Below are 57,671 nucleotides of genomic sequence, written 5' to 3'. Positions count from 1 at the left end.
TACACTGATCAGCACTAAAGGGAGTTCATACCTGCCGGGGTAGCGGAATGAAAGCAGTGGCATCCTTCGTGATGCGTGGGCCAGCGCGATCAGCCATGGTGGCAACGGTTCTGGCCGTGCTGTCGATCATCATTCCATTTATCGGTGTGTTCAGCAGTGCCAGTGTTGCTCTGGTTACCCTGAGACTGGGTGGTCTGGCAACAGCCAAGGTATTACTCCTTGCAACATTCGCCTGCGCTCTCCTGATGACACTGATTTTTGGTAACCCGCTGGCGGCGCTGGGTTTTCTGCTGGTGTTATGGATACCGGTGGTATTGCTCGGACTGCTGCTTCGCAATACCCGCTCTTTGGCTTTGACAACCCAGGCCGGATTGATATTCGGCCTACTGGCCATACTGGTGCAATACATCAGTATGGGGGATCCGGCCACTTTCTGGCGAGAGTATCTGGAGCCCATGAGTCAGCGCTTCATTGAGGCCGGTCTGTTTGATCAGGCTCAAAGCGTTGAGGTTTTAGACCAGCTTTCCAGCATGATGTGTGGGCTGGTCTCGTTCGGTTTTCTGCTGCAGATGTTACTCAGCCTCTATGTGGCTCGTTGGTGGCAGGCGATACTCTACAACCCGGGTGGGTTTGCCGAAGAGTATCAGCAGATGCGACTGCACCGGTTTGTGGGCGTTGCAGGTGCTGCGGCACTGTTGCTGGGACTGCTTCCGGAACAGAGCTATCCGGCAATATTGGGTTGTTTGGGAGCAGTGGTTCTGGGGTTGTTGTTTCTGCAGGGCATGGCGGTGATCCATGGTCTGGTGAAACTGATCAAATCCGCCCAGCTCTGGTTGGTAGTGACCTACCTGATGCTGATTGTTTTTTTACCGCAGATGGTGCTGGTGATGATCAGTATCGGTCTGCTGGATATTTGGATCGATTTTCGAGCCCGCTTTAAAACGCAAAACAGCGGGTAAGAAGTCGCGCGACAAGCCGCCGAAGGTGGTTTGGTCGCAACTAAAGATTTGACCTAATAAGGGTGATTACAATGGAAATTATTCTATTGCAAAAAGTGGATAACCTGGGTGATCTGGGTGAAAAGGTAAACGTTAAGAGCGGTTTCGGCCGTAACTTTCTGATTCCCAGCGGTAAAGCCATTCCGGCTACCGAAGCGAATCTGAAGGTTTTCGAGCAGCGTCGTGCTGAGCTTGAAAAAGAGGCTCAGGAGAAATTGCAGGCTGCCGAGGCGCGCAAAGCCAAGCTGGACGGTATGGAACTCTCCATCACCTGTAAGGCGGGTGATGAAGGTCGTCTGTTCGGTTCGGTCGGAACCTCGGATATCGCCAAAGCGGCAAGCGCTGCTGGCGAGTCGGTGGAGAAGAAAGAGGTCATGCTTCCGAATGGCCCCTTCCGTATTGCCGGTGAGTATGAAGTCGACCTGCATCTGCATGCGGATGTGGACGTCACCATCAAACTGACCATCGTTCCAGAGGCTTGATCGCCAGCCTCGGCTGTCGATCGTTACCCGCTAGCCACAGTTCTCGACGGCGCCTTTCAGGCGCCGTTTGAGGGTATGTGATGCCGGCTGTTTCAGCCAGCGGCACGACAGCTTCGCTTTCGCTATGGCTCAATGGTTTGCAGCTGACTGTTTTTGCAGTTGTTTCAACCTTTTGCCACACTACCTTCAATACTCCTCTCAGCACGGTGATTGATCAGCGGCTTTTCATTCCCCCATCCGGCCGTTTTGATGCATGCTCCAGCCGAAGCAAGGGACAGGTTCTCTTTCCTCGACTCCTCCAATACCGTATCCTTGTCTGTCCCTGCTGCCAATTTGGTTCAACCCAGAAACTAACTAATTCCGATGTCTGAATCTGCCTATCCAGAAGAGCTTGCTGTCTATCCGGAAGTCGAACAGCGGGCGATCAAGGTACCGCCCCACTCAAACCAGGCCGAGCAATCGCTCCTTGGGGGATTGCTGCTGGATAATGCCAGTTGGGACAAGGTGGCGGATCTGGTGGTTGATGGGGATTTCTATCGCAAAGAGCATCGTTTGATCTTCAGCGCCATCGCCGCGCAGGCAGAGGATAATCAGCCTTTTGATGTGGTAACCCTGGCAGAGCATCTGGAGCGTAAAGAGGAGCTTGAGGATGCCGGTGGCTTACCCTATCTGGTACGCCTTGCGGAAGAGACGCCCAGTGCGGCAAACATAAAATCCTATGCCGGTATCGTGCGTGAGTATTCGGTAATGCGCCAGCTGATTTCTGTTGGTACCGATATCTCCGATAGTGCTTTTCACCCTCTGGGCCGTAAGGCTGAAGAGCTGCTTGATGTCGCTGAGCGCAAGGTTTTTGAGATCGCTGAACAGACCAGTAAGGGTAAGGGTGGATTCACACCAATCAAATCCCTGCTGACCAAGGCGGTTGACCGGATTGAGACCCTGTTCCAGCAGGACGAACCGATCACCGGTATCAGTACCGGGTTTTCCGATTTTGATCAGATGACCTCTGGTCTGCAACATGCGGACCTGATTATTGTTGCCGGCCGTCCCTCGATGGGTAAGACCACCTTTGCCATGAATATTGCCGAGAATGTGGCCATACAGGCGGGCAAGGCGGTGGCTGTCTACAGTATGGAGATGCCGGGTGACGCCCTGGCGATGCGTATGATGTCATCCCTGGGGCGTATCGATCAGTTGCGGGTGCGAACCGGTAAACTGGAGGATGAGGAGTGGCCGAGACTCTCTTCCGCCGTAAGTATGCTGGCTGAAACCAGGCTCTATATCGACGATACGCCGGCCATGTCGCCGACCGAGGTGCGTGCCAGAGCCCGTCGACTGAAACGGGAACACGATGATCTCGGACTGATTGTGATCGATTATCTGCAGTTGATGCAGGCACCTGGAGAAGGGGAGAACCGGACCAATGAGATCTCCGCCATCTCCCGCTCCCTGAAGGCGTTGGCTAAGGAGTTGGATGTACCGGTGATCGCTCTGTCTCAGCTCAATCGCAGCCTTGAGCAGAGAACCAACAAACGGCCGATCATGTCTGACCTGCGTGAGTCCGGTGCGATTGAGCAGGATGCGGATCTGATCGTCTTCATCTATCGGGATGAGGTCTACAACGAAGACAGCCCGGACAAAGGCATTGCCGAGATTATCATCGGTAAACAGCGTAATGGCCCGATTGGAACCACACGTCTGACCTTTCTTGGTAAATACACCAAATTTGAAAACTATACGGAAGATGTCTACGGCGACGAGGGGTATTGATGGAGTTTGCCCCACAGGCATCAATCGATCATGCTGCCCTGAGGCACAATCTGAGACTTGCACGACAAGCCGCTGACACGAGTCGAATCTGGGCAGTCATCAAAGCGGACGGTTATGGCCATGGTCTGTTCCGGGTTGTCGAGGCTTTGGATGAGGCAGATGGGTTTGCCGTTGCGCGGCTTGATGAAGCACTGGCGCTCAGACAGCAGGGTGTGGTCAAGCCCCTGTTGGTACTCTCAGCCTGTATCAGTCGATCTGATTTCGAACAAGCCATATATGCAGACCTGCAGGTGGTTGTACATCATCGAGGTCAGTTGGATGTTTTGCAGTCCCTCTCCTCGACTGGCCAGCGGCTATCCGTCTGGTTAAAGCTTGATAGCGGCATGCACAGACTGGGATTTACACCGGGTGAGCTCAACCATAGCCTGGCGCAACTCAAGGCTCTGCCGGTTGTTGGTGATATCAATCTGTTGAGCCATCTGGCCAATGGGGATGATCCTGACGATCCGATGACTGCCACTCAGTGTGAGCAGCTGATGCAAATCGATCCATCCCCTTATCGTGCACGCTCACTGGCAAATTCAGCCGGACTTCTGGCCAATCCTGCAACCCGTTTTGACTGGGTGCGGCCCGGTATCATGTTGTACGGTGCTTCCCCCTTCATCAATACAACTGCAGCAGAGTTGGGACTGCAACCGGTGATGACCCTGAGCAGTCGGGTGATGGCGGTCAAGTCCTGTCAGGCGGGAGATGCAATCGGCTATGGGGGGAGCTATGTCTGTCCCGAAGCCATGCCGGTGGCCGTGGTTGCGATTGGCTATGGGGACGGTTATCCCCGTCATGCGCCGAACGGCACACCAGTGCTGGTCAATGGGGTTCGCCTTCCACTGGTTGGACGGGTTTCGATGGACATGCTGTGTGTCGATGCCAGGGCGCTGAGCGGAATAGAGGTTGGCGATGAGGCGGTTTTGTGGGGAGGGGAATTGCCGGTGGAGGAGATCGCCCGGCAGGCCGGTACCATCGCCTATGAACTGCTCTGCGGTGTCAAGCGACGGGTTCGATTTCACGATCTCAATCGCCAGCAGCTGGAGGTGTGATGGCACAGGGCGGTAAAAAAGCGGCAAAAACCCTATATACCTGCAGTGCCTGTGGCGCCAGTTTTGCCAAATGGTCCGGTCAGTGTTCCGAGTGCCACTCCTGGAATGTACTGGAGGAGAGCCTGGCCCCGGCCACATCCGCTAAGGGACGCTTTGCCGGTTATGCGGGAACCGGTGGTCAGCAGGTGATGCCGCTGACTGAGGTAGAGATAGCGCATGAGGCTCGTACCACCACCGACAGTGCGGAACTTGATCGGGTTCTGGGCGGGGGCTTGGTCGAAGGTTCGGTGGTGCTGATTGGTGGTGATCCCGGCATCGGCAAGTCAACCCTGCTGATCCAGACCCTGGCCAGATTGTCGGTGAACATGCGCTCTCTCTATGTATCGGGCGAAGAGTCTCCAAGGCAGATATCGCTACGTGCCATGCGACTCGACCTGGCGGTCGAGAAGTTGAAACTGTTACCCGAAACCTGTGTTGATAGAATAATCGCTGTTGCCGAGCAGGAGAAGCCGCAGGTGATGGTGCTGGATTCAATTCAGACCATGTATACCGAACTGCTGCAGTCTGCACCGGGTTCCGTCTCCCAGGTGAGGGAGGCAACGGCGCAACTGGTGCATTACGCCAAACGCAGTGGTACGGCACTGTTTCTGGTTGGCCATGTGACCAAGGAGGGCAGCCTGGCCGGACCCAGGGTGCTGGAGCATATGGTGGATACGGTGCTCTATTTCGAAGGAGAGGCGGGAAGTCAGTTTCGTCTGATCCGTACCATCAAGAATCGTTTCGGTGCGGTCAATGAGCTGGGCATGTTTGCCATGACCGACAAGGGGTTGAAGGCGGTCAGCAATCCTTCCGCCATATTTCTGTCGCGCCAGGCGGAGCAGGTGCCGGGCAGTGTGATTCTGGTGACCCGTGAGGGAACCCGCCCACTGCTGGTCGAGGTCCAGGCGCTGGTGGATGAGAGTCCCCTGGCCAATCCGCGACGTATCACTCTGGGGCTGGAACAGAACCGGCTCTCCATGTTGCTGGCGGTGCTCCACCGGCATGGCGGTATCGGCATGTTCGACCAGGATGTCTATGTCAATGTGGTCGGCGGGGTGCGGATCACCGAGACCGCATCGGACCTGGCTGTGTTGATGGCGGCCCTCTCCAGTTTTCGTAATCGACCACTCGATCAGGGACTGGTGGTATTCGGTGAATTGGGATTGACCGGGGAGATCAGGCCGGTCCCTAATGGACCGGAACGGTTGCGTGAGGCGGCGAAACATGGTTTCAAACGTGCCGTGGTGCCTAAAGCCAACGCCCCGAAACAGCCGATTGCCGGTCTGGAAGTTGTTCCGGTTGAGACCCTTGCTGAGGTTTTACAGATTACTTGAATCGGCAGCAAGGCGTGGCCCACTAGCCGAGGGCTTCCAGATCTCTCTGCAGGATGATGTCGTCACCGATATTCAGTTCAACCAGGCGGCGCAGCAGGGAGATGCTGATCATATCGATCTCTTCACAGAGCAGGCCCAGCTGATCCTTTTCGACATGGGCGCAGGAGGCCAACATCGAAATGGTACCCCCATCGTCCAACAGCACTTTCAGGGTGACACTCTCACCCACCTCGGGTGACCAGGCTGTCGGTATCCTTGCCAGGGCGCCTTTCAAGGAGATATCGATCAGTTCGGTTTCATAGCTACCGCTGCTGGTTTCAAGGGTGGCCCGAGCGTCGAAAATGATGCGGTGAAAGCGTCTGCGCTCTTTGTTTTCGTGATCACTCATAAATGACTCTGGTTAGGCGTGAAACTGCATCTGTGTGCCGCCCACTTCGATCAAATCCCCGTCATTCAGCAGCTGACCCTGATCTGCAAGGGGTTGCTTGTTCACTGTGGGGGGATTTACCCCTTCGAGAAAGGAGATGTAGTAGCCCTCTTCTCGACGGGCGATCATGGCGCAATCCCCACCGGTATGCCCGATCCGGGTCATGTGGCGGTGTAGCGAGATAATGCGGCCGAAATTGTCGCCATTGACAATCTGCAGCACGCTGGACGAAGCGTCTTCCTCTTCCTCGCTTCCATCTTCTTTCTCTGCTTGGGACTGCTCCTCCGCAGGGGCATGGGGGAGAGTAAGATCCGCACCCAGTTCCATCACATCCTCAGCGAAGGTGAGGGTGTGTTTGCCGATCTGTATGACATCACCATGATGGAGATTGATCTCTTCTGTCTTTTCATGGTTTACCAGCACCGGAAAAGCCTCATCCTGAGCTTCCAGGCGATAGACATCCCCGGATTCGGTGATGGTGGCTTGCAGTGGCGCGATGGCCAGGCTATCGATGGCGATGGCACAGTCCGGATCACGACCGATTTTGGTCGAATCGGCTTCAAGGTGAAAAACGTCGATAACTCGACCTTTGAAGGAGAGGGTTAGTTTTGGCATGGAGCTATTTTAGATACAACCTGTACAAATCTAAGTATATATCCAGTTTTATTGATAAATCACTAGTTAACTCACTTTCTAATTCCTATTCTGGGAATTAAACTACTGCGTAGAGAAGATTTCAATATCAGCCTGTATTTTTGCTAACCTTATTTAATAACAATATCTTAATAGAACTTGTTTAATTAAAATCTTGGATCGTCGTAATTTTGACATTTAGCAAAAATGCTGCTTAACTTCGCACCATTGCTAAGAAATTCTCACCGCAATTAGGGCCTGATGAATGGGGCATAGTTCTGACAAAGACGGTTCAGTGTTTCCTAATCTCTGTATTTATCTTTTCGATCAAGACGATCAGCGTCAAAATTATCTACAACACATTCTGAGCTTTGTGGAAGGGGATGTGGTTGTGGTTGATGACATCTCTCAGATCGAACTCAGTGAGCAGAGTCGGTTTAACTGTGTGGCCGTGATGGTCGGTGCCGGACAGGGGCGCGACAAGCAGCAGGCCGTGGTCAGGGATCTTGCCGAGAGTTATCCCAATTTGCCGGTATTTCAAATCTATGATGAACAAGAGGGTACACCTCAACTCTTCGAAGGTTTGGAAAATGTCATCGGCAGTTTCAAGCTGCCCACCCTCTACGATGATCTCATGGCGCTGGCCCACAAGGCACAGGTGTTTCAGGAGCTGAAAAATCCCGAAGCGGGCAGTTCACGACCTGTGGAGCTGTTCCGCAGTCTCTCCGGTAGCAGCCGCGCGACACGCCAGGTCAATAAGATGATTGAACAGGTTGCCGATTCCGAGGCGACCGTTCTGATTCTCGGTGAGTCGGGCACCGGTAAAGAGGTGGTTGCCCGTAAACTCCATTTTCACTCGGTTCGCCGTGGTAAACCGTTTGTGCCGGTGAATTGTGGTGCGATTCCGGGTGATCTGCTGGAGAGTGAGCTGTTTGGTCACGAGAAAGGGGCGTTTACCGGGGCGATCAGTGCCCGCCAGGGTCGTTTTGAGATGGCCGAGGGTGGCACCCTGTTCCTCGATGAGATCGGTGACATGAGCATGCCGATGCAGGTCAAACTGCTTAGAGTCTTACAGGAGCGCTCGTTTGAACGTGTCGGCAGCAACAAGACCATCCCCTGTAATGTGCGGATCATTGCCGCAACCCACCGTAATCTCGAATCAGCGATCAAAAACGGTGATTTTCGTGAAGACCTCTTCTATCGTCTCAACGTATTCCCGATTGAGATGCCTCCGCTGAGGGACCGGGTTGAAGATATCCCGGTACTGGTGAATGACCTGATCCACCGGATTGAGAATGAGAAGCGGGGTTCCGTGAGACTGACACCTGCAGCAATTGCAGCTTTGAGTCACTACCGCTGGCCTGGAAATGTCAGGGAGCTGGCCAATCTGATCGAACGATTGGCGATCCTCTATCCCTATGGGGTTGTGGATATAGGGGAGCTGCCGGAGAAGTTCAAACCGGCGGCTGAATTGATCGACACCACCAAGCTGCCACAGGTCAGTCTTGAGGGGGATGAGCCTGGCACGACCCAGAATGCGCCAAGACTGCCGAATGACGGCATCGACCTCAAGGCCCACCTCAACTCCCTGGAGCAGAGTCTCATTCAACAGGCCCTGGATGAGTCGGACGGTATCGTAGCCCATGCTGCCAAACGCTTGCATATGCGGCGTACCACACTGGTGGAGAAGTTACGGAAATATGGCCTTCAGCGTCAAACAGAGTCGACGGGAATTTGACGTTTCCTCAGTTTAGAATTATTAACATACTGAAAATAAAGAAAAAACAAATATAGGCACATATTTTGCCTCTTTAGTCAGTGATGAATGAAGACTGACCACAGAGGCTATCGACGTGTCACCAAAACCATCACTTGCCGATCGACAACACGCCCTTGAGGCGGCCTTCAACATGTTCAATCAACTCTCCGAAGAGTTGACCGGCTCCTACCAGCAGTTGCAATCCCAGGTTCTGGAACTGAGTCAGGAGCTGGCGGCGGCACGTAGCGAGCGGATGGTGCAGCTGGCTGAGAAAGAGCGTCTGGCCGATCGTCTGGAACGATTGCTGGAGACCCTACCTGCGGCGGTGATCGTACTCGATGGTGAAGAGCGGATTCGTGAGTTCAACCCGGCTGCAGAACGTCTGCTGGGCAGACTCGAGGCGATGGAGCTCTGGCCGGAGGTCGTTCGCCAAAAGGCACTGGGCGGCGTGATCAAAGGCAACGAGATGAAACTGCTCAGTGGTCATTTGCTGACACTTTCATCCAGTCGGCTGGAGCAGGCGCCTGGTTATATTCTGGTGCTGGTTGATATCACCGAAACGCGCAAGTTACAGGAACGGCTCAACCGTCGTGAGCGGTTGACCGCGATGGGTGAAATGTCCGCTCAACTGGCCCATCAGATGCGTACCCCGTTGAGCAGCGCCTTACTCTATGCCTCCCATCTTGCCAGCGATGATCTGAATCCGGCCAAACGTCAACAATTTACCTCCAAGTTGAGAGATCGGTTGCAGCATATGGAGCGTCAAATTCACGACATCCTGATGTTTGCCCGGGGTGAAGATGCAGGAGAGTCGCGCATTCTACTCAGTGATCTGCTTAAGCATTTTTCCTCGACTGTCGAGCATGATCTGCAACAGAGTGGTGTCTCATTGGTGATTGATGACCAGAGTCAGGGACGGGCAGTCATGCTCGGGCGTGAGGATGCCTTACTGGGTATGTTGAGTAATCTCCTGGAAAACGCTACCCAGCAAGGGGCGAAGGTTGTTCAGATCGTACTGCATGTTGAAGACGAGATAGAGATTCATCTGGCCGATGATGGTAATGGCATTTCCGATGAGCTGTTGCCACGGATTTTTGATCCATTTTTCACCACCAGAAGCGGCGGCACAGGTTTAGGTTTGGCGGTGGTACAGAATCTGGTGCTTAACCATGGTGGTGAGATTCTGGCAAGCCACTCAAGCCTTGGCGGGGCACTCTTCCAAATCCATTTCCCACTTGCCACACCGGCAATCGAACAGATCTCTCCGGTGGGATTCAACAAAGAAAAACGAACGCTTGGCGTTGCACAGATAAGGAGCCTGTCATGAGTCAGACGACGGTGCTGATAGTAGAAGACGATCCTGCACTGCGGGAAGCGCTGAGCGATACCCTTGAACTGGCCGGTTATTCGGTGGTCACCGCAGAAGAGGGCAGATCGGCCCTTGAGCTGTTAAGGCAGGAAGCTGTTGGCATGGTCGTCAGTGATGTACAGATGCAACCCATGGATGGCCACACCCTGTTGCGAGAGGTCAGAAAAGGCTATCCCGATCTGCCGGTCCTGTTGATGACCGCTTACGGGAGTATTGAAAAGGCTGTGATGGCGATGCATGACGGCGCAGTCGACTATCTGGTCAAACCTTTTGAAGCGGAAGTTCTGGTCAGCAAAGTGGCGGGTAATATTCTACCGCTGGTGGAATCAGCCGAGGCCGGCCCGGTTGCTGAAGATGTGCGTAGCCGTGAAATGCTCGAATTGGCCCATCGGGTGGCGCAAAGCGAGGCCACAGTATTGCTGAATGGTGAGAGCGGTACGGGTAAGGAAGTCTTCGCCCGCTATATCCATCAACATTCACCACGAAATAACGGGCCTTTCATTGCGATCAATTGCGCCGCGATTCCTGAAAACATGCTCGAAGCCGTGCTGTTCGGTTATGAAAAAGGGGCCTTCACCGGTGCCTATCAGGCCACAGCCGGTAAATTTGAACAGGCCCAGGGCGGCACCCTTTTACTGGATGAGATCTCCGAGATGAGTCTGGCTCTGCAGGCCAAATTGTTACGGGTGCTGCAGGAGAAGGAGCTGGAAAGGCTGGGTGGTCGTAAAATGATTGAACTGGATGTACGGGTTCTTGCAACCACCAATCGCAAGCTTCGGGAGGAGGTTTCGGCCGGCCGATTTCGTGAAGACCTCTACTATCGCCTCAATGTCTTCCCACTGACATTACCACCGCTGCGTGAGCGGACACGGGATATTCTGCCGCTGGCCAACCATCTGTTGCAGAAGAGTCTGCGTCCCGGCCAAAAACTGCCACAGTTCAGTGAAACTGCAGAGCAGCAACTCATGTCACATCCCTGGCCCGGCAACGTCCGTGAGCTGGACAATCTGATGCAGCGTGCACTGATTCTCAAAGGCAGTGGCGAGATCGGTGTTGATGACCTCTGCTTCGAGTCGACTGCCACTGATGCCAAGCCCGAGATGGAGCGACAAACCGGCAATGCTGGAAAACTTCCTGACGATCTCCGTTCAGTGGAGGAGCAGATGATCCTGGATGCCCTGGGTGAAGGTGGGATCAGCAGAAAACATGTCGCCAGTCGTCTCGGTATCAGTGAACGGACATTACGTTACAAGATTGCCCGTATGCGGGATGCGGGTGTGGCCATACCGGGCTAACTGGTGCGGATAGTGCATAGACCTATGTAGTTATAAAGATAATGGAGCTTTGCAAATGAACAACAGCATGAACATTGATCAAGTATTGGCGCAAATGCGGGTGATGTCTGCTCAAGCTGCTGACAATGCACAGGAGTCACCGAAAAGCTCAGGGGCCGATTTTTCCGATCTGCTGAAGCAATCGATCGACCGGGTTAACTCGATCCAACAGGAAGCCAGTGCACTACGTACCAGCTTTGAGAGCGGTGAAGGGGAGATGGATCTGGCTCAGGTGATGATCGCGGCACAAAAATCGAGCCTCTCTTTCGAAGCCATGGTGCAGGTCCGCAACAAGCTGGTTGAGGCCTACAAAGACGTAATGAGTATGCCAATCTAACTGATTGAATAAGAAGGCGAAAAATGGCAACCGTAACTCCCGAACAAGCAGCAAACGAAGTCGAAGTGGCGCGTATACAGGATAATCCCATCGTCAGGCAGATCGCCGTGATGGTGGGGATAGCAGCCAGTGTCGCCTTGGGGGTGGCCGTTGTGCTGTGGACCCAGAAGCCGAGCTATGCACCACTGTTCGGTAACCTACCCAACAAGGATGCCATGGAGATCTCACAGGCTCTGCAGCAGGCCGGTATCGATTATGAAATCGATCAGGCCAACGGCATCGTGATGGTGCCCAGTTCCAGCCTGCAAGAGGCGCGGATGAAACTTGCCGGCCAAGGTTTGCCGCGTTCCGGATCGACCGGTTTTGAACTGATGCAGGAGGATACCGGATTCTCTACCAGCAAACTGGTGGAGACGGCCCGTTATCAACGTGCCATCGAAGGGGAACTGGCCCGTTCGATCATGACAATGGCCAATGTGGACAGCGCCCGGGTACATCTGGCAACACCGAAACAGTCGGTGTTTATCCGTAAAAGAAAATTCCCCAGCGCTTCGGTTGTGGTGAAACTCTATCCCGGACGCAGCCTTGAAAAGGGGCAAGTGGAAGCGATCACTCATCTGGTTGCCTCGAGCGTCCCTGAACTGGATGTTTCAAATGTCACCGTGGTCGATCAGAAAGGGCGTCTGCTGAGCACCAAGAAAGACAGCCGTGAAATGCAGCTGACTTCCCGGCAATTTGAATACACCCGCGAGCTTGAAGGTCACTACAAGCAGCGGATTGAAGATATCCTTGAACCTGTGGTCGGACGGGAAAACCTACGTGCTGAAGTTACCGCCGATATGGATTTCACCTATGTTGAACAGACCCAGGAATACTATAATCCGGATGTGAACGCACTGCGATCAGAGCAGATCAATGAGCAGCAATCTGTGTTGAGCGATGTACAGGGTGTTCCCGGTGCACTGACCAATCAGCCTCCGGCCGCTGCGAATGCGCCTCAGGTGGCTGGTGGTGCAGAGGGTGAAGCTGGTGGTACTCCGGTCAATACCAGCAAACGGGCCACCCGCAATTTCGAGCTGGACAAGACCATCAGCCACACCCGTCTGCCCAGCAGTCGGCTACGCAAACTCTCAGTCGCTGTTGTGGTGAATGATCGTTACCAGGCTGGTGAGGATGGGGTGGCCGTGCCGGTCGAGCGGACAGCGGAAGAGATTACTCGCATCTCCAACCTGGTCAAAGAGGCAGTCGGATTCGACGTTCAGCGTGGTGACAGAGTGCAGGTGATCAGTGAGGCTTTCTATATCCCTCAGCCCATGGAACCACTGCCAGAAGTGCCGATGTGGGAACAGAGCTGGTTTTGGGATCTGATTCGTCAGGTTGGCGGCGCATTGCTGTTCCTGCTGTTGGTTTTCGGGGTGCTGAAGCCCACCATGACCCGACTGACCAAGCAGGTGGTGACGACACAGATGAGTGAATCGATGGCGACCGCAGGGGCCGTTGCAGGTGAGGGGGGTATGGCGCAGATGCCTGGTGGCGCTGGCGGTGGTGAAATGGGTATGCTGTCCGAAGATGATGATTCCCTGCAGCTGCCAGGGCCGAGAAGTTATGAGAAAACACTGGATGCCGCACGTAATATGATTCAAGACGATCCTAAGCGAGTGGCTCAGGTAGTTAAAAAGTGGATTGCTGAAGATGGCAACAAATAATCAAACGGCTAAACAAGCAATGACGGCATCTGATGGTAATGCCTCGGATGTCAACAAAACGAGTGGACTTGAACGGTCTGCAATTCTGTTGCTGGCACTGGGTGAGAAAGATGCGGCTGAAATCCTCCGTCATATGGGACCCAAAGAGGTTCAGGATGTGGGGCTTGCAATGGCCTCTCTGACAGGGGTGAGCACGGACCAGATGGAAGCGGTGATGCATCAATTTGTATCCACACTGGAAAAACAGACTGCCTTAGGACTGGGCTCTGATGAATATATTCGCAATATGCTCACCAATGCCTTGGGAGAGGATAAGGCCGGCGGTGTCATCGACCGCATCCTTCTGGGTCGCAACAGTAAAGGTCTCGAACAACTGAAGTGGATGGATCCCCGCGGAATTGCCGAGTTGATTCGCCTAGAGCATCCACAAATCATCGCCATCGTACTCTCTTTTCTGGAGCCGGATCAGGCTGCTCAGGTGGTCAGTCAGTTCGCTGATCGCGTACGTACTGATGTGATCATGCGCATAGCCACTCTGGATGGCATTCAACCGGTTGCTTTGCAGGAGCTTGATGAGATCCTTGAAAAGCAGTTTTCCGGCGCCTCCAACGTCAAATCATCCAACCTGGGTGGAGTTAAAACTGCAGCCGAAATTCTCAACATGCTGGATGGCGCGGTTGAGAGCAAACTGATGGAAGAGATCATTGAAGTGGATTCGGATCTTGGTCAGGAGCTGCAGGATAATATGTTTGTGTTTGAAAACCTCATCGATGTGGATGACCGGGGTATTCAGGCACTGCTGCGTGAAGTCAGTACCGAGCAGCTGCTGCTGGCGCTGCGTGGTGCCGATGAAGCACTGAAAGAGAAGATCTTCAAGAATATGTCGAAACGTGCAGCTGAAATGCTCAAGGATGACCTGGAAGCAGCCGCTCCTGCCAAGTTGAGTGATGTGGAGGCCTCGCAGAAAGAGATACTACAGGTAGCACGCCGCCTGGCGGATGCCGGTGAAATCATGCTCGGAGGCGGTGGCGATGAGTTCGTCTAAGTCCGGTGACGGTGGCACTGCAGATATCAGGCAGTGGTTGCCGCCGGAAATGGGAGATGGCAAGAAACGGACAAATCGAGGCACCATCAATCCCCCCAGTGCGCCACCTACTGCAAAAGAGCTTGAGGCGATACAGCGCCAGGCCTATGAAGAGGGATTCGAAAAGGGTAAGCAGGAGGGATTTGAATATGGCCATAAAGAGGGTCTGAACCAGGCCCAGCTGGAGCTGAAACAGTATACCTCTCAATTTGATCGCCTGCTGCAAACCTTCGAACGGCCATTGAGAAATCTGGACAATCAGATTGAGAAAGAACTGCTGGCGCTGGTTATTGCGATTGTTAAGCAGCTTGTCCGCCGGGAGGTCAAAAGTGACCCCAACCTGATTGTCGGCGTGGTCAGGGAAGCGCTTTCCGTATTACCGGTCTCTTCACGCAATGTACGACTGCTGCTGCATCCGGAGGATGCTGAACTGATACGTGAGGTTTACGCGCTGGGTGATTCCGAAGTGGGTTGGCATCTGATTGAGGATCCGGTGATCAATCGGGGTGGCTGTAAAGTGGTGACCGATACCTCCCAGGTCGATGCATCATTGGAATCCAGGCTCGCCAGTCTGATTGCGCCACTGTTGGCCGGTGCCCGTGCCATCGACGAGCAGATGGAAGAGGAGTAGTCATCATGCAACTGGGCGCGGAGAGACATCAGATTTGGGCGGAACGGTTACGCCGCTATCAGGATCGACTCGGAGATGACCGGGGTCTGGTGGTTGAGGGTCGATTGACGCGAATGGTTGGTCTGACCCTTGAGGCAATTGGTTGCCGTGCCGTGATCGGAGGCCAATGTGATGTGGTCAGCAGCAACGGTACGCATATTGAGTCCGAGGTGGTTGGATTTGGTGAAGACAGTCTCTACCTCATGCCCACAGGAGATATTCATGGCCTGGAGCAGGGGGCGAGAGTCATTCCGACCGGGCGTGTCTGCGAAGCTGTGGTTGGTGAGCACCTGCTAGGACGGGTCATCGATGGCGCCGGAAAACCGCTGGATAACCTGGGACCAATCCACAACGATGAACGTCGTCCACTGACCGGAACCAGTTTCAACCCCTTGGCCAGGACCCCGATCAGGGAGCCATTGGATGTCGGTGTGCGTGCGATCAACTCACTGCTGAGTGTCGGCCGGGGCCAGCGACTGGGTCTTTTTGCCGGCTCCGGTGTTGGTAAGAGTGTGCTGCTGGGTATGATGACACGCTATACCAATGCGGATGTCACCGTGGTGGGATTGATCGGTGAACGTGGTCGAGAGGTGAAGGAGTTTGTCGAGAATATCCTGGGAAAAGAGGGATTGAAGCGTGCCGTCGTGGTTGCTGTGCCGGCCGACAATCCACCGCTGCGAAGAATGCATGGCGCCATGCTCGCCACCAGTATTGCCGAGAGCTTCAGAGAACAGGGCAAACATGTATTGCTGCTGATGGACTCACTTACCCGCTATGCCCAGGCGCAGCGTGAGATTGCCCTGGCCATCCATGAACCGCCGGCCACCAAGGGTTATCCCCCTTCGGTTTTTGCCAAACTGCCGCAACTGGTGGAGCGGGCCGGTAATGGCGATAAGGGTGGCGGTTCAATTACCGCATTCTATACGGTCCTCACTGAAGGTGACGATCAAAATGATCCGATCGCCGATGCCGCCCGGGCAATTTTGGATGGACATATTGTACTCTCCCGACAATTGGCGGATGCCGGCCACTATCCTGCCATCGATATTGAAGCCTCAATCAGTCGTGCAATGAATGATATCACCAGCTATAGCCATCAGGATGCCGCACGCTCGTTTAAGCATCTATACTCTCTATATCAGCAGAACAGAGACTTGATCAGTGTTGGCGCTTATGAGCCAGGTAGTGATGAACAGATCGATATTGCGATTTCAGCGATGCCGGCGCTGAATGAGTTTTTACGCCAGGACATGCATACACCGGTGACTCTGGCGCAGAGTCTTGAAGATCTTGAAACCCTGTTTCCAGCTGAACTTGAGCCAGAAGCAGAGATGCCGGCAGGTTTGAATCTGCCGAATCCTGTGGAATAACAAACTGAGAATCGACTATGTCGCCTTCGAAACGACTCAAGCCAGTACAGAGATTCGCACACTCCAAGGAGCAGAATGCAGCGCGCACGATGGGAAAGGCGCGTAAGAATCTTGAGCAGGAGGAGGCGAAGCTAAAACAGCTGAAGCAATACCATCAAGAGTATCTGGAGCGCTTTGAGCTGATGGCGCGGGAAGGGATGACATCCACACAACTGCAGGAGTACCGAACCTTTCTTGCGAAGTTGGATGAGGCGATCAATCAGCAGCAACAGGTCGTTGCCGCCAGTATGGTCAATCACAATAGCCAGAAAACCAATTGGAAACAGAAACACAGTCGTACTCAGGCACTGAATAAAGTGCTCGATCGTTATCGTGAAGAAGAACAGAAAAGTGAAGATCGCAGAGAGCAGAAAGAGAGCGACGAGCATAATCAAAGAAATCGCTGACACGGCTCTTATAAAGGTCTTTTCTTCGAGCCAACTCTAGTGGCCCACTAGATTCGGTAGATGCTTGACGTCTTGCATAAACCTCAGTTTTTTTATCTTACATAGGCAGTTGAACACTGCAGTCTGAATAAATTACAAAGCTTAAACCTGCTATCACAAATCCAATCGGTACAGACATTTTGGTATGTTGCAGAGAATGTAACGCTTGGTCGTGCTCGTTGTTCAGTGGCAACGGCCAGATTTTTTCCTTACTCAATGTTGTTCCATTCCAAAGTTTGTAGAATCGAATGGATTCACATTTTCCCGCTCAACTACCATGGTAGTCGTACAGTTAGCTTTATTGAAATCAAGGACTGATAACTCTAACTTATGTATGATAAACAGCATGAGTGAAACGATGCCAGACGCTGAATTGCATCTACCCCCGGAAGTCGTTCAGGTGGGTCGCCAGCCTATTCTCGACAAAAACCTGAATGTCTATGGGTATGAGTTGCTCTATCGATCAATCTCTGACTCGCAGCAGGGTTTTGATGGTGATATGGCGACTGCCCGTACTGTGCTGAACAGTTTTCTGGAGTTTGGCCTGCATCGCCTGGTTGGCAAGCATCGTGTATTCATCAACATGACTCAGCGGTTTTTTACAGAGTTTACTTCACTGCCTGTTGACCCACATCAGATTGTGATCGAGGTTCTGGAGGACTTTGAGCTGACACCGGCGGTTGTTGACGGTATTCGAAAACTCCATCAATCTGGCTATACGATTGCATTGGACGACTATCGTTTCGAGGAACGCTGGATACCCTTGCTGCCTTATTGTTCATTGATCAAGGTCGAGATTCTGGGGCTCGATCTCGAGAAATATGTTGAGCCAATCAATGATCTGCTGAGTCGCGGTATCACACTGCTTGCTGAAAAAGTGGAAACCCGTGAGCAGTTCGAAACCGCAAAACGTCTCGGTTTTAACCTGTTTCAGGGCTATTTCTTTGCCAAGCCCCAAACACTCAGCACTACCCGAAATCCCGGTAACAGGAGTGTATTGCTCAGAACCATCGCTCAGATCAACGATCCCAATGCGGATATTGAGGATGTCGCCAAACTGATCGAGCTCGATCCCAATTTGAGTTTTAAACTGCTTCGGGTCATAAACTCTGCCGCTCAAGGGTTGACGCGCAAGATAACATCGATCCGGGAGGCGGTTGTTTTTATCGGTCTGAATCGTCTGCGGGCCTGGTCTACGCTGTTTGTCATGGCCAGTCTTGATGAGGCTTCTCCCGAATTGATTACCACCAGTCTGGTCAGGGCAGAGATGTGCAGAGCATTGGCCGATGAGTTTAACTCGGGCCATCCTGATAGCGGCTATACCATAGGCTTGCTATCCACCCTCGACGCGATGTTGAATCAACCGATGGAGCAACTGCTCAAAGAGATTCCACTGGCTGACCATATGATCGAAGCTCTGGGGCGACACACCGGCCCATTCGGTAATGAACTTCAATGCGCTATCGATCTCGAAAGATGCCACTGGATGAGTGAATCGACAAAGCTCCTTCCGGTAGAGCAGTTGAATACGATGTATGTCCACGCGCTTGAACGGGTTGAGGAGATCAGAGGGGTGTTTTCCACAGAGGATATTCAGGAACAATGAGATTGTAACCATCCGCAAGGGATGGGGTTGATTCTCATTTGTCAGGATTAACTACCGTTCCCTACCTGACGCCTAATCCTGTTCAATCAGTTGTTCAACCAGGCGCTATGGAATCACAACGCCGTGTATCGGCCCTGAAGGTGTATTGCATATGCAGTAAGCACCGACCTCACTGCGTTTGTTCATTGGACAGATGCCTGAGTAGATGGCGCATTTTCGACTGAGTTTCGGTTTATTGTCACTACCGGCGGTATAGGTTTTGTTCTGACCGGTTGGTTTTTGCTCAGTGGCTATCTCATCAGCCTGCAGTGTCGTGGCAAGTAAAACAGAACCTACCAAGAGGGTATAGATCAAAGCGATTCGTTTGGCAGACATGATTCACTCCGTGATTGCTGTGTATTGGTTGGTCAGTTATTGGTCCTCAAATCCAGGCGGACGTTTTCCGGAAAGCAGATAGGCGAAGGCAATCACCTCTGCAACGGCCCGATAGAGAGCCTGGGGTATCTCATCTCCAAGCGGTATCTGCGAGAGTAGGGCGGCAAGCTCCACATCTTCATGCAATGGTATGTTGTGCTCTTCCGCCAGAGCCAGGATTCTCTCAGCCAGTTCACCGCGGCCTTTCGCAGTCAGCCTTGGGGTATTCTCCCCATCGTATTTGAGTGCGACAGCAAGATCCGAGGTATCTAGGTCTTTTTTATTCATGCCTGCTCGTTGAGTAATGAGTGATCGCCGGGTATCTCCTCTTCGGTATGCGCAGCACCTTGGAAGGATTCCAACTTCTTTACCTCCAGGCCGGCGGTTTCAAAGCCGATGCGCAACCTGTCCAGATGGTTGCTTACCAGCTTCGATGTATCAGGGTTTTCCGACCAGATGGTGGTCGAGAGGCTCTCACCCACCAGGTGGAGTCTGATACGCATCGGACCAAGTGGTTGTATGTTCATATGCAGGATTAACTGCCATCCGGATTGGGTGGCAGCTCCCCGATGTCCATCCTGCGCAATTTTTAGGTGAAACAGGTCAAAACCGTTTTCATGTCGTATCGGCAGCTCGAACTGCCAGATCTGTCTGGCTGACTCGTCTGTCGGTGGCAGTGAACTGAGCTGGTTGGTTTGAATCCTGGCAATGGCGCCATCGAGATGTTTGAACAGATCGAGCAACAACTTCAGCGTGGGATTGGCCTCCAGGGTCTGGGCAGGCAATGGCGCCTGCGAAGTGGTTTGCAGGATTTGGTTGGCTAAGGTCAATGCTGGGGCAGGTGACGATGGGTTGGTTTGGCTGGTTGCAGCAGTCCCAGCCAAGGGAAGTTTTAGACCTGCAGCCTCAAATGATTGAGCCAGATAGGGTTTGATGATGCTGATCAGTCTGAGCAGATTGAGCTTCAGATCCTGATTGACCGGTAATTGCCGAATCAGTAGGGATTCAGTCTGGTTGCCGCTCAGTTGCAATGCTGTATTCAGTTCAGTTTTAAAGGTTGGTTTGTCGATCGAAAGGGCGCTTGTCAAAACCTGAGTGATCGCCTGTCTGACCGGTTCCGGTAGCGGTTTTGCCTGAGGTTCCGAGACCATTTGTGTGAGGGCTTTGAACAGTTGAGGCAGAGGCTGTTGTCGCGGTAGGTTGCTCTTCAGTGCCCAGGCAGTCAACTCTTTCTGGGTGGGTTGAGTGAGGACTCGCAATTCAGGTAACTTGCCGGCCTTTTCCACCTGAAGTAGCAGGGATTGTCCGGGTGTGACGCTCAAGGTTGTCTGGGCAGTCAACTGGGTTACGCCAATCTGTAATCTCATCGCCCCATTGAGGTTTTCGGACAGTGCTGTGCCTTTTAACAGCTGTCCGGGCTGAATTGCCTCAAGCAGTGATCTGGCACTGGTTGTGGTCGGCAGTGGCGGTAAAATTTTGGCGATCGAAAAGGGCATGGAAACTTCCAGTGGATGGATAATCAGAAGTATACTCAACTTAACAGTCCGGTGACCAAATAGTTCACTTTCAGGAATTCTGGCTTCGTTCCGCATTCAGGAGATGCTTGAAGGTCCTAAGACAGAGCCCGGTCAAATTTCCAGTCAGCGGTTTACTATGAACGAACAAAACAGCGAATCCCCGAAGGCCTGGTTCACCCGCCATGATGGCTTGATCTCAGGACCGGTCAGCGAGGCTCGTATCAGACAGCAGTTGCTCGAGGGGTTATTAAACCTGACGGATCAGATCAGCCTGGATCAGAAGGAGTGGCTGGAGATCGGTAAGGTTGCTGGCGTTGTTCCCCTGCAGATGCGTGCTGAATCGGGAGATAAAGCGGCCATTGCCAAGGTTGAGGCCAGAGCCAAGCAGCGCTCCAAAGAACGGGCGCGAGTGGGAAGGATTCCAGTCGTACCACTGGTGGTTTCTGTGGTGATTCTGGTTGGGGTGTTACTGCTCTCATTATTGATCGGTATGCCAGAGAAGATTGATACCCCCCAATGTGATCAACCCCCGGCACCTGGTGTCAATTGGCGGAACTGTCTGTTATTGGGTATCGATGTCGGTTCATCGAGTTTGGCTGGAGCCAATTTGAACAGCGCTGTATTGCGCCAGGGAAAGTTCAGTACTACCAACCTCTCGGCTGCGGATCTCAGTTATGCCGATTTGAGAAAGGCGGATCTGCGTTATGCACAAATGACAAATGCACTGCTGGTTGGCGCCAATCTACAGGGGGCCGACCTTCGTGATGCTGACCTAAGAGAGGGTGATCTACGCTTTGCAGACTTTACCGGTGCACGGATGCAAGGGGTGCTGTTGACGGGTTCCCGGCTCGATGATGCTATCTGGTCTGATGGCAGACAATGTGCTGAACAGTCATTGGGAGCCTGTCGATAGGTGGGGATAACAGCGGTAACCAGGTTAGGGCCTTAACCTGGTCCTGCCAATGGGCTTGATCTGCGAAAAACAAATAGACCCGACCTATTCTGCAAAGGACTCGCTCTCGTATCGCATCACTTCCAGGCTGTCAGACCAGTAGTTACTGGGGAGACCGGCCTTCAGTTTGAGTTGATCGACAAAATCCCGTGGATTGGGCAGCGACTCCCAGACCGATGGCAGAAAGGTGCCTCGCCGTCTTCCTTCGATCAGGATCAAGCCATCTTTGCCAGGCCTGATCTTGGCCAACAGATCGGCTTCGGAGTCGAATTCAATGGCAACCGAAGGGGTTAAAAGGGAGAGATGAATCGCCACCTGGTCTCTTTCCGAGGGGCTTAATGGCGGAAATCGAGGGTCACGAAAGGCCGCTGCATAGGCGTTTCCAGCCACATCGCATACCACCGGCTGCATGGCATCCAGGTGACCGATGCAACCACGCAGCTGATCAGCCAGTTTCAGGGTGACAAAACTGGCGCGGATGGCTCGCAGCGCTTCCGGGTAGTCCTGCGGATTCACTTCCAACGATTCATGAGTGCTGAGGCCGTAGTCGATTGAGCGGTTTGCAACATCCAGTAATCGGGCGCGATCCTGATCGGAAAGAGTGGTGAATTCGGAGGTCATGCAGGCCCCAATTTGCCGTTTATTTGAGATCAACTGAAGAGATGAAAATGCAGTCAGTCAGAACCTCTCCACTCTTAAAGAATAGCCTACCGGCAGCAGGTGTCCGGGTCCAATCAGAGCAAAGATTTTTTTACAGTTGACTGAACTCTCTGATTTCCCAATGAAAGCATGATGGTTGTATCACCCATCACCGGAGATTGCGCGAAAATCGGTTTGACTCGACAACTGACAGTTCTGGATAATCCGCTCCCTGGCACTCTCCGATGGAAATAATTTATGTGGTTTAAGAATCTCCGGATCTATCTGTTGCAACAACCTTTGAATCTCTCACAGGAAGCCATGGAGGAGGAGCTAAAAAGCAAGGCCTTCCAATCCTGTAGCAGTCAGGAGCTGATGAGTCTGGGGTGGGATACACCTCTTGGCAGGCAGTCGGAGTTGCTGGTTCATGAGATCGCTGGGTGTCAGATGATCTGTGCCCGCCAAGAAGAGAAGCTGTTACCGTCGACGGTCATCAATGAGATTGTGGAGGAAAAAATCTCAGAGATCGAACAGACCGAGGGGCGTAAGGTCGGACGCAAAGAGCGTACCGAGCTGCGTGAGGATACCTTCCAGCAGCTGTTACCCCAGGCCTTCAGTCGCCATACCCGGCAATATGCCATGATCGACAAACAGCAGGGATGGATCTTGGTGGATGCTTCCAGTGCCAACCGGGCAGAGGCTCTGATCACCCTGTTAAGGGATACCCTGGGCTCTCTGCCGGTGAAACCCCTGGAGAGTGCCACCGCACCAAGTTTTATCATGACGGAGTGGTTGAAACACCCGGGTCAGCACAAAAATTTCAGCCTGCTGGACAGCTGTGAGCTACAGGATCGTTCGGAAGAGGCGAGTGTGGTGCGCTGCAAGGGGCAGGACTTGACTGCGGATGAGATCCTGGCCCATCTGGAAGCGGGTAAGGATGTGGTCAAGCTGGCGGTTGAGTGGGACGAGCGGATCTCATGCCTGATCGAGTCAGACCTCTCAATCAAACGGTTACGGTTCTTGGATCTGATACAAGAGCAGGCTGCAGACAATCAGATTGAGACTGAGGCTGATGCATTTGACAGCCACTTCACCTTGATGTGTCTGGAGTTTCGGCGCTTTCTACCCAGTCTGATCGAACTCTTCGGCGGTGCCTCGGAATAGGTGGGCCAGATAAAATGGCTTGGTTTACAGTTGGGTATGTGTACCTGTCGTATTTTTTTGGACATTGTTCTCCAATAACCCGGTCTATATTATGGTTTATTGACTCAGGTCAATGTCCACTGGGATGAGAGCCTATAGTCTCTCCTAACGCTCACGGTTGGTCGTTTCCGTGTTAAGCGCTAGTCTGGCGGGGATCGGTGGCCCAACTGCCTCCAGGGCCATCCCCCGCCTGTTTTTTCCCCAGTGTATCCCCTCTTCAGGCTGTTTGCGATTGCCGCACGTCAACCCTTGCAACTCTCATTAACCCGCACCTTAATCGGTCAGGGTGATCAAGAATGTCCTGCACATAATCGAATCAGGTGACGGCTTGAGGGTGTGGTGTTTATTCAGTAATCGTAGTAGTCGAGAAACCAGCGGGCGAAGTTGGTGACACCGTCTTCCAGGCGTGTAGAGGGTTTATAGCCGGTATCCTCTATCAACTCTGCCACATCAGCGTAGGTTGCAATTACATCCCCATCCTGAAGTGGCAGCAGATTCAGCTCTGCCTTCTTACCCAGGCTCTCTTCGAGAAGCTCGATATAGCGCATCAGCTCCACCGGTTGGTTGTTACCGATGTTATAGAGGCGGTAGGGGGCGGTACTGCTGGCGGAATCGGGATGGTCGGAATCCCACTCCGGATTGGGCTCAGGGACCCGGTCCAACACCCTGATCACACCTTCGACAATGTCGTCGATATAGGTGAAATCCCGTTTGTGCTTACCATAATTGAAGACATCAATCGGCTCGCCCTGCATGATTTTGTGGGCAAACTTCAGCATCGCCATGTCCGGGCGGCTCCAGGGACCATAAACCGTGAAAAATCTCAATCCGGTCGTGGGCAGGCGATAGAGATGGCTGTAGGTGTGAGCCATCAGCTCATTGGCTTTTTTTGTTGCCGCATAGAGACTGACCGGGTGATCCACATTGTCATGCACGGAGAAGGGCATTGAGGTATTCGCCCCATAGACGGAGCTGCTCGATGCATAGACCAGGTGCTCAATGCCATGGTGACGGCAACCTTCCAGAATATGGCCGAAACCGACCAGATTGGAATCGACATAGGCGAGAGGGTTTTCGATTGAATAGCGAACCCCGGCCTGGGCGGCCAGATTGACAACCCTTTGGGGTTGATACTCGGCAAAAATCTTTGCAATCCCCGACCTGTCCTCAAGCTCCGTTCGAAGGTCGGTGAAATTGGGGTGGGCCTGGGTACGGGCCAGCCGCGCCTTTTTCAGATTCACATCGTAGTAGTCGTTCAGGCAATCGATGCTGATGACCTCATCGCCCCTTTCCAATAAACGCAGAGCCAGGGCGGATCCGATAAATCCGGCACCGCCGGTGATGAGTACACGCATGCTTTCAATTTCCTCCTTTGAATACAGATTCCTGAGTGTAAAGAGATAGAAATGATCTGTAGCTGATTGACAGCTATCAGATCAGTTGATTTTGATTCAGCTGGTTAAGTCATCAATGTACCAGGACATCGCTTCAGTCAGGCCTTGATCGATGTTGTGGCTGGGTTGATAGCCAAGCAGGTTTTTTGCCTTCTCGATATCGGCCAGGGAGTGACGAACGTCACCAGCCCTGAAGTCCCGGTATACCGGGGTAAGGTCACTCAGATAGGTGAATCTGTCAGCAAGAATGTCTCTGATTTTGGTGAACAGCTGATTGAGGCTGGTTCGGTCTCCTACCGCCACATTGTAAACCTGATTGGCCGCATCCGGATTGGTGGTTGTGGCTGCCAACAGATTGGCCTGAACCGCATTGTCGATATAACAGAAATCACGGCTTGTCTCACCATCCCCATTGATGAAGACGTCATCCCGGTCGATCATCGAAGCCACCCATTTTGGGATCACAGCCGCATAGGCTCCATTCGGATCCTGACGTTGGCCGAAGATATTGAAATATCTCAGTCCGATGGTGTTGAAATCATAGCAACGGGCAAATACCTGGGCATAATGTTCATTCACCAGCTTTGTGACGGCATAGGGTGAGAGCGGATTTCCGGTTTTATCCTCGACCTTCGGCAGACCCGGGTGATCCCCGTAGGTCGAACTCGAGGCCGCATAGACGAAACGCTTGACCTGCGCATCCCTACCGGCAACCAGCATATTCAAAAAGCCGCTGATGTTGCACTCATTGGTGGTTATCGGATCAGTGAGCGAGCGGGGTACTGAGCCCAAGGCAGCCTGATGGAGTACATAGTCGACACCGTTACAGGCGTCGTGGCAGGTCTGCAAATCTCGAATGTCACCCTCGATGAAACGAAAAGCGGACCACTGGTCAACGGAAACAGCGGCCTTAACCTTGTCAAAATTGTAAGCGTGGCCAGTTGCGAAATTATCCAGGCCGACAACTTTCTGATTCAGCTTCAGCAAGGTTTCCAGCAGGTTAGAGCCTATAAATCCGGCTACACCGGTAATCAGCCAGGTGGCGGGCTGACTTTTCAGACGCTCTTTCAGTGATTCATAGGTAGTCATAGTCTGGCATCAACTTCATCAACGGGGAGTACATTCTTAACATCGAACAGTACACCATTCTCTTTACACAACGCTCTGATCTTGTCCGCGCCCATCTGCTGGAATTCCTGATGTGCCACTGCCAGGATGACTGCATCATAAGTGCCGTCAGACAGACTATCGATGGGAAGTAATCCGTACTCTTCCTCTGCTTCCTCCGGATTGACCCAGGGGTCATAGACATCGACAGATGCTCCGTAGTCCTCAAATTCACTGACGATATCGACGACCCTGGTATTTCGCAGGTCAGGGCAGTTCTCCTTGAAGGTCAGGCCCAGCACCAGAACTCGGCTGTTATTGGTGGACATTCCCCGTTTCATCATCATCTTGACTACGCTGTGTACCACGTAGGCGCCCATACCGTCATTGAGACGACGACCGGCCAGGATGATCTCTGGCTGGTAGCCTATGGACTGGGCTTTGTGGGTAAGGTAGTAGGGGTCAACACCGATGCAGTGACCACCCACCAGTCCAGGTCTGAAGGGAAGGAAATTCCATTTGCTTCCAGCCGCTTCAAGCACTTCCAGAGTATCAATATTCAATTTGTTGAAAATCAGAGCCAACTCGTTAATCAGGGCGATATTGACATCTCTCTGGGTGTTTTCGATGACTTTTGCCGCCTCAGCCACTTTGATGCTACTTGCTTTATGGGTTCCGGCCGTGATGACTGTTTTGTAAAGTTCATCAACAAAATCAGCGACTTCCGGGGTAGAGCCTGAGGTTACCTTCTTGATGGTGGGTAGTCTGTGCTCTTTATCTCCGGGATTGATACGCTCAGGGCTGTAGCCGACAAAAAAGTCCTGGTTGAATTTCAAGCCGGACTCCTCTTCCATGATCGGTACGCAGACCTCTTCGGTCGCTCCGGGATAGACAGTCGATTCGAAGATGGCAATGTCACCAGATTTCATCACCTTGCCCAGCGCATGACTGGCGCCGATCAGTGGTGACAGATCCGGCTGTTTGTGCTCGTTGATTGGTGTCGGAACCGTAACAATAAAGACATTGCATGCTTTCAGGTCTTCAAGCTGGCTGGTGTAGCTGAGGTGGGGCACCTGCTGAAGCTCAGCTGGATCGACCTCCAAAGAGCTGTCCTTGCCCTGTTTCAGCTCCTCGACACGTGCTTCATTGATGTCCAAACCGATGGTGGGAAATTTTTTTCCGAACTCAACTGCCAGAGGCAGCCCAACGTAACCAAGACCCAGTACACCGATGTGCACTTTATCGAAATCGATCATGCTTCCAAATCCTTTCTGCCATGAGAGTATTAGTGTGTAATCAGAGCGCTACTTGAGAAAAATTGAGCAGAGTCTCAATATCTGCAAATAGGCTGGTGAATGATAACTTGGCAGGCCCTTGAAATCGAGGAATTTCTAATGATCAAGTAGCGATAATGAGGAACCCGGAAGGTGTACAATATACAGCCGATTTTGTCTTCAAGGATCAAAGCTTGTCAGGCTGCCAGAGCTTCTTGGTAGTGACGTTTGATTGATGAATTTTATTCCTGGATCGTATTAAGGGCAGAGGAAAAACTTGTTACCGACATCCGCTTCTGAAAATCATCCCAAGGTTGCGCTTGTAGCGTTACATGCCGGATACAGCCACAGCTCCCTCGCTCTCCAATCCATTGCGGCCTATGCGGATGCTCGAGGCTGTGGGCACCGGATGCAGTTGTTCGATGCCCTGGTCAATACCAATCACCAGGTGCTGATCGAGAGGCTGGTTGAATATGCACCGAGGATCATCGGCTTCTCCACCTATTTGTGGAACATCTCGGCCAGCATCCGTCTGAGCCGACTGCTTAAACAGTTATTGCCCGAGATGCAGGTGGTATTCGGCGGGCCAGAGGCTGGCGCCAGAGGGGTAGAACTGTTGACCCGGGTGTCTGAAATCGACTATGTGATCGAAGGGGAGGGGGAGGCCGCATTTACTGACCTGATGAACAGGGTTTTTCAAACGCAAGGGGATTTTGAGAGCGTTTCTGGTCTGGTATACCGGAAAGATGATCAGATTCAGCAGAATTCAGTTCAGCTGATGCCGGTATCGGAGATTCCACCGATTGTGTCAGAAGGGCGCTTCGACAGTGCTAAGCCTTTGGTTTACTGGGAAACTTCCAGAGGTTGCCCCTACCAGTGCAGCTTCTGTAGCAGTGCAACGGAGCGCTTGAGAGCCTTTCCTGTGGAAAGGGTAGAAGCCGACCTGCAAGTCCTTGAACAGCTATCCAATAAAACCGTCAAGCTACTGGATCGCAGCTTCCATCTTGGGGAAAAACGTACCTCGACACTGCTGCAGCGCTTTGCTGCAACCCCTGATGGATTGCGTTTCCATCTGGAACTCAACCCGGATCGGATCTCTGAACAGGCGATGAGCGTGTTTCGTGAAGCGCTCCCAGGAAAGTTTCAGTTTGAGATCGGATTACAGACCCTGAATGACCAGGTGCTGATCAACATCGATCGGCGGATGGATGTGGCAAAGTCACTGGAGAATATTCGCTGCTTGGTTGAGATGCGAAGACATCCAGTCCATCTTGACCTGATCGTGGGACTACCCGGAGAGACGGTTGAACTCTGTACCAGTTCCCTGGATCAGACTTTCAGGCTCTACCCGGATCATCTGCAACTCGGAATCCTGAAATTGCTCCCGGGAACCCCTTTACAGCAACAGGCTCATCAACTCGGGTATCGATGGGATACCGAGCCACCCTATGAGGTCTTGTCTAACCCTTCCATGGCATTCAAACAGATCGCTCAATTCAAACGCTATGCGGAATTACTGGAGCGCCTCTACAACAGTGGTTTGTTAAAAACCACTCTGACGGGTCTGGTGAGTCAATGCTTTTCCGGTAGTGTCAGCGACTGTTTTGATCGGTTGCTCGACGATTCAGGACAACAGATAGCCCGGGATAACCTGCAGCCAGACGCGTTGTTTGATCAGCTATGCAACTTCATGATTCCCTACCTCGAGGATACACCAGGTCTGCAGGAGTGGCTGCTATGGGATTACTGCCAATTCAGCCTGGTCAATGGAAAAACACCCCAGTGGATCGCAGATCGATTGACCCTGAGTGAGAAGGTTGTAGTGCAGGGCAGCCGAAGGCGATTACCTGTTATTACTCTGACCGATACGGGGGTGACCATGATCAATCAGTTAACTGGCAGTCGTTATGTGGCAGGTCGGTATGCACTCTGGCCGAGACAGCACAAAAAAGGCAAACCGGTGGAGATCTTCTCTCTCGCTTGAGTGAAATGGGTATCACTCTGCCGACCGCCATATGGGCTGGATCAAACCACTATTCCGCTTAAGGCTGTAACTCTGTTGCATCGATCAGACAGATGTTCTAGGGCTTGTTAACATTAAAGTTCTGTTTCTGCTTGGCGCATGAGTCGAACTCCTGGTTTTCGATAGAGCGTCTTCTCTCCCTGGAGGCGTTTGCAAGCTACTACTAAGTCAGGTGATAAACTTTTTCGTTTTGATTGATCCATAAACTTCGCCTCACTGTGTTTCAAGATATTACCGGTCTAACAGAAAAGGAGACGTTTTTTTGGAAATTGAACATCATATATTTGACTCGAGACAGACGGGGGATGCCTCCCAAATAATCAGTTATTTCGATATTAAAGACGTCAGTCAATGGGGTTCGTGTTAAACGCGCACTGAAATATCTTTGACGGATTGTCAATGAATCATATGCAGCGGAGAGGCTGCTAAGATCCTATTATTGTTGGGATGAAAAGACCATATTTACGGCATTTAATCAGGCAAGAGCTAATTGAACAATCACTATTTATTGTTACTTATTATTTAAAATATAATCGGCCTCCGTTAGAGCCAATGCAATCATAAAAATCAACTAAAATTGGTTTGAGTTTCTGTAGACCTGTATAGCCAATAATGTATGATTGGGCTTAGAGTTCTACTGTACATTTCATCAATATTTGAATGAAAGTACTGATCGGGTTATATCGGTTCTGTACAGGAAACTTATAATTATATGCTCCAAGGAGGTAGCTAATGCTGGTACTGACACGCCATTTGAATCAGTCACTGCAAGTAGGAGAAGCAGTAACACTTAGAATTCTGAATATCAATAATGGCAATGTAAGATTTGGGATCGATGCGCCATCCGATGTGTTGATTTTGCGAGAAGAGCTCGCTAACAGAATGAATACGACTACACTCAAACCCTCTGTTACAGATCGAAACAAGAATCAACCACAGGTTACATACAAACCAAGGCGTAAAAAGCTTGTTCTCGATCTCTGAATCCGCGCAAAAAAAATAAAACTCGGCACGGGTACAAAGGTGGATATAGACCAATCAGGAAAACCTACAACAGCTAAGTAATGGAAATAACAAAGGTCAGCTTTACCAAGCATAGAAGTTAAGTGACTCTTATATGGTTGTTGCCGGTGTAATTCTTTTGACTGACTTGTTCTAGGGCCTATTGGATTCCTGTTAACAGATCCTGGTAGGGTGAGTTGGTGTTATTGTTATTGTGTGGGTAATCGGGTGACTGGCTATCAATGAACAATGACTGGATCGTATAGAGTGTGCTATTCCTCACCCACTATTTCAGTATGACTGGCCCACTGCTGTCCTGTCCAGTATTCGAATGGGCGAAAGCGGGACTTATAGTTCATTTTATTACAGGCTTCAATCCAGAACCCCGGGTAGACCCACTCCAAGCCAAGCTCTTTCGTATGGTAGATCTGCCATATTAAAGCAAACACACCCAAACCCTCCCGGGTCAGTTGCGGATCATAAAAGGTATAGACTGATGATGTGCCATTTGGCAGCAGATCACTGACCGCCACTGCAGCCAAACGACCGGCATCACGGAACTCAATAAACTGCGTGTGAGCCCAGTCACAGGTGAGAAACTGGGTATATTGCCCGGGACTGTTACAGGCCATGGCGCCATCAGGATGTCTCTGCAGAAGATATCTCTTGTAGAGCTGGTAGTGCTCATCCGTGTAGTCGGAGCTTAAGATATTGACCTCATAACGATCACGATTCTTTGTCCAGTTTCTACGCTGACTTCGTGATGGCCGATAAGCCTCGACCGGTATTCGCAGTGAGACACAACTGGTGCAGCTTGGGCAGGCGGGCTGATAGAGATAACAGCCACTCCGTCTGAAACCTCTGTCGATCAACTGCTGGTAGAGTTCATCATTGACCTTTGCCATAGGATCGAGAAACAGGTTTCTGGCATCTCTGCCAGGCAGGTAGGAACACTCATGCAACTGACTCATATAGAGTGCGTAGGCATTCTCCTGTGCAAAACCCGGGTTATCTAACATGGTTGGATTGGCTCGATGTCTGCCCAGCTGCCTACCTGGGTCTCAAGGCGTGTCCAACTGTAGAGGTCCTGACAAAACTGCTGTCTCGGAATCTCCTCGGCTCCAAGGCTGGCCAGATGTCTGGTGTAGACTTGACAGTCGATCATTCTGAAATCCCATGCTTTCAACTGGCTGCTCAAATAGACCAGGGCAACCTTGGAGCTGTCATTGGCACGGCTGAACATGGATTCGCCGAAAAATACACGTCCTATCGCCATACCGTACAGTCCACCCACCAATTGGTTCTCCTTCCAGACCTCGACTGAGTGAGCCAGCCCCAGCTTATACTGTTCAGTGTAAGCATCGATCATCTCGGGTACCAGCCAGGTTCCAGGTGAGTCGTCACGGGGAGCTGCACAGGCTCGGATGACCTCATCGAATTGGTGATCAAAGGTGACACGATAGAGATTTTTCCTCAGGGTCTTACGTAGACTGCGACTGATTTTGATCTTTTCGGGGTAGAGCACGGTTCGAGGGTCGGGTGACCACCACAGAATGGGTTCACCCTCGGAAAACCAGGGAAAGATGCCCAGCTGATAGGCCTGGATAAGACGTTGAGGGGTGAGGTCTCCACCCACTGCCAACAACCCATCTGGCTCTTTTTCGGCCAGTGACACATCCGGGAACGGGGTGTTCGGGTTATCGTCGAGTAGAAAAATCATAGTCTGTTTATAGCCTGGATTTAATATAATCATAACAGCCACTTGTACAAACAATAAAAAATTCGCATTATTCACTGGTTGAGTATGTGGTTATCAGGAAATCGCTGAAATATTTTCCCGGCTCCAGACGTGTGATTGGGATGCTGATCTGGCATTTGCTGGGGAGTTGGAAGTGAAACTGATATCCGGTATCGGTTTACGCTAAGCTACAAGCACCTGTATACGATAGTTGCCACGTTACCTCGATCGCTTGAAAGGGTATTAATTTTGAATCAGATTGCGGAGTATTGTTTTGTCTGACGCCGTCAAACACCTGCAGATTGGTGATGTATTACAGTTACAGTTTGCACCTCCTGCTGAAAACCAGGATCGCTATTCCGCTACCCTGGTGGGATTTCTGCCAGGCCAAAGCCTGGTGATCACCACACCGCGTAAAACCGGTAATCCCATTATTGTCCGTGACGGTCAGAGTTTTACTGTACGGATGTTACAGGGCAGTAACATATTCGGATTTGTCGCCAGAGTGCTTAATGTCTCGTCAAAGCCCTATCCACACATCCATCTGGCCTATCCTGACGATGTTGAGAGTGCGGTGGTAAGAAACGCACCTCGTGTTCCCACTGAACTGCAGGCCATGGTTATCAAGCCGCAAGGCGCAAGCGGCACGGATCTGCAGAGAAATGTGATCATCACCGACCTGAGCAGTACCGGCGCCCGGGTTATCGATAGTGACAAACTTGGTGATGTGGGTTCGATTATTCAGATTACCCAGACATTGTCGGTGTGTGGTGGCAATGATGTCCTCAAGGTGTTGGCCACCATCAGGAATATCCGTGAGACACCTGCCCCGGATGGGTCTATGCGTTATCTACACGGTCTGGAGTTTCGTGGTCTCAATCGCTTTCAACAGTTACTGCTCTGCTCCTATGTGCATGGCAGTATCGCCCGAGAGCGTGGCTGAACAGCGGACGCTGAAGTGGCTTGACTAAACAAGCCCTAGTTGTCGGTTTTTCGTCGTCGGGTCAATAAAAAGACGAAAGGTATCGCAATCGGTCCGAATATCAGGCCCAGGATGGCCCATAGAGTGCCATTTCCTCCTCTTTTATCCGCGACTCTGTGGCAGAGGATTGCACTGCCCAGGGTGACAACGATGAGTAATACTGTTAACCCGGCCATGAGCAGCCAGGTGACGGCAGAGTGGTGCTGTGGGAAAGCGGCCGAATGACAAGCGAGTAAGGGTAGGGGCGTATGGCTTGACCGGATGAGCGGGGAAGGGAGGCAGCCAGGTTCATGACTCTTTTGATTCTATCCCGGTTTCCTATGCGGAAACCGGGATACTCCAGATTGGTTATTCGGATTTGGCAGCCAAGGCATCCAGGAATCGCTCCGCATCCAGCGCCGCCTGGCAGCCTGTGCCGGCAGAGGTTATGGCCTGGCGGTAGACATGGTCCATAACGTCTCCAGCGGCGTAAACTCCCTCGATTGAGGTCTCTGTGGCATTACCTTCCAGACCACCCGCAACCTTGATGTAGCCGTTGTTCATATCCAGCTGACCTTCGAACAGGGCGGTATTCGGGCTGTGTCCAATGGCGATGAAAACACCTTGCAGGTCGATCTCTTTGGTTGAATCATCTTTGACATTCTTGATTCTCATGCCGGTGACACCGGTTTGATCTCCCAGCACTTCATCCAGCACATGGTCCCACTCGATCGTGACATTTGCCTCTTCAGCCTTCTTCTTCAGCTGATCAGAGAGGATTTTTTCCGAGCGAAATTGATCACGGCGGTGCACCACCACAACTTCAGCGGCAATATTCGACAGGTAGAGTGCTTCCTCAACGGCGGTATTGCCACCACCGATTACAGCTACTTTCTGATTTTTGTAGAAAAAGCCATCGCATGTTGCACAGGCTGATACACCTTTACCGCGAAATGACTGTTCCGATTCAAGTCCCAGGTACTTAGCCGAGGCACCGGTGCAGATGATCAGTGCATCACAGGTGTAGACGGCCTGATCGCCAGTCAGACGGAATGGGCGCTGGCTTAAATCAGCTTTATTAATATGGTCGAAGATAATTTCAGTGCTGAATCTCTCTGCATGTTTACGCATCCGCTCCATGAGATCCGGACCTTGAACACCGTCATTGTCACCAGGCCAGTTATCCACTTCAGTGGTGGTCATCAGCTGACCGCCCTGTTCCATGCCGGTAACCAGGACAGGTTGCAGATTGGCCCGTGCTGCATAGACGGCTGCGGTATAACCGGCGGGGCCGGAGCCGAGAATCAATAGGCGGCAATGCTTGGTTTCACTCATGTATACTTACTCCACTCGGAATCTGCCCGAAATCGGTGTCAGATTATGAAAAGTTGTACGACTCGTGGAATATGGAGTCCGAAAATCGGTGACCCGCATCCAAGTCTGAAATAGAGAATGCGGGAATACTACGGAATCATCACTCCTGGGTAAAGAATCACCAAGAGAAACAAGGTATGAAAATCGGTATTCCTACAGAAATCAAACCCCTGGAGGGGCGTGTTGGTCTGGTGCCGGAAGCCTGTGCAGCACTTGTGCAGAAAGGCCATCAAGTGCTTCTGCAGAGTGGAGCCGGCGTGGCAAGCGGCTACCCGGATCAGAGCTATGCTGAGCTGGGGGTAACCCTTGTCGGGAGTGCCACTGAGATCTATCAGGCATCTGATCTGGTGGTCAAGGTGAAGGAGCCCTATGGGGATGAGCCGGAGATGCTGCGGGCCGGGCAGTTGCTGTTCTGTTTTCTGCATCTCGCTGCCGATGAGTCACTGACCCGGCGACTGCTTGATTCAGGGGTTACAGGGATAGCGTTCGAGACGGTGGAAGAGCAGGGCAGACTGCCGATTCTGGCGCCGATGAGCGATATTGCCGGACGTCTTGCGGTACAGAACGGCACCACTCTGCTGCACCATCAGCAGGGTGGCAAGGGATTGCTGCTTGGCGGTTTACCGGCTGCGGAGCCTGGGCACGTTGTGATTCTTGGTGGCGGTCAGGCTGGTGGCAATGCGGCGGAGTTGGCTGCCGCCATGGGCGCGCGGGTGACCGTGTTCGAACGATTGAGGGATCGGATGGGGGAGTTGCGCCGGTTCGGCAGAAATGTGACCGCACTCTACCCCTACAAAGACGCCGTGAGTGAGGCTGTGGCAAATGCAGACCTGTTGATCGGGGCCGTGCTGATTCCAGCAACCAAGGCACCAAGAATCGTTGATCGGTCGCAGATCTCCTTGATGAGTCCTGGTAGCGTGGTGGTGGATATATCCGTGGATCAGGGCGGATGCATTGAGACAACGCGGCCGACCACATACGAAGATCCAACCTATAAAGTGGATGGGGTGACTCATTTCTGTGTGACCAATATGCCAGGCGCGGTGCCGAGAAGCGCCAGTCAGGCCCTGTCGGCATCGATGATGCCCTACCTGCTTCGTCTGGTTGAAGAGGATTGGCAGAATGATCAGCAGCTGTGGGGTGCGGTAAACCTGGCAAAGGGGGAACTGGTGCATCCTGTCTTGCGTGATCAATACTTGTGAATCAAGAATAACAAAAATATGTAACTCTATAATATAGAAGTGAATATTGATAGAATAGTCCAGTTTAAAATATCTGGAAATGAGCGATTGAGCGAAGCCCCCTATGAGAATACTCATACTTTGGGCGCTCGCTCCTGATTGAACCCGCAAGGGTCAGCGATTGGATTGAGACGAAACTATGGCCGTACAGGCAAAAAGCCAACAAACAACAGCACAGAGCGCCTTTCATTCCCATGTCAGTCATGCCATGCGGGAAGGCATCATGTGGAGCCTGTTCTGCCTCAGTGGTTATCTGCTGCTCTCATTGTTCAGTTACTCCCCGCTTGATCCGGGTTGGTCCTATACCGGCTCGGAAGCCAAGGTACTCAATTCAGGGGGGCCTGCCGGCGCCTGGTTTGCGGATGTCTTTCTCTATCTGTTTGGCATTTTTGCCTATCTGTTTCCGATCATGCTGAGTTGGAGTGCGGTACTGGTTTTTCGCCGCCGCAATCCGGACGACTCTGTGAATATCAATCTGGTACTGGTTCGCTGGCTCGGTTTTTTCATCACCCTGGCCTCGGGGTGTGCTCTGGCGGCACTGCATACCAATCATCTGATGGCCAACCTGCCTACCGGAACGGGAGGGGCTCTGGGAACGCTGCTGGGTAACTATTTCGAAGCCGTTTTCAGTAGTTCAGGCAGTAGTCTGTTGATGTTGGCTCTGTTTCTTAGCGGCTTTACCCTGTTTACCGGCGTCTCCTGGTTCACCGTAATGGATTTTCTTGGTGGTCTGGTACTGAAAACCACGCACGCTCTTCAAAAAGGTTTTGTTTCACTGCAGGAGCGTCATGCAGCGAAGCGTGCCCGACAGGAGCGGGTGGAGTTGATCAAGAAGGAGCAGAAGAAGGAGAAGAGCCGCAAGCAACCCAGAATAGAACCTGTGATCAATGCGCCGAAGCCCAGTGCGCGGGTTGAGAAGGAGCGCCAGGTCCCTCTGTTTGATGCTGATCCCAACAGCGAGCTTCCACCTCTGGCACTGCTCGATCCGGCCAAGCAGACGGTGCAGGCCTATTCCGCTGAGGCCCTGCAGGCCATGTCGCGTCAGGTTGAGCTTAAATTTGCCGACTTCGATATCGATGTCGAGGTGGTTGCGGTTCATCCCGGACCGGTGGTCACCCTCTACGAATTGAAGCTGGCGGCAGGTACCAAGGTCAGTAAGATCAGTGGCCTGTCGAAAGACCTTGCCCGGGCACTCTCAACCGTTGCGGTGCGGGTGGTGGAAGTCATTCCGGGAAAATCGGTGATCGGCCTGGAGATCCCGAATGAGTATCGGGAGATGGTCTTCCTCAGTGAGGTCCTGCAGTCGGAGACCTACGAATCCTCAAAGTCGCCCCTGACACTCGCCCTGGGTAAGGACATCGCGGGTAATCCGATGTGTGCCGATCTGGCCAAGATGCCCCACGCACTGATCGCAGGTACCACCGGTTCCGGTAAATCCGTTGCGATCAATGCCATGATTCTCAGTCTGCTCTACAAATCGAAACCGGATGAAGTGCGGATGATCATGGTCGATCCGAAAATGTTGGAACTTTCGGTCTACGAGGGCATACCTCATCTGCTGACCCCGGTGGTGACCGACATGCAGGAGGCAGCCAATGCCCTGCGCTGGTGTGTCGGTGAGATGGAGCGTCGTTATCGCCTGATGGCCAGTCTGGGGGTTCGTAACATCACCGGCTACAACCGTAAAGTGAAAGAGGCGATCAAAAAGGGCGAGCCGATCAAGGATCCCCTGTTTCAACCGGAACCGACCGAAGTCATCGAAGCCATGGCTCATCCGACCCTGGAACCTCTGCCATTTATTGTGGTCATTATCGACGAGCTTGCCGACATGATGATGATGGCAAGGAAGAAGGTCGAGGAGTTGATTGCGCGATTGGCACAGAAGGCCAGGGCATCCGGTATCCATCTGATCCTGGCGACCCAGCGGCCCTCGGTGGATGTCATTACCGGTCTGATCAAAGCGAATATTCCTACCCGAATCGCTTTCCAGGTCTCATCCAGAGTCGACTCAAGAACAATCCTCGATCAGATGGGGGCTGAACATCTGCTGGGTCATGGTGACATGCTCTATATGGGGACCGGCAGTAATATACCCCAACGTATGCACGGTGCCTTCGTTGACGATAATGAAGTGCATCGGGTCGTGAAACACCTGAAGGCTTCGGGACAACCCGACTATCTGGAAGAGATCCTGCAGGAAGCGACGGAGTCGGTACCCGGGTTCCCGGCTGAAGGCGGTGACACGGAGGACAGTGATCCTCTTTATGATGAAGCGGTACGAATTGTCACAGAGACCCGGCGGGCCTCAATATCCGGTGTGCAGCGCCGGTTGAAGATCGGTTATAACCGAGCTGCCAGAATGATTGAAGAGATGGAGCGTACCGGGATTGTCGGACCGGCCGAAAACAATGGCAGCCGTGCTGTTTTGGCACCACCTCCGCCTAAAGATTAATACAACTCGTAAACGGATCACTCTATGAAAAAGTGCCTGAGTGGCTTGATGCTGCTGCTGTTCGTAAGCCTCTCCCAAACCCTCTGGGCGGAGAGTGGGATCAGACAGCTGGAGACTTTTTTGCAGGATCTGAAAACCCTCAAAGCCGATTTTCGCCAGACCCTGCAACAGCCCGATTACGAACAGGTCTACGCCAGTAACGGGGTTTTCTATCTGAGACGCCCCGGACAGCTGCGCTGGGAGTATCAGACGCCCAGTGAACAGTTGATCGTCGCTGACGGGGATCGGATCTGGTTACATGACATCGAACTGGAACAGGTCTCTCACCGCAGCCAAGAGGCGGTATTGGATGGTACGCCGGCCCAACTGTTGAGCGGTACCGGACCGATCTCACAACACTTTCAGGTCAATGAGCTCGGTATTGAAAGTGAACTGACCTGGGTTGAACTGGTACCGAAAAGTAAAGAGGCACAGTTTGCCAGCGTACGCCTGGCACTCCAGGAGAACCGTCTCGAACGAATGGAAATGTTTGATAATTTTGGCCAGGTCACCCGGTTTTTCTTCGAAAATATGCAACGCAACCCTCAGTTGGATGACGCGCTGTTCGAATTTGAACCACCCCCTCTGATCGACCTCATTGGCGATCTATGAGCGGTCAGGATCAGGATCTCTTTACGCAGAGTCAGATTGAGGAGTTTCGTCCTCTGGCGGATCGTATGCGACCCCGTAAAATGGCGTCGTTTATTGGCCAAAGCCACATCATCGGTTCCAATAAACCGCTGCGGCTCGCAATCGAAGAGGACCGTCTCCACTCAATGATACTCTGGGGTCCCCCTGGGACCGGCAAGACCACCCTGGCCGGGATGATTGCCGAACATTCCGGTGCACAGTTTCTCAGCCTTTCCGCGGTACTATCCGGGGTCAAGGAGATCCGTGCGGCGGTGGAAAAAGCAAAACTGTTTCAACAGCAGCAACAGCGACCGACAGTGCTCTTCATTGACGAAGTACACCGTTTCAACAAGTCACAACAGGATGCCTTTCTACCCCATGTAGAGGACGGCACGGTGGTGTTCATTGGTGCAACCACGGAAAATCCATCATTTGAGTTGAATAACGCGCTGCTCTCAAGGGCCCGTACCTATGTTCTCAAAGCGCTGACGAAAAGCGAGATAGAGCAGATTATCCTGCAGGCGCTGGAAGATGCGTCTAACGGTCTTGGTGTCAGGCAGTTGAGTATCGAAAAACAAGCCCTGGCCTTGCTTGCTGAGGCGGCTGATGGGGATGCCCGAAGGGCGCTTAACCTGCTTGAAATTGCCGCCGATCTAAGTGATTCAAAAAAGATTGGAAGTGCCACGGTAGAGGAGGTGGCGAGTGGCACCCTGCGGCGTTTCGATAAGGGTGGTGAGGCCTTTTACGACCAGATCTCGGCACTGCATAAATCAGTTCGTGGATCCTCACCGGATGCTTCTCTCTACTGGTTGGCCAGGATGATCGATGGGGGTTGCGATCCCCTCTATGTTGCCCGCCGGGTGGTCAGAATGGCCTCAGAGGATATCGGCAACGCAGATCCCCGGGCCTTGCAACTGGCGATCAATGCCTGGGATGTCCAGCAGCGATTGGGCAGTCCGGAAGGGGAGCTGGCAATTGCCCAGGCTGTGGTATACATGGCCTGTGCCCCTAAAAGCAATGCGGTCTACATGGCGTGGAAAAGCGCACTGGCGGACGCCAAATCCTCAGGCTCTCTGGAGGTGCCGTTGGCACTTCGCAATGCACCGACCAAGCTGATGAAGTCTCTGGGTTACGGTAAGGCCTATCGGTATGCCCATGATGAACCCCATGCCTATGCGGCTGGTGAGAGCTACATGCCGGAAGCGCTGGACGGTCGCCAATACTATGTCCCGGTGGATCGGGGTATGGAGATAAAGATCGCCGAAAAACTGGCGTTTCTGCGCAAACTGGATGAGCAGGCAGGTGAGGAGTGATGTCTGTTTCTTAAACATCTGCGAGATATAACAGGCACTATACATTAGCCGAAAATAGTGGGAATCAGCGCAAATAGACGCTAACACCCCAATCGCTGTTCAGATCCATTGGCATCTTTAATCACGGCTTATATAGATCTAGCGCATCAAGTCGAGCAGTCCACCACTGCCTTTATTGGCCTTGATATATTCAGCAACCTCATCGTGATTACCCTGTTTGGCGAGGTCCTCGGCACTCTCGCGTCGGAGGTTGAGATGGTGCGCGTTGGCTTTCATCTCCAACAGGCGTTTCACAATGGAGAGGTGTCCCTGTTCGGCTGCGAGCATCAGAGCACTGTTACCCGCATTGTTGCGATGTTCCAGATTTTCCGAGTAGCGTAACAGGATATTCAGGGTGTTCAGTGAACCGCTTCTGGCTGCCAGCATCAATGCAGTATTGCCATTATTACTCAGCCGATCCACATAGCCTTCCCTTGGTATCAGCTCTTTCACCATATCGGCATGACCATTTGCAGCGGCGCGCATCATTGGAGTGAGTCCATCATCAGCCTGCAACTCGATTTTTGCGCCACTCTTCAACAGCCGATGAAAAATCGCAGGATCACCGACATCAATCGCATGGTAGAGTGGGGTCCGGCCCTTATCATCTGCCTGATCAGGTGAGGCACCGCGCGAAAGCAATATATTAACGATCTCAGGCTGGGATTTGAGTACAGCCAGAATCAGTGGTGTGATGCCGGTGTCGGTGGTCTTGGACAATCGGGCATTGTTTTTAATCAACAGTTCAACCAATTCCTGGTTCTGTTGTTCGATCGCCAAATGCAGCGGCGTTATCTGATGTTTGCCGGAGACATCAATTATTGCACCTCGTGCGATCAACAGTTTTACCAGCTTCAGATTGTTCTCACGACAGGCCAGCAGCAGTGGGGTAGGGCTGCCGCTGGCGGCCAGATTGGGATCAGCGCCATGATCAAGCAGTAACGTGGTCACTTCGTTGTGGCCTTGCCATACGCTTCGGCTTAACGGAGTTAACCCTTCCGGGTCCAGTGTATCGAGTTCACTCTCCTGCTTGAGCAGAGCCTCGATCAAAGGCTTCTGGCCGCGCCAGGCGGCAAGATGCAACGTGCTCCAGCCTGCAAACGGATTACTCTGATTATCCGGGTTTTCGTTCGACAGGGATATTGATGCAGTGATCTTTGCAAGATCCGGGAACTCTTTAGTCTTGTTTCGAGTTTGGGTTGCAATGCCTCCGGCTGCCTTAAGTTGTTTGGCAATCGCTTTGTCATTGCGCAGCAGTGCCATATCCAGCGAGGTCTGTTTTTTGCGGTTTTTGGCATTTACGCTGGCACCATTGTCAAGCAGGACCTTGACGGCCTCCAGGTGCTTTCTGCCGGTGGCGACCAGTAAAGGCGTATTTTCGTTGGCGTCCAGGGTTTCCGACTTGGCTCCAGCCTTGATCAGGCTGCGCACAATCGATGCATAGCCCAATCCTGCAGCCGAGTGGAGCGGGGTGTCACCGAGGCTGTCGCTGGTATTCGGGTTGGCGCCTGCCGCGAGCAGGATTTCAACGGCATCTGTTCGGCCATTGATGGCTGCCTCATGCAGCGCACTGCGACTGAACTCATCCCGGGTATCGGGTGAGAGACCTGATGCCAGGATACGCTTCAGGGTTTCACTCTTGCCCGCCGCCGCTGCGCGATTGAGTAACTCAGCCGCCTGTTGGTCGCTCAAGCCGGTCACCGGGGAGGTGGTGGAAAGATTCTCCAAACGCTTTTTCGCCAACCGATGACCCTGAATGGCGGCTTTGTCGTACCATTCACTGGCGACTGCTGAATCTGCATCGATACCCCAGCCGTTTTCATACATGGTCCCGGTGGTGTATTGCGCTTCGGGATGCTCCTGGTTGGCTGCTTTCAGGTACCAGTGGAGCGCCTTGGCATAATCCTTTTTGACACCGCGGCCGGCACGATAGAGCCCTCCCAATGCAAATTGCGCCTCGGCATCTCCCTGTTCTGCAAGTTGTGTGTAGATTTCGACGGCACGATTGAAATCCCGGATACGTATGGCCGCTTCAGCCTCGGCATGTTCTGCAGAGAGTATTGGAAAGGGTGCAACCAGCATAAGACATAGCAACAGTACCATCCCTGTCTGTCTGATTATTGTGTTTGAACTAGGCAGTGCCATGTTTGGTTTCCACATTGATACCAGTCTCTTTAAGAAAACCTGTTGGAAGTATACCGCCGGCACAGATGATGGCAGCGTCATTGGGAATTTCAATCTTCTCCCCACCTTTGTCGATGGTCACAGTCTCTTCTGTGAATTCAGTGACATTGGTACTGAGCAACAGATTGATCTGGCCTGATTCTGCAGCCTGATCCACCTTTTCCCGATTTTTTTTCTTCGCCCGGCTAAAGGCGCCACTGCGGTAGGAGAGGGTGACTGTAGTGCCAGGTTCCGCAGCGATACTGGTTGCAGCCTCAAGCGCACTGTCACCGCCGCCAACCACCAGGACATGCTGGTTTTTATACTGTTCCGGATCGATCAAGCGGTAGGTGATCTTACTCAAATCCTCTCCAGGCACACCGAGTTTTCGGGGAGTGCCCCGTCGGCCGATAGCCAGCAGGACCATGCGGGTATGATAGGTGTCCTTGTTGGTTTTGACATCATAGCCACCTGCCGGGTTGGCTGTAATCTTCTCCACCCGCTCATGGTAGCTGATCTGCACACCGGTCTTGCGTTCTACATCCTCCCAGAACTCAAGCAGCTTCTCTTTGGTTGTTTCAGTAAATTTTACCTCACCAACCAGCGGCAGTTTTACCGGCGCGGTCATCACCAGTTTGCCTCTGGGAAATTGAAAAACCGTTCCCCCCAGAGATTCCTGCTCCACAGTCTTGTATTTGATCTTTTTCTCCATCGCCTGCAATGAGGCACAGAATCCGGCCGGTCCGGCGCCCACGATCAGCAGATCCAGGGGTGCGCTGCCCTCACTTTTGAGTGCCTCCAGGATCTGATCCATGGCTTTGGTTCCCTGCACGATGGCATTTCTGATCAGACCCATGCCACCCAGTTCACCGGCGATGTAAATGCCCGGCATGCTGGTTTGAAAATTATCCAGCAGGGGAATATCGACGCCGCGACGTTCAGTGCCGAAGACCAGGGTAATGGCATCGAAAGGACAGGCGGTTTTACAAGCGCCGTGGCCGATGCAGTTGGTCGGAGCGATCAGCTCGGCCTTATTGTCGATCAGCCCCAGTACGGGATGGTTGGCCTGCTCCGGGCAGGCTTTCACACAGGTTCCGCAACCCATGCATTTTGCCGGATCGATCAATGGGTGGAGCGAAGCCGGTTCGGTCAGGCCTGCTTCGAACTCTTCTGTCTTAAGAGCAAGATTCTTTTTACTTTTCCTGCGGCTATGCAATATGTAAATAGCCCATACAAGCAGTATGGGTATTAGGTAGATCAGCAGGAAATCGATGGTGTACTGCATTGTTGATCGTGTCTCAAAAGCTCAAAAGAGTGCTAACTGTCACAGTTTGTGGGAAATGATGCCTAAATTGTACACAGTAATTTCAATCACTGAGGTTTCTGCCGAAAACATAAATGTATTTAGAGTGATTTTTTGTGAAGCCCTTCATGGATGGGAAATTTGTCCCAACATAACATAGAGACGTAATGTGGAGAAAATGCTGATCGCGGCTCTCATTCTAAATAAAAAGCAGTAACAAAAAAGTAAGTGATTGTAATTAATACCAAATATGTAGGTGATGTCGATGCAAACAGCAGCCATATCAACCAGTGTAAATGAGTCAGTACTGGAGAGCATTCTCTCTGCCTGGCAACGCAGAGCGGGGTTTATAACAACCCTTGGATTTACCCTGTTTTCACTCCTGCTGCTCTATATGGCCTGGTTGAACCACTCCCAGGCGGTGTGGACAGCTGAGGTCGGCTGGGGCTACTGGTTCGGTATCGTCGGTGGCAGCATGATGTTGCTGTTGCTGCTCTATCCGATGCGCAAACGCCTCCACTTTATGTCCAAATGGCTGACTGTCAAGTTCTGGTTCCGCCTGCACATGGTGTTTGGTGTGCTGGGTCCGGTGCTGATCATGATGCACTCCAGCTACCATATCGGCTCCCTGAACGGTCGGGTGGCGCTCTATAGTATGTTGTTTGTTGCAATCAGCGGTCTGTTCGGGCGTTACTTCTATACCCGAATCCACTACGGATTGTATGGTAAAAAGGCTACATTCGCTTCATTGCACGCCGACTCTTTGGTGTTGACAAAAAAATTGGGACGCCTGTTTGAACTGAATCCCAAAGCCAAGGAGCTGATGAAGCAGTATGAAAAGGATGTCATGAACACTCCTACCGGCCCGATCGCCAGTGCCAAACACTGGGTCAAGATGCGCTATACATCTGCAGTGCTCTACCCGAAAGTAATGCGCTCACTGAACAAGAAACTGCTGGCAGTGGGCTACAAAAAAGGCTGGTCAAAGTCGAAGGTTCTGCGCAATCAGCTGCGCATCAGAAAAATGCTGTTGTCCCACAGGTCTATCCTTCGGCAGATTCTAGAGCTACATTTCTATGAAAGACTCTTTGGGATCTGGCATCTGCTGCATATGCCGCTCTTCATCATGATGGTGATTACCGGTTTTGTGCATGTCTATGCTGTGCATGCCTACTAGACCGTTAAGCAAGCAACACTCTACCTACATTCGTCATGAACCGATTTGGCTGGCATGTCATTTGCGTACTATTGCTGATGATATTTACTCTATCTCCAAGCTATGCAGGGAAGCTGGATCTACTGTTGATGCCGGGGCCGGTAATCGAAGGTCACGCCGAGTTTGAAGAGAAGTGTGAGAGTTGCCATGAGACCTTGAAAAAAGCCGACCAGGTAGAGCGATGTCTCGCTTGTCATGATCACAGTGATGTGGCCAAAGATATCGAGCAGGGTACCGGGTTCCACGGCAGACTGGATAAACAGCGAGCCGCCAACTGCAAACAGTGCCATACCGATCATAAGGGAAGAGATCGGGATATCGTCAATCTGGATACGGAAGATTTCGATCACTCACAGACTGATTTCCAGCTCAGGGGCCGCCACGAACAGTTGGCCTGCCAACTCTGTCATACCAAAGAGCAGAAGAAATACAGTCATGCCCCCTCACTCTGTTTCGATTGCCATGAGTCGGACGATGCCCACCGGGGGGAACTGGGCGAAGAGTGCGATAAATGTCATAACGAAAAAAGCTGGCGCAAACAGGATTTCGATCATGATCTGGATACTGACTATCCACTGACTGGCAAACACAGGGATCTCGATTGTAAGCTCTGTCACGCCGATGAACACTACAAAAATACCCCCAAGGAGTGTATCGGCTGCCATTTGATCAATGATGCGCACAATGGTCGTTACGGCAAAGTCTGTGCAAAGTGCCATGCTACCGAGGATTGGAAAGAACTGGCTTTCGACCATCGAGCCGATACTGAATTTCCGCTGGAAGGCCAGCATAAAGATGTGCCTTGTGATACCTGCCACACCCGTGGGCCGTTTGAAAAGAAAATTTCTAAAAAATGTTTCGCCTGTCATGAGAAAGATGATGACCATAAAGGGCGAAATGGTGAGAAGTGCCAGGATTGTCATCGTCCCTCAAGTTGGACAGAGACCCAGTTCGATCATGGTAAGGACGCTAAATTTGAATTGAAAGGCAAGCATAAAAAGCTGAGTTGTCACGCCTGTCATCGAAATGCCGCGATGGATGATTTGAAAGAGGCCGAGTGTATCACCTGTCATCGGGCCATCGATTTGCACAAAGGCGACCTGGGTGAGGATTGCGGCTACTGCCACAATGAAAAGGGCTGGACAGAGAAGCTCTTTTTTGAACATGACATAACACGCTTCCCTCTGATCGGTATCCATAGTGTGACCGCCTGTGAATCCTGTCATCTTGATGCGGTCTACCCACAAACAGAGATTGTATGCTTGTCCTGTCATGAAAAAGATGACACCCATGAAGGAAAAATGGGTGAGTTGTGTGGTGATTGCCACAATCCAAATGCATGGATGCTATGGACCTTTGATCACGACGAACAGACAGAATTTCCATTGGATGGTAAGCACGGCGAGGTTTTCTGCCATGCCTGCCATCGTGCTGAGCTGACCGAACATAAACAGTCAGCCAACCATTGTTACGGTTGTCATCGGGGTGATGACATACATCGGGGTGGTTTTGGCCGGCATTGCGATCGCTGCCACACCACCGAAACATTCGAGAATCCGGAAATTCGCTGATCGAGTCTGTATGGAAGATATGATGATGAGACTGCCCAAATTGAGATTACTGCTACAACAGGCCAGTTGGCTGCTGCTTTTTGTTGTCAGTATGTCATTGATGAATTTCGTCCATGCAGAGAGCTCTGAATTCGACCACTTTGAAACCGGCTTTCCGCTCACTGGTGAACACCGCAACGTTGAATGCGATCAGTGTCACGATAAAGGCCAGTTCCAGGGTACACCGGTTATGTGTGATGGCTGCCACAACGATACCGATGCAGCCGGTAAGCCGATCGATCATATTCAAAGCGATGACCGCTGTGATGATTGCCATACCACAGTCGGTTGGCATGTAGCCCGTTTTGATCACGGTACCATCGACAGTGGCTGTTTCTCCTGCCACAACGGTTCAGCAGCTCAGGGCAAGGACAGTGATCATATCAGCACCGGGAATACCTGTGAGTTCTGTCATACCACTTTCAGCTGGGGACGGGTCAGCCGTGTGGATCACTCGGTTGTGACCGGCACCTGCGAAAGTTGCCATAACGGCAACATCGCCCGCGGCAAACACGATACTCATATCGCAACTGAAGAGCCTTGCGATACCTGCCATATCACCAACAGCTGGCTGCTGGTCTTTTTTGATCACTCGGCAGTTGCCGCCGGCAGTTGTGAAAGCTGTCATAACGGCATCAGTGCCACAGGTAAATCGGCCAATCATATTGTGACCAATGAGGCCTGTGATCTCTGCCACACCACCAACAGCTGGCAAGTGGATAATTTCTCCCACGCCGGGATCCGGGGAGATTGCGAGAGCTGTCATAACGGGGTCAGCGCAATCGGAAAGCCGGTCGGTCATGTACCAACCAGTGAGCCGTGTGAGATCTGTCATACCTCGACCAACTCCTGGTTGGTGGTCAACTTCGTACATGGAGAGGAGGTGTTTGGCCGTTGCTCCAGTTGTCATGACGGTATCACACAGCCAGGTAAAGATGCGGATCATGTACAGACCACTGCAGAGTGTGATACCTGCCATACCTCAACCGAGGACTGGAGTGTGGTTGGTTTCGATCACAGTGAAGTTGTACCGGGTACCTGTGCAAGCTGTCACGACGGAGTACAGGCGCCAGGCAAACACGATACCCATATTGTCACCAACGAATCCTGCGACGTCTGCCATGCAACCACCGCAAACTGGCATGTCATCAATTTCAGCCATGACGGATTCCAGAGTGCCGGTGTCTGTTCCACCTGTCACGACGGAACCCGGGCGACCGGTAAGCATGCACTGCACATTCAGACCAGCGAACAGTGCGATGTCTGTCATCTCTCTACTGACAACTGGCTGAATACCAGTTTTGACCATAGCGGCGTGGATGCCGCCGGACGCTGCTCCACCTGCCACAACGGCAGCCAGGCAACCGGCATGCATGCGACGCATATTGAGACCACCGAGCAGTGCGATGTCTGTCATAACTCAACCAGTAACTGGAGTGATGTCAGCTTTGATCACAGCTCGATTGAAACCGCAGGCGTCTGCTCAACCTGTCACAACGGTGTACGCGCCACCGGCAAACACGCCAATCACCTGCAGACCAACGGCGAGTGCGATACCTGCCACACAACCACTGCCTGGAACGTCAACAACTTCTCCCATGAAGGGATCACTGCGGATTGCGAATCCTGCCACAATGGGGTGACCGCCACCGGCAAGCATTCGGATCATATCCTGACCACATCACCCTGTGAGGCCTGCCACTCAACCACTGACTGGACTCTAACAGGATTTACCCATGAAGGGGTCTCCGGTACCTGTGAATCCTGCCATAACGGCAGTGTGGCCACCGGTAAACACGATAACCATATTCCGACCACTGCTTCATGCGACAACTGCCACACTACCAACGCCTGGACGATCAGCAACTTCAGTCATGAAGGGGTCACCGAGAGCTGTCACTCCTGTCATGATGGTGTTCGTGCCACCGGCAAACACGATACCCATGTGGCCACAACGGCGGTCTGTGAAGGTTGTCATACCTCGACAACCAGTTGGGCGGAAGTCACATTCGACCATTCCATCGTTACAGGGACCTGCGCCAGCTGTCATGATGGTGTGACTGCAACTGGTAAATCGGCCGACCATATCGAGACCGATGCGGCCTGTGACAACTGCCATATCTCCAATGAGACCTGGACAGCGGTGCGCTTCGATCACAGCGGCATTACCAGTGGTTGTGAATCCTGCCACAATGGGGTGGATGCCACCGGTAAACCCGATACCCACATACCCACCACGGAGCCCTGTGAGAACTGCCACAACACCATTACCTGGAGCACCGGTCGTTTTGATCACGCCGGTGTGGCAGGAGCCTGCTCAAGCTGTCATGACGGTGTGGTTGCAACAGGCAAACACGCCTCACACATTCCCACGGATGCCCAGTGTGACAGCTGCCATACGTCAACCATCGACTGGCTGCTGACCACCTTCAATCATGACAATGTGGCTGCCAGCGGCAACTGCTCCAACTGCCACGATGGCACACAAGCAACCGGCAAGCATGCGCAACATATCGAAACGACCGCTCAGTGTGACATTTGCCACCTCTCTACCATCAACTGGCAGGATACAAGCTTCGATCATAGCGGGGTGACCACCACCGGAGTCTGTTCAAGCTGTCATAACGGTACCACCGCCACCGGTATGCATAGCAACCACATTGCCACGACTGAGCAGTGTGATGTCTGCCACAACTCGACCACCACCTGGTTGAGGGTCAGCTTTGATCACAGTGCCGTACCGACCGCCGGAGTCTGTTCGAGCTGTCACAACGGAGTACGGGCAACCGGTAAGCATGCCGGTCATCTGCAGACCAATGCACAGTGCGATACCTGTCATACGGTTGATGGATGGCTGATCTCCAATTTCGACCATGCGGGGATTACCGGGGATTGTGAATCCTGCCATGACGGCACCACAGCAACCGGCAAACATGCTGGACATATTGCCACCACCCAGCCCTGTGAAGATTGTCATACACCGACCAACTGGAACCTGAACGGTTTTACCCACAGTGGGGTCACCACAGCTTGTCATCTGTGTCACAACGGGGATATTGCCATTGGTAAATCACCATCCCATGTATTGACCAATGCGACCTGTGATACCTGTCATACCACCAACAGTTGGACAATCACCAACTTCAACCACGACGGGGTAACGGACAGCTGCCAATCCTGCCATGACGGAGTCCGGGCGACCGGCAAGCATGCCGCCCATGTGGCGACCACAGCCTCCTGTGAGGCCTGCCATACCTCCACCAATAATTGGTTGCAGATCACTTTTGATCACGCGGTGGTCTCCGGTGCCTGCGCCAGCTGTCACGATGGCAATACAGCAACCGGCAAGCCGGCAAACCATGTGCAGACCAATGCGGCCTGTGACAACTGCCACATCTCCAACACCACCTGGTTGAACATCCGCTTCGATCACACCGGTATCGTCTCCGGCTGTGCCAGCTGTCATAATAATGTCGACGCCACCGGTAAACCGGCCAATCACATACCGACCAATGAGCCGTGCGAGAACTGCCATACCACGGTAACCTGGGCCACCGGCACCTTCGATCATGCCGGCGTTGCGGGAACCTGCTCAAGCTGTCATAACGGCACCATCGCTACCGGTAAACATGCGACCCATATCGCCACCAGTGGTCAGTGCGACAGTTGCCATATCTCCACTGTCAACTGGCTCTCGGTACGCTTCGACCACAGCACGGTAACCGGCACCTGTCAGAGCTGCCATAACGGCACCATCGCGACCGGTAAATCAGCCAGCCACGTGGCCACCAATGCGGCCTGTGATGTCTGCCATACCTCCCAGACAACCTGGACAGCGGTCAACTTCGATCACTCGGTGGTTACCGGCACCTGCTCAAGTTGCCACAACGGGGTTACCGCGACCGGTAAACCGGCCAGCCATGTACCGACCACGTCCGAGTGCGACGCCTGTCATACCTCTCAGACGAACTGGTTGTCGGTCAGGTTCGATCACACCAATGCGGCGGGTAACTGCTCCAACTGCCATGACGGCATTACCGCTACCGGTAAGGATCCGGGACATGTACCTACCACAGCCCAGTGTGATGATTGCCATCTCTCGACAACCAACTGGCTGAATGTACGCTTCACCCACGGCAATGTGGCGGGTACCTGTTCAACCTGTCATAACGGTGTGACCGCAACCGGCAAACACGCCGGCCATATCCAGACTTCAGGTCAGTGCGATACTTGCCACATATCCACAACCGACTGGGCCAACGTCGATTTCAACCACGGCAGCATCATTACCGGTTGTTCCAGTTGTCACAACGGTTCCCTGGCGACTGGTAAGCCTGGCAACCATATACCGACCACGCAAGAGTGTAATATCTGTCATAACTCAACCGACAACTGGTTGAATGTGACCTTCAGTCACACCAATGTGGCCGGAACCTGCTCCAACTGCCACAACGGCACATTCGCAACAGGTAAGTCGGCCAACCATCTGCCTACCAATGCTCAGTGTGATGATTGCCATACCTCAACCAGTAACTGGCTCAGTGTGACGTTTGATCACAGTGGTGTAACCGGTAACTGCAACAGCTGTCACAATGGCACGATTGCCACCGGGACTCCTCAAGGGCATTTCGTTACCACCCAGCAGTGTGATGCCTGCCATACCACCAATGGTTGGTTGCCCGTGATAAATTATCGTCATACATCCGGAAACTATCCGGGCGATCACCGGGCTAACCTGTCATGCCAAGACTGTCACTCGAGTAACAGTGAGTCAGTTCCTTGGCCGTTTCCGAGCTATGCTCGCTCTTGTGCGGGATGTCATGCAAATGATTATGAAAGAGGTGAAGATGACCATAGCGGACTCAGTGCTGATCGCAATTGCGGAAGCAGTGGCTGTCATAGAGTGAGCGACAGGGAGTGGTAAATGATATCCGAATAATCCCTTAGTGATTAGGGATTATTCGGGTCATTTTAAGCACTTTGTTCATTATTCTCATGACCTGATAGGATGGCCTTGCAGCCCATCAACCAGCAGTCTTTAATTAATGACATTTTTTAATTCAATCAGGTAACAAGCGTGCAGCTCAAAGTTCAATCGAGGGTCTATTTCTGGCTGTTGTCAATCGTGTTGTTGCTATTGACCACGCAGTCACAGGCTGCATCCAGAATTCTCGATCGTATTGAAATCGATTCTGAAGCGGGGGCAAATGTCATTGCTGTCCACTTCAATGTGCCGGTCCGTTATGTGTCTCACCTGATCAATGAGTCAAACAGTGAACTGGGGGTGCAGGTCAGGGTAGGACAGACCACGGATGAACAGCTTGGTGCGACAACCGAGCAGGACCAGGATGGTGAGCTCGATCAGGAGGATCAACTGACCTGGAGCCCATCCGCTGCGATACCACTTGATAAAGTGGTTTTTCAGGGTAGCCGTCTGGGCACCTCCACCCTGCTGGTCTCCTTCGCCACGCCGGTCAGAGATGTAAAAATCCGCCAGGGCAGGGATTTCTATGTGATGGAGTTTGTTCTCCCGGAACAGGTCAAACGCAGCTCTGGTTTCGGTCAGGCCAGATTGAAGACGCTGCAGACCGAAGTGCCTGAAATGAAGGCGCCATTGAGTGTCAAGTCACTGCCCCTGGTGATCTATGTACTCAATCTCGGTGTCCAATCCGAACCGGTCGATTATGAAGAGATGCCACCGGTGCCAATCGGCGAAAACCAACTGCTCTACAGCACCAAGGGGGAGATCGAAGGTAATCCGATCTACCGCCTGCGGCTCGGTTTTTTTCGTACCAAGCAGGATGCCAAACGGCAGTTAGAGGCGGTAAAGAGCTTCTATCCGAATGCCTGGATCGACACGGCGGATATTGTTGAAAGACGCCAGGCCTTTTTTGAAAGAGGGCTGGAGCCGGGTCTGGACGGTCAGTACATGGAGGAGCCTGAACTGGCCAATGTGGATCCCCGTATCACCAAGATGATGGAGATGATCCGGCGCACCATCACGGCGGGTGACTATGCCAAAGCTGTACGCTTACTGGAAGCCCTGCTGGAAGAGCCTGACAACATCTACACCCAGGAAGCCCTGGAGCTGCTGGGTCTCTCCCGTGAACGTAACGGTCAGATTGCCCATGCAAAAGGGGAGTACAGACTCTATCTGGAAAAGTACCCGGAAGGTGAGGATGCGGAGCGGGTGACACAGCGTCTGCTGGGCCTTGAGACCGCACCTCAACGGCCCAAAGAGACCTTACGCAAAAGGCCCAAGCCGGGGGAACCAGGCAGCGAAGAGGAAGGGGAGAAGGCGATTTGGGATGTCTACGGCAGTTTCTCCCAGAACTACCGCCGGGATAAGATCGACAGTCCCTTCGTCGAGGACGAAGACAGTATCTCCCGTTCGGAGATTGAGAGCTTTGTCGATTTCAATGCCCGTCGCCGTAGTGAAGAGTACGATATGCGCATGAAGATCACCGGCAGTTATATCTCCGATCTGCTGGATGATGGGGAAAATGATACCACCCTCAGTGACGCCTATATCGATGTTGAACATCTGGATAGCCGGACCAGCGCCAAGTTTGGCCGTCAGAGACTCCGTTCAAGCGGTATCCTGAACCGATTTGATGGATTGGTACTCGGTTACGAGCTCACCCCGGATATCAATATCCGGGCGTCAGCGGGTCTGCCGGTCGAACGCTCCCGGGATACCTTTCTGCATGAGCACAAACAGTTCGCCGGGATCAGTGGTGATTTCTCCAGCATCTTTGAAAACTGGGATGCGAGCCTGTTTATTGTCGAGCAGCGGGTGGATGGCCTGGTTGACCGCAGGGCAGTGGGTGGCGAGGTCCGCTATTATGATCCTCAAAAGTCCATGTTCAGCCTGGTCGATTACGATATCTTCCACAAAGAGCTGGGTATTTTCATGCTGCAGACCAACTGGCGTCTGGAGAACAAAACCAGCCTCTACCTCAATCTGGATTATCGCACCAGCCCAATCCTGATGACCTCGAATGCCCTGAGTGGACAATCCGATCCGGACACTTTCCTGCCGATCGGGTCGGTTGAGGAGTTGCAGGATTTCTACAGCGATGACGAGATCTACGACCTTGCTCAGGATCGCACCGCCAAATCCTCGAGTATCTCCTTTGGTGTCACACATCCTTTCTCCGACACCCTGCAATTGAGTGGCGACTTCACAGCCAGTAAAACCGGGGAAACCCCCGCCTCAGGCGGTGTTCTTGCCACAGAAGCCACCGATACAGAGTTCTTTTACTCCTTTCAGGTGATCAAGAACGATCTGCTGAAACAGGGGGATATCGGAGTGTTCACCCTCCGATATTCCGATTCGGACACCTCGGATACCTACCGGATTGGGGTCAGCAGCCGTTATCCCATCACCAACGCCTGGCGGGTCAATCCGCGTCTGGATGTCTCCTATCGTGAAAACAAAGAGAATGAAGGAACCCGGTTTACGGTCAGTCCGTTTCTACGGATGGACTACCGTTTGCGGAAAGACTTCACCTTCGAACTGGAGGGGGGACTCAACTGGTTTGAAGAGGATGATGGTACGGAAGTGACCAATTTTACCGACTACTTCTTCTATGCGGGCTACCGATGGGATTTTTAAACTTCAGCAAACGGCCACTGAAAGCTCTAGGGATGTAACAACGGATCCTTTTTTGGTCTAAATATTTTAATTTACCCTAGCCAAAAGTCCATCAACAGCGGTTATAATCCCATCTTTTCCAGTCCCTAGGATTCCGGATTGTATCAACTACTCGTTATTGCCAGCGGCGGTGCCGTCGGAGCTCTGTTCCGCTTTTGGGTATCCAGCGGCGTGTATGGGGTTTTGGGACGAGGGTTTCCCTATGGCACCCTGGTGGTCAATGTATTGGGTTCCCTGGTGATGGGATTCCTCTATGTGTTGTTTATTGAACGCATGGCGGTCTCGACTGAATGGCGGGCCGGATTGTTGATCGGCTTTCTGGGGGCTTTTACCACTTTCTCCACATTCTCTATGGAGACTTTGAACCTGCTGGAGCAGGCCGAGGTTCTAAAAGCGGGCTTGAATGTTCTACTCAGTGTGGTTGCCTGTTTGTTGGCTTGCTGGCTGGGTCTGGTACTCGGGAGGCAACTATGAAACAGGCCGAAGTCACCATGGTGCGGGTCTATATCACCGAGGGAGATCACCAGCTGAGAAAGCTGCTCGACTTCCTGCATAATGAAGAGCAGGTAAGGGGAGTCACTGCATTTCGCGGCATTGCGGGCTTTGGCCGCTCCGGCAGAGCCCATGAGGCGTCACTGTTGGACATCTCCATGGATCTGCCTCTGGTGATCGAGTTCTTTGATAGTCCGGATCGGGTGGAAAAAGTTTTGCAAGATTTGAATCAATGGGTCGAGCCGGGTTACGTAGTGAGCTGGCCCGCCCAGGTTAATATGGGTGAATAATCGATGTTGGATCCACGACTGATAAGAAACAATCTGGAAGAGGTGGCAGCACAGCTGCGTCGCCGTGGTTATGAGTTGGATATCCAACTCATCGCTGAGCTGGAGGAGCGTCGCAAGGGGCTTCAGGTTGAATCCCAGGAGCTGCAGAATGAGCGTAACAGTCGATCAAAATCGATTGGTAAGGCGAAAGCGGCCGGCGAGGATATTCAGCCACTGTTGGCTGAGGTTGCCGAACTGGGAGACCGGCTGAAACTCCTGCAAGAGGATCTGAATGGGGTTCAGGCTGAACTCTCCGAGATCACCCTGGGCATTCCCAATATCCCTCATGAAACAGTACCTGAGGGCCGGGATGAAGCGGACAACCGTGAAGAGCGGCGCTGGGGCGAACCCCGTGAGTACGATTTCGAGCCCAAGGATCATGTGGACCTGGGTGATGCCAGTGGATTGCTCGATTTCGAGGCGGCTGCAAGGATTACCGGTTCCCGCTTTGCGGTGATGGCCGGTCCATTGGCCAGACTGCATCGCGCCCTGATTCAGTTCATGCTCGACACCCACACCACAGAGCATGGCTACACAGAGGCTTATGTCCCCTATATGGTCAACAGTGACAGTCTGCGGGGAACCGGTCAGCTGCCGAAATTCGAGGAAGACCTGTTCAAACTCTGCGGTGAATCCGGTTACTACCTGATCCCTACCGCAGAGGTACCGGTCACCAACCTGGTCAGGGACCAGATCATCGATGCGGATGAGATGCCGAGAAAATGGGTGGCACACACCCCCTGTTTCCGCTCCGAAGCAGGCTCATACGGAAAAGACACGCGAGGCATGATTCGACAGCATCAGTTTGAAAAGGTCGAGTTGGTACAGGCGGTCAGGGCGAGTGAGTCATTTCAGGCTCTTGAAGATCTGACCGGACACGCTGAGGCGATTCTGCAGAAGCTGGAGCTGCCATACCGGGTTGTCACCCTGTGTACCGGGGATATCGGATTCTCATCCACCAAGACCTATGATCTGGAGGTCTGGCTTCCGGGACAGAGTCAATACCGGGAGATCTCCTCCTGTTCCAATTTTGTCGATTTTCAAGCGAGAAGATTGCAGGCCCGCTGGCGAAATCCGGAGACCGGTAAGCCGGAGCTGGTCCACACTCTGAATGGATCAGGACTGGCTGTTGGCCGTACCTTGGTAGCGGTTATGGAGAACTATCAGCAGGCTGATGGTTCGATCCGGATCCCGGAAGCCCTGAAGCCGTACATGGGTGGCCTGGAAAAGCTTTGATGGTCCAAGAGGTGGTTTGCTAAACCATCATGATGAGTAATGCCACAAAACCGACAACAGCGGCCAGTGGCAGAATGGCAGCCATCCAGTCTCCCTGTTCTGCCTTGGGGCTGTTCTTCATCCAGTGTTTGGCCCTGGGCCAGAGGAAGATGATCCATCCCACGATGAGGATGGCGGAGAATATTTTCACCCAATCCATCGTTTTGCCTGTTCTATAAAAAACCCCGGCATAGCCGGGGTTCTCTCATCACTTCAACTGTGCTGATTAATCTTCCCCACCCAGTGCGCCAAGCAGATGCAGCAGGCTGGTGAAGATGTTGAGAATGGCCAGATAGAGACTCACCGTGGCCATGATGTAGTTGGTCTGAGCGCCATTAACCATCTGACTGGTCTCAAACAGGATATAACCGGACATCAGCAGGATCACGGCTGCGGAGATGGCCAGGTGCAGGCCAGGCATATCCAGGAACAGACCGGCAAGTGAAGCGAGCATCACAACAATCATACCGGCAAAGATAAAGCCGCCCATGAAGCTGAAATCCCGCTTGGTCGACAGGGCATAACCGGAAAGCGCAAGGAAGATGATACCGGTACCGCCAAATGCCGTCGCTACGATCTGACCACCATTAGACAGGGCGACATAGTAGTTCAGAGTAGGGCCCAAGCCAAAGCCCAACAGGCCGGTGACGCCGAATACTACCCACAGACCTGCGGCAGAGTTGGCATAGCGGGGCAGTACAAACCAAAGCACCACCAAGGCACCGAGTGAGGTTCCCAGGGAGATCATCGGTGAAGGAGCGATGGCCATGGAAACAAGCGCCATCAACGCACTCCAAACCAGAGTGGCGGATAGCAACATATAAGTGTTTTTTATTAGCTTATTAGTCGAAAGAGTGGACTCAATCGATTGCGTTGCAGTGAAATCTAGACGATTCATTTTGGTGTAATCTCCTGATTTATTCCCAAAAATCAAACTCTTTGTATCAGACAGTGGCTGCCATGAAATGTTCAGCACAGCATACCGTGCCGGCACAAAAGGTCAACACATATATAGGTAGGGATAACACTAGCAATTTCAAGGATGGTTATGTATCCTAGCGCCCCTTCAGGAGAGGTGGCAGAGCGGCCGAATGCGGTGGTCTTGAAAACCATTGAGGGTTAGTAGCCCTCCCAGGGTTCGAATCCCTGCCTCTCCGCCAATAAAAAAAGGGTGCTCGAGTGAGCGCCCTTTTTTTATTGGCGGAGAGGCAGGTTTTGGTGCGAACCCTTCGTTCGAAAGGAACGCAGTGACGCAGACGCCGCAGCGCAGCGTAGGCGCCCCGTAGGGGTGAGCGCAGCGAATCAATCCCTGCCCATCAGCAGGCACCGAAAACCTCGCGTGGCGAGCACTCTTTACTATTGGCGGAGAGGCAGTTTTTGGTTCGAACTCTTCGTTCGAAAGGAACGCAGTGACGCAGACGCCGCAGCGCAGCGTAGGCGCCCCGTAGGGGTGAGCGCAGCGAATCACCAGGCGCAAAGCGACGCAGGACGCCGCAGCGTAGCGTAGGCGCCCCGTAGGGGTGAGCGCAGCGAATCAATCCCTGCCCATCAGCAGGCACCCAAACCTCGCGTGGCGAGCACTCTTTAATTATTGGCGGAGAGGCAGGTTTTGGTGCGAACCCTTCGTTCGAAAGGAACGCAGTGACGCAGACGCCGCAGCGCAGCGTAGGCGCCCCGTAGGGGTGAGCGCAGCGAATCACCAGGCGCAAAGCGACGCAGGACGCCGCAGCGCAGCGTAGGCGCCCCGTAGGGGTGAGCGCAGCGAATCAATCCCTGCCCATCAGCAGGCACCGAAAACCTCGCGTGGCGAGCAC

General features: G+C 52.6%; 50 protein-coding genes and 1 tRNA gene (1 of these 51 running past the window's edge). 33 read left to right on the top strand and 18 right to left on the bottom strand.

Translation table 11 applies throughout. The annotated features are described in order from the left end of the window. From rpsR to radA, 6 genes are all read left to right on the top strand, one after another. Positions 1–18, top strand: the 3' end of a protein-coding gene (gene rpsR / locus A3193_RS09060; protein WP_068993710.1) for a 30S ribosomal protein S18. It extends 207 nt beyond the left edge of the window; the window shows 18 of its 225 coding nt (coding positions 208–225); its start codon lies beyond the left edge, outside the window; the stop codon is at positions 16–18. Positions 19–47: 29 nt separating this feature from the next. Continuing rightward, positions 48–959: a YybS family protein gene (locus A3193_RS09055; RefSeq protein ID WP_069014563.1), complete on the top strand. Its 912-nt coding sequence runs from the start codon at positions 48–50 to the stop codon at positions 957–959. A gap of 71 nt (positions 960–1,030) precedes the next feature. Beyond that, complete coding sequence (gene rplI / locus A3193_RS09050; protein ID WP_068993703.1) at positions 1,031–1,480, top strand: 50S ribosomal protein L9; 450 nt, start codon at positions 1,031–1,033, stop codon at positions 1,478–1,480. A 363-nt stretch (positions 1,481–1,843) separates the two neighbouring features. Continuing rightward, positions 1,844–3,250: a replicative DNA helicase gene (gene dnaB, locus A3193_RS09045; RefSeq protein WP_069006024.1), complete on the top strand. Its 1,407-nt coding sequence runs from the start codon at positions 1,844–1,846 to the stop codon at positions 3,248–3,250. After that, a complete protein-coding gene (alr, locus tag A3193_RS09040) occupies positions 3,250–4,347 on the top strand; it encodes an alanine racemase (protein WP_069014562.1) in 1,098 nt (365 codons plus the stop codon). Before dnaB ends, alr begins: the two co-directional genes overlap by 1 nt. Next, a complete protein-coding gene (gene radA / locus A3193_RS09035; RefSeq protein WP_069014561.1) occupies positions 4,347–5,720 on the top strand; it encodes a DNA repair protein RadA in 1,374 nt (457 codons plus the stop codon). The genes alr and radA overlap by 1 nt, the downstream gene beginning before the upstream one ends. Positions 5,721–5,742: 22 nt before the next feature. Here the strand turns inward: radA and A3193_RS09030 are convergent, their stop codons facing one another. Both A3193_RS09030 and A3193_RS09025 read right to left on the bottom strand, forming a co-directional pair. Beyond that, a complete protein-coding gene (locus tag A3193_RS09030) occupies positions 5,743–6,108 on the bottom strand; it encodes a PilZ domain-containing protein (RefSeq protein WP_069006021.1) in 366 nt (121 codons plus the stop codon). 12 nt (positions 6,109–6,120) lie between these two features. Continuing rightward, the gene (locus A3193_RS09025) at positions 6,121–6,762 is read right to left on the bottom strand and encodes an FHA domain-containing protein (protein WP_069006020.1); all 642 of its coding nucleotides are present in this window, start codon (positions 6,760–6,762) and stop codon (positions 6,121–6,123) included. A 283-nt stretch (positions 6,763–7,045) separates the two neighbouring features. Between A3193_RS09025 and A3193_RS09020 the strand changes: the two genes are divergently transcribed. The 10 genes from A3193_RS09020 to A3193_RS08975 all read left to right on the top strand — a co-directional run bounded on the left by A3193_RS09020 (position 7,046) and on the right by A3193_RS08975 (position 18,500). Next, positions 7,046–8,518, top strand: a complete 1,473-nt coding sequence (locus A3193_RS09020) for a sigma-54 dependent transcriptional regulator (protein ID WP_069006019.1) — start codon at positions 7,046–7,048, stop codon at positions 8,516–8,518. Positions 8,519–8,633: 115 nt separating this feature from the next. After that, positions 8,634–9,866 (top strand): sensor histidine kinase, encoded by a 1,233-nt coding sequence (locus A3193_RS09015; protein ID WP_069006018.1) that lies wholly within the window; start codon positions 8,634–8,636, stop codon positions 9,864–9,866. Then, positions 9,863–11,203 (top strand): sigma-54-dependent transcriptional regulator, encoded by a 1,341-nt coding sequence (locus A3193_RS09010; protein WP_069014560.1) that lies wholly within the window; start codon positions 9,863–9,865, stop codon positions 11,201–11,203. Before A3193_RS09015 ends, A3193_RS09010 begins: the two co-directional genes overlap by 4 nt. Positions 11,204–11,270: 67 nt before the next feature. Further along, on the top strand, positions 11,271–11,579 hold the full coding sequence (fliE, locus tag A3193_RS09005; RefSeq protein ID WP_068994298.1) for a flagellar hook-basal body complex protein FliE: 309 nt from the start codon (positions 11,271–11,273) through the stop codon (positions 11,577–11,579). Between the two features lie 23 nt (positions 11,580–11,602). Beyond that, positions 11,603–13,285, top strand: a complete 1,683-nt coding sequence (fliF, locus tag A3193_RS09000) for a flagellar basal-body MS-ring/collar protein FliF (protein ID WP_069006016.1) — start codon at positions 11,603–11,605, stop codon at positions 13,283–13,285. Positions 13,286–13,304: 19 nt separating this feature from the next. Continuing rightward, positions 13,305–14,330, top strand: a complete 1,026-nt coding sequence (gene fliG / locus A3193_RS08995; RefSeq protein ID WP_139117054.1) for a flagellar motor switch protein FliG — start codon at positions 13,305–13,307, stop codon at positions 14,328–14,330. Next, complete coding sequence (locus A3193_RS08990; protein WP_068993666.1) at positions 14,317–15,000, top strand: flagellar assembly protein FliH; 684 nt, start codon at positions 14,317–14,319, stop codon at positions 14,998–15,000. Before fliG ends, A3193_RS08990 begins: the two co-directional genes overlap by 14 nt. A 5-nt stretch (positions 15,001–15,005) precedes the next feature. Then, positions 15,006–16,409 (top strand): flagellar protein export ATPase FliI, encoded by a 1,404-nt coding sequence (fliI, locus tag A3193_RS08985; protein WP_069006015.1) that lies wholly within the window; start codon positions 15,006–15,008, stop codon positions 16,407–16,409. 17 nt (positions 16,410–16,426) lie between these two features. Then, complete coding sequence (gene fliJ / locus A3193_RS08980; RefSeq protein ID WP_069006014.1) at positions 16,427–16,855, top strand: flagellar export protein FliJ; 429 nt, start codon at positions 16,427–16,429, stop codon at positions 16,853–16,855. 385 nt (positions 16,856–17,240) lie between these two features. Continuing rightward, positions 17,241–18,500, top strand: a complete 1,260-nt coding sequence (locus A3193_RS08975) for an EAL and HDOD domain-containing protein (RefSeq protein ID WP_235614935.1) — start codon at positions 17,241–17,243, stop codon at positions 18,498–18,500. A 105-nt stretch (positions 18,501–18,605) separates the two neighbouring features. On the opposite strand, the gene A3193_RS08970 is transcribed toward A3193_RS08975, so the two are convergent. The 3 genes from A3193_RS08970 to fliK are packed head-to-tail and all read right to left on the bottom strand — an operon-like array spanning position 18,606 to position 20,449. Next, positions 18,606–18,875, bottom strand: a complete 270-nt coding sequence (locus tag A3193_RS08970) for a hypothetical protein (protein WP_069006012.1) — start codon at positions 18,873–18,875, stop codon at positions 18,606–18,608. Between the two features lie 36 nt (positions 18,876–18,911). Next, positions 18,912–19,202 (bottom strand): EscU/YscU/HrcU family type III secretion system export apparatus switch protein, encoded by a 291-nt coding sequence (locus A3193_RS08965; protein WP_069006011.1) that lies wholly within the window; start codon positions 19,200–19,202, stop codon positions 18,912–18,914. Then, entirely contained in the window at positions 19,199–20,449 is a 1,251-nt protein-coding gene (fliK, locus tag A3193_RS08960) for a flagellar hook-length control protein FliK (protein ID WP_162272494.1), read from the bottom strand. The genes A3193_RS08965 and fliK overlap by 4 nt, the downstream gene beginning before the upstream one ends. A 118-nt stretch (positions 20,450–20,567) precedes the next feature. Here fliK and A3193_RS08955 point away from each other — a divergent pair, with 118 nt between their 5' ends. After that, the gene (locus A3193_RS08955; RefSeq protein WP_162272493.1) at positions 20,568–21,344 is read left to right on the top strand and encodes a pentapeptide repeat-containing protein; all 777 of its coding nucleotides are present in this window, start codon (positions 20,568–20,570) and stop codon (positions 21,342–21,344) included. A gap of 84 nt (positions 21,345–21,428) precedes the next feature. Here A3193_RS08955 and amrA read toward each other — a convergent pair whose 3' ends face one another. Further along, positions 21,429–22,004, bottom strand: a complete 576-nt coding sequence (gene amrA, locus A3193_RS08950) for an AmmeMemoRadiSam system protein A (RefSeq protein ID WP_069006008.1) — start codon at positions 22,002–22,004, stop codon at positions 21,429–21,431. Positions 22,005–22,280: 276 nt separating this feature from the next. Here amrA and rdgC point away from each other — a divergent pair, with 276 nt between their 5' ends. After that, positions 22,281–23,186 carry a recombination-associated protein RdgC gene (gene rdgC, locus A3193_RS08945; RefSeq protein ID WP_069014559.1) on the top strand — a complete coding sequence of 302 codons (906 nt, stop codon included), beginning with the start codon at positions 22,281–22,283 and terminating at the stop codon, positions 23,184–23,186. A gap of 386 nt (positions 23,187–23,572) precedes the next feature. Here rdgC and A3193_RS08940 read toward each other — a convergent pair whose 3' ends face one another. From A3193_RS08940 to tviB, 3 genes are all read right to left on the bottom strand, one after another. Continuing rightward, positions 23,573–24,580 carry an NAD-dependent epimerase gene (locus A3193_RS08940; protein WP_069006006.1) on the bottom strand — a complete coding sequence of 336 codons (1,008 nt, stop codon included), beginning with the start codon at positions 24,578–24,580 and terminating at the stop codon, positions 23,573–23,575. A 96-nt stretch (positions 24,581–24,676) separates the two neighbouring features. Further along, on the bottom strand, positions 24,677–25,708 hold the full coding sequence (locus A3193_RS08935) for an NAD-dependent epimerase/dehydratase family protein (protein ID WP_069014558.1): 1,032 nt from the start codon (positions 25,706–25,708) through the stop codon (positions 24,677–24,679). Next, on the bottom strand, positions 25,705–26,982 hold the full coding sequence (tviB, locus tag A3193_RS08930) for a Vi polysaccharide biosynthesis UDP-N-acetylglucosamine C-6 dehydrogenase TviB (RefSeq protein ID WP_069006004.1): 1,278 nt from the start codon (positions 26,980–26,982) through the stop codon (positions 25,705–25,707). The genes A3193_RS08935 and tviB overlap by 4 nt, the downstream gene beginning before the upstream one ends. Positions 26,983–27,277: 295 nt before the next feature. Here tviB and A3193_RS08925 point away from each other — a divergent pair, with 295 nt between their 5' ends. Then, positions 27,278–28,984 carry a B12-binding domain-containing radical SAM protein gene (locus A3193_RS08925; RefSeq protein ID WP_069014557.1) on the top strand — a complete coding sequence of 569 codons (1,707 nt, stop codon included), beginning with the start codon at positions 27,278–27,280 and terminating at the stop codon, positions 28,982–28,984. Positions 28,985–29,755: 771 nt separating this feature from the next. Further along, complete coding sequence (locus tag A3193_RS21080; protein ID WP_069006002.1) at positions 29,756–30,007, top strand: carbon storage regulator; 252 nt, start codon at positions 29,756–29,758, stop codon at positions 30,005–30,007. 290 nt (positions 30,008–30,297) lie between these two features. Here A3193_RS21080 and A3193_RS08915 read toward each other — a convergent pair whose 3' ends face one another. Then, a complete protein-coding gene (locus A3193_RS08915) occupies positions 30,298–31,044 on the bottom strand; it encodes an arginyltransferase (protein ID WP_069014556.1) in 747 nt (248 codons plus the stop codon). Continuing rightward, positions 31,038–31,745 (bottom strand): leucyl/phenylalanyl-tRNA--protein transferase, encoded by a 708-nt coding sequence (gene aat / locus A3193_RS08910; protein WP_069006000.1) that lies wholly within the window; start codon positions 31,743–31,745, stop codon positions 31,038–31,040. The genes A3193_RS08915 and aat overlap by 7 nt, the downstream gene beginning before the upstream one ends. 292 nt (positions 31,746–32,037) lie before the next feature. On the opposite strand from aat, the gene A3193_RS08905 reads away from it, so the two are divergent. After that, positions 32,038–32,706 carry a flagellar brake protein gene (locus A3193_RS08905; RefSeq protein WP_069005999.1) on the top strand — a complete coding sequence of 223 codons (669 nt, stop codon included), beginning with the start codon at positions 32,038–32,040 and terminating at the stop codon, positions 32,704–32,706. Between the two features lie 387 nt (positions 32,707–33,093). On the opposite strand, the gene trxB is transcribed toward A3193_RS08905, so the two are convergent. Further along, positions 33,094–34,059 carry a thioredoxin-disulfide reductase gene (gene trxB / locus A3193_RS08900; RefSeq protein WP_069005998.1) on the bottom strand — a complete coding sequence of 322 codons (966 nt, stop codon included), beginning with the start codon at positions 34,057–34,059 and terminating at the stop codon, positions 33,094–33,096. A gap of 176 nt (positions 34,060–34,235) precedes the next feature. On the opposite strand from trxB, the gene ald reads away from it, so the two are divergent. The 4 genes from ald to A3193_RS08880 all read left to right on the top strand — a co-directional run bounded on the left by ald (position 34,236) and on the right by A3193_RS08880 (position 39,773). Next, the gene (ald, locus tag A3193_RS08895) at positions 34,236–35,300 is read left to right on the top strand and encodes an alanine dehydrogenase (RefSeq protein ID WP_069005997.1); all 1,065 of its coding nucleotides are present in this window, start codon (positions 34,236–34,238) and stop codon (positions 35,298–35,300) included. 178 nt (positions 35,301–35,478) lie between these two features. Then, positions 35,479–37,791 (top strand): DNA translocase FtsK, encoded by a 2,313-nt coding sequence (locus tag A3193_RS08890; RefSeq protein ID WP_069014555.1) that lies wholly within the window; start codon positions 35,479–35,481, stop codon positions 37,789–37,791. 24 nt (positions 37,792–37,815) lie between these two features. After that, positions 37,816–38,442, top strand: coding sequence for an outer membrane lipoprotein periplasmic chaperone LolA (gene lolA / locus A3193_RS08885; RefSeq protein WP_069005995.1), 627 nt, complete (start codon positions 37,816–37,818; stop codon positions 38,440–38,442). After that, a complete protein-coding gene (locus tag A3193_RS08880) occupies positions 38,439–39,773 on the top strand; it encodes a replication-associated recombination protein A (RefSeq protein ID WP_069014554.1) in 1,335 nt (444 codons plus the stop codon). Before lolA ends, A3193_RS08880 begins: the two co-directional genes overlap by 4 nt. A gap of 138 nt (positions 39,774–39,911) precedes the next feature. Here the strand turns inward: A3193_RS08880 and A3193_RS08875 are convergent, their stop codons facing one another. Together A3193_RS08875 and A3193_RS08870 are read right to left on the bottom strand one after the other, a co-directional pair. Next, entirely contained in the window at positions 39,912–41,957 is a 2,046-nt protein-coding gene (locus A3193_RS08875; protein WP_162272492.1) for an ankyrin repeat domain-containing protein, read from the bottom strand. Then, positions 41,944–43,260: an NAD(P)-binding domain-containing protein gene (locus A3193_RS08870; RefSeq protein WP_069014552.1), complete on the bottom strand. Its 1,317-nt coding sequence runs from the start codon at positions 43,258–43,260 to the stop codon at positions 41,944–41,946. Before A3193_RS08870 ends, A3193_RS08875 begins: the two co-directional genes overlap by 14 nt. A gap of 283 nt (positions 43,261–43,543) precedes the next feature. Between A3193_RS08870 and A3193_RS08865 the strand changes: the two genes are divergently transcribed. The 7 genes from A3193_RS08865 to serS all read left to right on the top strand — a co-directional run bounded on the left by A3193_RS08865 (position 43,544) and on the right by serS (position 55,818). Further along, positions 43,544–44,455, top strand: a complete 912-nt coding sequence (locus tag A3193_RS08865; protein ID WP_069014551.1) for a hypothetical protein — start codon at positions 43,544–43,546, stop codon at positions 44,453–44,455. Between the two features lie 77 nt (positions 44,456–44,532). Next, positions 44,533–46,065 (top strand): cytochrome C, encoded by a 1,533-nt coding sequence (locus tag A3193_RS08860; protein ID WP_069006094.1) that lies wholly within the window; start codon positions 44,533–44,535, stop codon positions 46,063–46,065. Between the two features lie 25 nt (positions 46,066–46,090). Further along, on the top strand, positions 46,091–51,028 hold the full coding sequence (locus A3193_RS20550; protein ID WP_155523032.1) for a cytochrome c3 family protein: 4,938 nt from the start codon (positions 46,091–46,093) through the stop codon (positions 51,026–51,028). Between the two features lie 153 nt (positions 51,029–51,181). Next, a complete protein-coding gene (locus A3193_RS08850) occupies positions 51,182–53,722 on the top strand; it encodes a tetratricopeptide repeat protein (protein WP_069014550.1) in 2,541 nt (846 codons plus the stop codon). Between the two features lie 138 nt (positions 53,723–53,860). Next, positions 53,861–54,235, top strand: coding sequence for a fluoride efflux transporter CrcB (gene crcB / locus A3193_RS08845; protein ID WP_069014549.1), 375 nt, complete (start codon positions 53,861–53,863; stop codon positions 54,233–54,235). After that, the gene (locus tag A3193_RS08840; protein ID WP_069014548.1) at positions 54,232–54,543 is read left to right on the top strand and encodes a DUF190 domain-containing protein; all 312 of its coding nucleotides are present in this window, start codon (positions 54,232–54,234) and stop codon (positions 54,541–54,543) included. Before crcB ends, A3193_RS08840 begins: the two co-directional genes overlap by 4 nt. A 3-nt stretch (positions 54,544–54,546) precedes the next feature. Next, positions 54,547–55,818: a serine--tRNA ligase gene (gene serS / locus A3193_RS08835; RefSeq protein ID WP_069014547.1), complete on the top strand. Its 1,272-nt coding sequence runs from the start codon at positions 54,547–54,549 to the stop codon at positions 55,816–55,818. Positions 55,819–55,837: 19 nt separating this feature from the next. On the opposite strand, the gene A3193_RS08830 is transcribed toward serS, so the two are convergent. Together A3193_RS08830 and A3193_RS08825 are read right to left on the bottom strand one after the other, a co-directional pair. After that, positions 55,838–56,017 (bottom strand): hypothetical protein, encoded by a 180-nt coding sequence (locus tag A3193_RS08830; RefSeq protein WP_069005985.1) that lies wholly within the window; start codon positions 56,015–56,017, stop codon positions 55,838–55,840. Positions 56,018–56,083: 66 nt separating this feature from the next. Continuing rightward, positions 56,084–56,755, bottom strand: coding sequence for a Bax inhibitor-1/YccA family protein (locus tag A3193_RS08825; RefSeq protein ID WP_068993560.1), 672 nt, complete (start codon positions 56,753–56,755; stop codon positions 56,084–56,086). Positions 56,756–56,926: 171 nt separating this feature from the next. On the opposite strand from A3193_RS08825, the gene A3193_RS08820 reads away from it, so the two are divergent. Continuing rightward, a tRNA-Ser gene (locus tag A3193_RS08820) sits at positions 56,927–57,017 on the top strand. Positions 57,018–57,173: 156 nt separating this feature from the next. On the opposite strand, the gene A3193_RS20380 is transcribed toward A3193_RS08820, so the two are convergent. Continuing rightward, positions 57,174–57,416 carry a hypothetical protein gene (locus tag A3193_RS20380; protein WP_141694773.1) on the bottom strand — a complete coding sequence of 81 codons (243 nt, stop codon included), beginning with the start codon at positions 57,414–57,416 and terminating at the stop codon, positions 57,174–57,176. 25 nt (positions 57,417–57,441) lie between these two features. Further along, on the bottom strand, positions 57,442–57,648 hold the full coding sequence (locus tag A3193_RS20375; protein WP_139117040.1) for a hypothetical protein: 207 nt from the start codon (positions 57,646–57,648) through the stop codon (positions 57,442–57,444). Between the last annotated feature and the right edge of the window lie 23 nt (positions 57,649–57,671).

It is taken from the genome of Candidatus Thiodiazotropha endoloripes (assembly GCF_001708965.1).
Taxonomy (GTDB): Bacteria; Pseudomonadota; Gammaproteobacteria; order Chromatiales; family Chromatiaceae; genus Thiodiazotropha; species Thiodiazotropha endoloripes.
The sequence above is the reverse complement of the archived record's forward strand: the minus strand, read 5'-3'. Positions and strand labels throughout refer to the sequence as shown.

Bases quoted from the DNA above. Each gene is read 5' to 3' on its own strand.
- A3193_RS09055 (WP_069014563.1), top strand. From the start codon at position 48: ATGAAAGCAGTGGCATCCTTCGTGATGCGTGGGCCAGCGCGATCAGCC.
- rplI (WP_068993703.1), top strand. From the start codon at position 1,031: ATGGAAATTATTCTATTGCAAAAAGTGGATAACCTGGGTGATCTGGGT.
- dnaB (WP_069006024.1), top strand. From the start codon at position 1,844: ATGTCTGAATCTGCCTATCCAGAAGAGCTTGCTGTCTATCCGGAAGTC.
- alr (WP_069014562.1), top strand. From the start codon at position 3,250: ATGGAGTTTGCCCCACAGGCATCAATCGATCATGCTGCCCTGAGGCAC.
- radA (WP_069014561.1), top strand. From the start codon at position 4,347: ATGGCACAGGGCGGTAAAAAAGCGGCAAAAACCCTATATACCTGCAGT.
- A3193_RS09030 (WP_069006021.1), bottom strand. From the start codon at position 6,108: ATGAGTGATCACGAAAACAAAGAGCGCAGACGCTTTCACCGCATCATT.
- A3193_RS09025 (WP_069006020.1), bottom strand. From the start codon at position 6,762: ATGCCAAAACTAACCCTCTCCTTCAAAGGTCGAGTTATCGACGTTTTT.
- A3193_RS09020 (WP_069006019.1), top strand. From the start codon at position 7,046: ATGGGGCATAGTTCTGACAAAGACGGTTCAGTGTTTCCTAATCTCTGT.
- A3193_RS09010 (WP_069014560.1), top strand. From the start codon at position 9,863: ATGAGTCAGACGACGGTGCTGATAGTAGAAGACGATCCTGCACTGCGG.
- fliE (WP_068994298.1), top strand. From the start codon at position 11,271: ATGAACATTGATCAAGTATTGGCGCAAATGCGGGTGATGTCTGCTCAA.
- fliF (WP_069006016.1), top strand. From the start codon at position 11,603: ATGGCAACCGTAACTCCCGAACAAGCAGCAAACGAAGTCGAAGTGGCG.
- fliG (WP_139117054.1), top strand. From the start codon at position 13,305: ATGACGGCATCTGATGGTAATGCCTCGGATGTCAACAAAACGAGTGGA.
- A3193_RS08990 (WP_068993666.1), top strand. From the start codon at position 14,317: ATGAGTTCGTCTAAGTCCGGTGACGGTGGCACTGCAGATATCAGGCAG.
- fliI (WP_069006015.1), top strand. From the start codon at position 15,006: ATGCAACTGGGCGCGGAGAGACATCAGATTTGGGCGGAACGGTTACGC.
- fliJ (WP_069006014.1), top strand. From the start codon at position 16,427: ATGTCGCCTTCGAAACGACTCAAGCCAGTACAGAGATTCGCACACTCC.
- A3193_RS08975 (WP_235614935.1), top strand. From the start codon at position 17,241: ATGAGTGAAACGATGCCAGACGCTGAATTGCATCTACCCCCGGAAGTC.
- A3193_RS08970 (WP_069006012.1), bottom strand. From the start codon at position 18,875: ATGTCTGCCAAACGAATCGCTTTGATCTATACCCTCTTGGTAGGTTCT.
- A3193_RS08965 (WP_069006011.1), bottom strand. From the start codon at position 19,202: ATGAATAAAAAAGACCTAGATACCTCGGATCTTGCTGTCGCACTCAAA.
- A3193_RS08955 (WP_162272493.1), top strand. From the start codon at position 20,568: ATGAACGAACAAAACAGCGAATCCCCGAAGGCCTGGTTCACCCGCCAT.
- amrA (WP_069006008.1), bottom strand. From the start codon at position 22,004: ATGACCTCCGAATTCACCACTCTTTCCGATCAGGATCGCGCCCGATTA.
- rdgC (WP_069014559.1), top strand. From the start codon at position 22,281: ATGTGGTTTAAGAATCTCCGGATCTATCTGTTGCAACAACCTTTGAAT.
- A3193_RS08940 (WP_069006006.1), bottom strand. From the start codon at position 24,580: ATGCGTGTACTCATCACCGGCGGTGCCGGATTTATCGGATCCGCCCTG.
- A3193_RS08935 (WP_069014558.1), bottom strand. From the start codon at position 25,708: ATGACTACCTATGAATCACTGAAAGAGCGTCTGAAAAGTCAGCCCGCC.
- tviB (WP_069006004.1), bottom strand. From the start codon at position 26,982: ATGATCGATTTCGATAAAGTGCACATCGGTGTACTGGGTCTTGGTTAC.
- A3193_RS21080 (WP_069006002.1), top strand. From the start codon at position 29,756: ATGCTGGTACTGACACGCCATTTGAATCAGTCACTGCAAGTAGGAGAA.
- A3193_RS08915 (WP_069014556.1), bottom strand. From the start codon at position 31,044: ATGTTAGATAACCCGGGTTTTGCACAGGAGAATGCCTACGCACTCTAT.
- aat (WP_069006000.1), bottom strand. From the start codon at position 31,745: ATGATTTTTCTACTCGACGATAACCCGAACACCCCGTTCCCGGATGTG.
- trxB (WP_069005998.1), bottom strand. From the start codon at position 34,059: ATGAGTGAAACCAAGCATTGCCGCCTATTGATTCTCGGCTCCGGCCCC.
- ald (WP_069005997.1), top strand. From the start codon at position 34,236: ATGAAAATCGGTATTCCTACAGAAATCAAACCCCTGGAGGGGCGTGTT.
- A3193_RS08890 (WP_069014555.1), top strand. From the start codon at position 35,479: ATGGCCGTACAGGCAAAAAGCCAACAAACAACAGCACAGAGCGCCTTT.
- lolA (WP_069005995.1), top strand. From the start codon at position 37,816: ATGAAAAAGTGCCTGAGTGGCTTGATGCTGCTGCTGTTCGTAAGCCTC.
- A3193_RS08880 (WP_069014554.1), top strand. From the start codon at position 38,439: ATGAGCGGTCAGGATCAGGATCTCTTTACGCAGAGTCAGATTGAGGAG.
- A3193_RS08875 (WP_162272492.1), bottom strand. From the start codon at position 41,957: ATGGCACTGCCTAGTTCAAACACAATAATCAGACAGACAGGGATGGTA.
- A3193_RS08870 (WP_069014552.1), bottom strand. From the start codon at position 43,260: ATGCAGTACACCATCGATTTCCTGCTGATCTACCTAATACCCATACTG.
- A3193_RS08865 (WP_069014551.1), top strand. From the start codon at position 43,544: ATGCAAACAGCAGCCATATCAACCAGTGTAAATGAGTCAGTACTGGAG.
- A3193_RS08860 (WP_069006094.1), top strand. From the start codon at position 44,533: ATGATATTTACTCTATCTCCAAGCTATGCAGGGAAGCTGGATCTACTG.
- A3193_RS20550 (WP_155523032.1), top strand. From the start codon at position 46,091: ATGAGACTGCCCAAATTGAGATTACTGCTACAACAGGCCAGTTGGCTG.
- A3193_RS08840 (WP_069014548.1), top strand. From the start codon at position 54,232: ATGAAACAGGCCGAAGTCACCATGGTGCGGGTCTATATCACCGAGGGA.
- serS (WP_069014547.1), top strand. From the start codon at position 54,547: ATGTTGGATCCACGACTGATAAGAAACAATCTGGAAGAGGTGGCAGCA.
- A3193_RS08830 (WP_069005985.1), bottom strand. From the start codon at position 56,017: ATGGATTGGGTGAAAATATTCTCCGCCATCCTCATCGTGGGATGGATC.
- A3193_RS08825 (WP_068993560.1), bottom strand. From the start codon at position 56,755: ATGAATCGTCTAGATTTCACTGCAACGCAATCGATTGAGTCCACTCTT.